Raw genomic sequence first — 43,005 nt, 5'->3', positions numbered from 1 at the left:
GGTTCTTTGCTGCGCCCGGTCGGATTTTTGCGCGGGTCCTTTTTTACTGTTTTTCCACTGACTTCTGCCCGAAGATCGGGCGGGCCCTCGCGTGGCGCCGGGCGGCCCCCCACGGCAATTCGATTACGCCTGCTTTGCGGATGTGAAATCGGGGCGACGCTTGTCGACGAACGCGTCGACACCCTCGCGGCCGACGGGGCTGTTCGCCGCGATGGCGATGGACGCGGCTTCGGCGTCGAGTTGCTCGGCAAGCGAGTTCGTCCGCGACGAACGCAGCAGCGCTTTGATTCCCGAGTACGACGTGCTCGGTCCGTTGGCCAAGGCGCGGGCGAGGCGCGCTGCCTCTTCCTGAACCTCGTCGTCGCCGACGAGCCGGGTGAGGATCCCCAGCCGGACGGCTTCGTCGCCACCGATCACCGAATCGTTGAGAAGAATTTCGCGAGCGCGTGCCACGCCGACGATGCGGGGGAGCGTCCATGACATTCCGCCATCCGGGGTGAAACCGATGGAGGGGTAGGCGGGACGAAGCTTGGTGCCAGTGCCGCCGATTGCGACGTCGGCGAGGCAGACCAGGCTCATTCCGGCGCCGGCAGCCCATCCGTGGACCCCGGCCACCACTGGGGCGGTCGCGGCGTCGAGCGCGCGAACGAACACGTGGAAGACGCGGGCAACTTCGGCCACGTACTCGCCGCGGTCGGGGGCTGCGGCGAACGCACGGACGTTGCCTCCGGCACAGAAGTTTGCGCCTTCGCCGACCAGCAGGATGCTCCCGATGTCGTTTCCGACTGTCTCGAGCGCCTGCGCGCCCTGAACCAGTCCTTCGTCGTCGAGGGAGGTGCCGTTGGCGGCGGTGGAAATGGTGATGCGGAGTACGCCCTCGTCGAGGGTCACCTTGCTCAGGTCATCGATAGAAGTCACTCAACGCACATTACGGGTGTCTGACAGCCATACGAAACACGGGGACATATTGATACAGCCACATAGATACAGCTCTGCCCCCGTCACCGAAGTGACGGGGGCAGAGCCTGCAATAGTTTGTGCTCGGGCAATCAGCCCCGAGCGACCTTGCCTGCCTTCAGGCAGGAGGTGCACACGTTGACCTTACGGGTGTTACCCGGGGCAACCTCGGTACGAACAGACTGAATGTTCGGGTTCCAGCGACGATTGGTACGCCGGTGCGAGTGCGAGACCGACTTACCGAAGCCGGGCCCCTTGGCGCATACGTCGCAGACGGCAGCCATAGTCGCGAACTCCTTGTTAGAAATGAATATTGAAGTGGTTACCCTACACGGTAGGGCAGCCAGAATTACAATCCGAATATACTCGACTTCGAACCGATCCTTGACCGCTCACTGTGCAGCCGAACGTGAAAACAGTCAATCAGCAACAAACAAAGTGCAGCATTATTTCGTGTAGCCCGTTCGAGGCAACCGTGTAAGAGTAACCGCTTCCGGCCCGAACGGCCAAACCGCCCGGTAATGACGGTTGCGCAGAAGCGTCGGACTACCCTCGACTGCACCGATCACCGATCTCTTTTTCATCGTCAGCCTTTCCATCGTCGAGGGGAACCGTCAGTGGGGGAAGTACAAGGCGTCGCCGAGGAAGCAGAATCCGTCGCGGACGGACACCTGCTGCGGCGCTGGGCCCGCCGGGCCGTCGACAGCCTCCAGAAACGTCGCGGAGAGATCAACAGCCTCAACGTCTTTCCCATCCCTGATTCGGACACCGGCACCAATCTGTTGTTCACGATGCGGGCCGCGCTCGATTCCGCCGAGACGATCGAGGACGACGTCCGCAGTGCGGGCCGCGTCGCCAACGCTCTGGCTCGGGGCGCCGTCTCCGGCGCCCGGGGCAATTCCGGAGTGATCCTCTCCCAGGTGATCCGGGGTATCGCCGAGAGCGTTCAAGGCGAGCACATCGACGGCCGCAGCTTCGCGAACTCACTGACTACGGCGACGACGCTGGCCTCACGGGCTGTCTCCGATCTGGTGGAAGGCACCATCGTCACAGTTCTGCGTGCATCGGGAGAAGCAGCGCAAGAGTGCGTCGATACGAGGACGCCGAGCGGCGAGGACCTTGCTTCCGTAGTTGCCGCCGCTGCCGACGCCGCTGCGGTCGCACTGAACAAGACGCCGGAGCAACTGGACGTTCTGGCGTCCGCCGGGGTGGTCGATGCCGGGGGATTCGGTCTCGTTCTGATCCTCGACGCCTTTGTCGAGGTGGTGACCGGGAAGTCTCAGGTCCGCGAGGATCTGGGAACACCGGACCTGCGCTCGACCTCCGTGGTCGATGTCAGCGCATTCGATCACGATTGGGCTCACAAGAGCCCGATCGAATGTGGTGATCACTCGGAGCAGGATTTCGAGGTCATGTACCTCGTCGACGACTCCGACGACGATCGGATGGCGGCGCTGCGCACGCGACTCTCCGTCCTCGGGGATTCGACGGTCATCGTCAGCGACGGCTTCGGCGGCTGGTCCGTGCACGTACATTGCTGCGATGCCGGCGCGGCGGTGGAAGCAGGCCTCGAGGCCGGAAAGGTCCACGGCATTCGCATCAGCAGTTTTCTCGTCGACGAACGCGACCAGCTGGTGGCACGGGCGGAGAGGCGATTCCCGGGCGCCGGCGCACGCGGTGTTCTGGCCGTCGTCGCCGGTGAAAGCGCGTCGGCGTTGTTCGAGAGTGAGGGCGCGACCGTTCTTCGTTGCGACGATGCGCCGGTCACACGCGCGCAGCTGCTCGGCCGCATTCGTCAGATGGAGCGAAGCGAAGTCCTGGTGTTGCCGAACGGAGCTTTGACCGCTCAGGAACTGGTCGCAGTCAGTGCCGCTGCACGCGATCCGCTTCACCAGGTCCTGCTGCTGTCGACGTCGTCGATGGTGCAGGGCTTGGCCGCCCTCGCCGTTCACGACGCCCAGCGCAACGTTGCCGACGACGGCTTCACGATGTCCGAGGCTGCAGCGGCGACGCGCTGGGGATCTTTGCGTATTGCCGTCGAGCGCTCGCTGACCTACGTCGGGACGTGTGATCCGGGGGACGCCATCGGGTTGATGGGTCACGAGGTGGTGCTCATCGGTCCCGATGTCGCGGAGTCGAGTGCGCGATTGGTCGATCTTGCGCTCGGATCCGGCGGTGAACTCGTGACCCTTCTCATGGGGGCCGACGCACCGGACGACCTGGCAGCACAGTTGGAGGCCCACGTGATCGCGCACCACCCGGGTGTGGACGTACTCGTGTATCAGGGTGATCAGCCCGGTGACCTGTTCCAGTTGGGCGTGGAGTGATCGGACCGAGTCTGTCGGTGACTGCTGATATACGAACACCTGTGCTTACCGCGACACTGTGCTGGAGGAACTGATGGCGACGCTCGGCGACCCACTCGATCGGCTGCTGGGAAAGAAGACCGCGGAGGCGCTCGACGAGGCATTCGAGATCCGGATCGTCGAGGACTTGCTGCGTCACTACCCACACCGGTACGCGTCGGCAGGCAAGGAACTTGCCGAGAAAGAGCCGCCCGAGGGCGAGCACATCACCATCATCGCGCGGGTGGCGTCGGCAGCCGTCGTGAAGATGAAGAACCGTCCAGGACAGATGCTGAGGGTCTCGCTCGCGACCGATTCGCAGACCGTCGACGTCACGTTCTTCAATCCGCAGAAGGTGCGTCACGTCATCAAGCCCGGCGTGCGGGCGATGTTCTCCGGGACGGTCAAGTACTTCCGCGGGAAGTGGTCTCTCACTCATCCGAGCTACCTGATCCTCCCGGAACCTCGTGTCGGCGAAGAGGATTCAGTGGTTCCTCTGGCATCCATCAAGGGGGCTGGCGACCTTGCCGGTCTGGCTCGCGCAAATCAGGACCCCGGCGCAGAACTCGATCTCTCCGTCTTCGACCGGGCATTGATCCCGCTGTACCCGGCGACCCGCGAGGTCGAGAGTTGGACAATCATGCGGTGCGTGCGGCAGGTACTCGACCAACTCGATCCGATCGAGGAGCCGCTGCCTGACGAGACTCGGGCCGAGCACGGGTTCATCGGCTTGGACGAAGCTCTGCGAACCGTGCACCTTCCCGATACCAAGGAAGACATCGAACGTGCACAGGATCGTCTGCGCTTCGACGAGGCTCTGTCTCTGCAGTTGGTCCTCGCGATGCGGCGTCACGACAACTCCGAGCGTGTAGCTCCGGCCTGCACTGCGGTTGCCGGCGGGATCGCTGACCAATTCGAGGAGATGCTCCCGTTCACGCTGACGGAGGGACAGCAGGCAGTCGCGGCGGAGATCTCCAGCGACCTAGCCCGCCCACACCCGATGAGCAGGCTTCTTCAGGGCGAGGTCGGGTCCGGCAAGACGATCGTGGCCTTGCGCGCGATGTTGCAGGTCGTCGACGCGGGCTATCAGTGCGCGCTGCTCGCACCCACCGAAGTCCTCGCCAATCAGCACGCGCGATCACTGCGCAAGATGATGGGTCCGCTGGCCGCAGGTGGTGAGCTCGGTTCAGCCGAACACTCCACCCGTATCGCCCTTCTGACCGGTTCGCTACCGGTGGCCGCGAAACGCGCAGCGCTGCTCGAAGCCGTGACCGGCGACGCCGGGATTGTCATCGGTACCCATGCGCTCATCCAGGACAACGTCGAGTTCTTCAACCTCGGGATGGTCGTGGTCGACGAGCAGCACCGCTTCGGCGTCGAGCAACGTGATCAGTTGCGATCGCGGGCACGTGAAGGCCTGAGTCCGCACCTGCTGGTGATGACGGCAACGCCGATTCCGCGAACCATCGCCATGACGGTGCTCGGCGATCTCGAGGTATCGACCCTGCGGGAGCTACCGCGTGGGCGTACTCCGATCAAGAGCAACGTCGTGCCTGCAAAGCAGAAGCCGCAGTGGGTGGATCGCGCGTGGGAACGAATTCGGGAGGACGTTGCCGACGGCCGCCAGGCGTATGTCGTGTGCTCGCGGATCGGCGACGGTGAGCAGGGCGCAGGCGAAGACCAGTTCACTGAGGAGAAGCAGCCGGAGACCAAGTCGGCGGTCGACGTCTTCGAGGAGCTGTCGAGCGGCCCGCTGGCCGATCTGCGAGTCGGATTGCTGCACGGTCGACTGCCTTCCGACGAAAAAGACGTCGTCATGAGCGCGTTCAACGTCGGTGACATCGACGTCCTTGTCTGCACGACCGTCGTCGAAGTCGGTGTGGACGTCCCGAACGCGACGGTGATGGTGATCGTCGATGCCGAACGGTTCGGTGTCAGTCAGCTCCATCAGCTGCGTGGTCGTGTCGGCCGTGGAAAGCATCAGGGACTCTGCATTCTCGTCACCGGAAGCAATCCCGGCGGGCCGGCATACGAGCGACTCTCCGCGGTGGCCGCCACCAACGACGGGTTCGAACTGGCTCAGCTCGACCTCGCGACCAGGCGCGAAGGCGACATCCTCGGAGCTGCGCAGTCGGGCACGACCTCGAACCTGCGGCTGCTTTCTCTCATGGCACACGGAGACATCCTCGAATCCGCCCGGGAGTTCGCCCAGGGAATCGTCGACGACGATCCATCGCTCGACGGTCATCCCGCCCTGGCTTCCATGGTGACCGCCGCGCTGGACTCCGACCGGATCGAGTACCTCGAGAAGTCGTGACGGGTATGACGACAAGCTGAAATCGAATAGCACGAGGACTGCCGGGTTGGTTTCTCGATTCAGTCCGAAATATGAGACTCCGCATGTAGACGCAAGATGAAATCGGGGTAGTTTTCTCGAATGTTCTCCAAAGTGCTCGTCGCGAACCGCGGCGAAATTGCGATCCGTGCCTTCCGTGCCGCCTACGAACTAGGTGCCGGAACCGTCGCGGTGTTCCCGTACGAGGATCGGAACTCGATCCACCGTCTCAAGGCAGACGAGAGCTACCAGATCGGGGAGAAGGGCCACCCCGTTCGCGCGTATCTCTCGGTCGAGGAGATCGTCGCCGCCGCAAAGAGCGCCGGAGCCGACGCCATCTACCCCGGTTACGGTTTCCTCTCCGAGAACCCGGATCTGTCGGCGGCGTGCGCCGAGGCAGGCATCAAGTTCGTGGGTCCCTCCGCGGAGATCCTCGAGTTGACCGGTAACAAGGCACGCGCCATCGCCGCGGCCAAAGCCGCCGGTCTCCCGGTGCTCGCGTCTTCGGAACCGTCAGCGGACATCGACGAGCTGCTCGCAGCAGCCGAGGACATGACCTTCCCGCTCTTCGTCAAGGCTGTCGCCGGCGGCGGCGGACGCGGAATGCGCCGCGTTGCGGAACGCTCACAGCTCAAGGAATCGATCGAAGCCGCAGCGCGCGAAGCGGAGTCGGCCTTCGGCGATTCGACGGTGTTCCTCGAGCAGGCCGTCATCGACCCCCGGCACATCGAAGTGCAGATCCTCGCCGACGAGCAGGGCAACGTCATCCACCTCTTCGAGCGTGACTGCTCGTTGCAGCGTCGCCACCAGAAGGTGATCGAGCTTGCTCCGGCCCCCAACCTCTCGGAAGAGTTGCGCGCCAAGATCTGTGCCGACGCCGTCGCTTTCGCGAAGGAGATCGGGTACACGTGCGCCGGCACTGTCGAGTTCCTCCTCGACAAGCGCGGCAACCACGTCTTCATCGAGATGAACCCGCGAATTCAGGTGGAGCACACCGTCACCGAAGAAGTGACGGACGTGGACTTGGTCCAGTCGCAGCTCAAGATCGCGTCCGGTTCGACGCTTGCAGATCTGGGTCTGTCACAGGACACGATCAAGCTGCGCGGAGCGGCGCTGCAGTGCCGCATCACGACCGAGGATCCGGCCAACGGATTCCGCCCGGACACGGGCCGGATCACCGCGTACCGCACCCCGGGCGGTGCCGGTATCCGCCTTGACGGCGGCGCGACGCTCGGTGCCGAGGTCGGAGCGTACTTCGACTCGATGCTGGTCAAGCTCACCTGCCGCGGTCGCGACCTCGAAGCCGCTGTCGCGAGGGCTCGCCGCGCGGTCACCGAGTTCCGTATTCGTGGCGTCTCGACCAACATTCCGTTCCTGCAGGCGGTTCTCGACGACCCGGACTTCCGGGCCGGACGAGTGACGACCTCCTTCATCGAGGAACGTCCGCAGCTGCTGACCCTGCGTTCCTCCGCCGACCGCGGCACCAAAATCCTGACCTACCTCGCCGATGTGACGGTCAACAAGCCGCACGGCGAGCGTCCCTCTTCGGTGTACCCGCAGGACAAACTGCCCAAGATCGATCTTTCGACGCCGCCGCCCGCCGGCAGCCGCCAGCGTCTGCTCGAACTCGGTCCCGAAGGTTTCGCGAAGGCACTGCGTGAGCAGAAGGCCGTCGGCGTCACCGACACCACTTTCCGCGACGCGCATCAGTCCTTGTTGGCCACGCGAGTTCGAACCAGCGGACTGCTCGGAGTTGCCGGGCACGTTGCTCGGTTGACCCCGGAATTGCTTTCGATCGAAGCCTGGGGCGGCGCGACGTACGATGTGGGACTTCGCTTCCTGCACGAGGATCCGTGGTACCGGCTCGCCGCGCTCCGTGAAGCGATCCCGAACATCTGCCTCCAGATGCTCCTTCGCGGACGAAACACGGTGGGCTACACGCCCTATCCGGAGAAGGTCACGCGCGCATTCGTCCAGGAAGCCACCGACACCGGCATCGACATCTTCCGAATCTTCGACGCGCTCAACAACGTCGACCAGATGCGCCCTGCCATCGACGCGGTGCGTGAGACGGGAACGGCTCTCGCCGAGGTGGCGCTGAGCTACACCGGCGATCTGTCGGATCCGAACGAAACGCTGTACACGCTCGACTACTACCTGAAGTTGGCAGAAGAGATCGTCGATGCCGGCGCTCACGTGCTCGCGATCAAGGACATGGCCGGCCTGCTGCGCGCTCCGGCGGCCACCAAGCTCGTGACGGCGCTACGCAGCAACTTCGATCTGCCGGTTCACGTCCACACGCACGACACCCCCGGTGGACAGTTGGCCACGTACTTCGCCGCGTGGCAGGCGGGCGCCGACGCAGTCGACGGTGCTTCGGCGGCATTGGCCGGAACCACCAGCCAGCCTGCGCTCTCGGCCATCGTCGCCGCTGCTGCGCACTCCGAGTTCGACACCGGACTGAACTTGCAGAACGTGTGCGACCTCGAGCCGTACTGGGAGGCGCTGCGAAAGGTGTACGCGCCCTTCGAATCCGGGCTACCGGCCCCGACGGGACGCGTGTACACGCACGAGATTCCGGGTGGTCAGCTCTCCAACCTCCGTACTCAGGCCGTTGCTCTAGGCCTCGGCGACCGGTTCGAAGAGGTCGAAGCCAAGTACGCCGACGCAGACCGCATGCTCGGGCATCTGGTCAAGGTGACGCCGTCGTCGAAGGTTGTCGGCGACCTCGCGCTCCATCTTGTCGGTGCCGGTGTGCCTTCGGAGGAGTTCGCCGCAGATCCGGCGAAGTTCGACATTCCCGACTCCGTGGTCGGCTTCCTGCGCGGCGAACTCGGTACGCCTCCCGGTGGCTGGCCGGAACCGTTCCGCAGCAAGGCGCTCGAAGGCCGCGGCCAGGCCAAGCCCGAAGCGACGCTCTCCGCCGAGGACGAGGTACTGCTGGAGGGCTCGTCGAAGGACCGTCAGGCGACGCTGAACCGTCTGCTCTTCCCCGGCCCGACAAAGGAATTCCTCGAGCACCGCGAGAAGTACGGCGACACGTCGCGACTGTCGGCGAACCAGTTCTTCTACGGTCTGCGGCGCGGCGACGAGCACCGCGTCGAATTGGCTCCCGGCGTGGAACTGATCATCGGTCTCGAAGCGATTTCCGAGCCCGACGAGCGCGGCTACCGCACTGTCATGTGCATCCTGAACGGCCAGCTGCGTCCGGTCTCGATCCGCGATCGCTCCATTGCCAGTGACGTGCCGGTGGCGGAGAAGGCCGACAAGAACAACCCGGGCCACGTGGCGGCACCGTTCGCGGGCGTCGTGACGCTCGCGGTCAAGGAAGGCCAGAAGATCGAGGCCGGCGACACCGTGGCCACGATCGAAGCGATGAAGATGGAAGCGGCGATCACCTCGCCCCGTGCCGGCGTCGTTTCGCGGATCGCGATCAGCGCTGTTCAGCAGGTCGAGGGCGGAGACCTGCTGGTAGTCGTCTCGACGGGGGAGAGCGCCGCAGAGTGACTCGCATCATCTCGGGACTCGCGGGCGGTCGACGCCTGCGAGTCCCGCCGAGCGGCACCCGTCCGACGTCGGATCGGGTTCGCGAGGCGTTGTTCAGTGCACTCGAAGCGCGCATCGATCTCGAAGGGTGCGCGGTTCTCGACCTCTTCGCGGGTTCGGGTGCCCTCGGCCTCGAAGCGCTCTCACGTGGAGCCGAGCACGTCGTTCTCGTGGAATCCGATGCCAAAGCCGCTGCCGTCATCAAGGCGAACATCAGCACTGTCGCGTTGCCGGGGGCGACGGTTCGCGCCGCTCCGGTCGCGGCCGTGGTGTCGGGGCCGAGCGCGCGCGAATACGACATAGTCATCGCCGACCCGCCGTATGCGGTGACCGACGAGGCCGTCGTGTCCATGCTCACTGATCTGCAGGTCAACAAATGGGTGGGGGAGGGCACGATCGTGGTACTCGAACGTTCGTCGCGTTCGCCGGAGACCGTGTGGCCGCAGGGCTACGAGCCGATCAAGGCGAAGAACTACGGTGAAGCTCGCATCGAGCTGGCCACCTGCTACGGTCTGGACTCATGACTGGCGCCGTCTGCCCCGGATCCTTCGACCCTGTGACCAATGGTCACCTCGACGTAATCGGAAGAGTTGCTGCGCAATTCGACGAGGTCGTGGTCACCGTGCTGATCAACAAGAGCAAGCGTGGCATGTTCACGATCGACGAGCGGATCGAGATGCTCGAAGACGCGACGAGTCACCTGCCCAACGTTCGGGTCACGTCGTGGCACGGACTGTTGGTCGACTTTGCGAAACAAGAAGGCCTCAGCGCGATCGTCAAGGGTCTGCGCGGCGCGAACGACTTCGATTACGAGCTGCAGATGGCTCAGATGAATCAGAAGCTCACAGGCGTCGACACGCTCTTCGTCGCCACGAATCCGACCTACAGCTACCTGTCGAGTTCTCTCGTGAAGGAAGTCGCGACCTTCGGTGGCGACGTCTCCGACATGCTCCCGGCCAAGGTGCAATCTCGGCTACTCGCGCGTATCGCCGAACGAGCAGCAGAAAACAGCTGATCCCCGACACACCGACCACGACGACACCCCGTTGGCCGTTCTTCCGGCAAACTTGGACAGGAACGGGCACAGGTCCGAGTGGACCGGTGACGATGTGGGCCGAATTCGGCCGGTAAGAGATTGGGGTTGCTTGTGTACCGCGTATTCGAGGCACTGGACGAACTGGTCGCAATTGTCGAAGAGGCGCGCGGTGTTCCCATGACCGCAGGGTGTGTTGTGCCTCGCGGCGACGTACTCGAGCTTCTCGACGACGTCCGGGACGCAATTCCGAGCGAGTTGGACGACGCGCAGGACGTCCTCGATCATCGGGACAAATTGGTCGGTGACGCGCGAGCCAACGCGGAGAAGACCGTCAGCAGCGCCAACGCCGAGGCGACGTCGACTGTGGAGAACGCACGCGACGACGCCGACCGCATTCTGTCCGACGCCAAGGCTCAGGCCGATCGCATGGTTGCCGAAGCACGTGCACACGCCGATCAGTTGGTCGAGGACGCAGAGGCAGAAGCGGAACGCACTGTCACTGACGGCCGGCGTGAGTACGACGCAGTGACCGGACGGGCTCGTACCGAGGCCGATCGGATGATCGAGTCGGGCCAGGCTTCGTACGACCATTCGGTGGCCGAGGGAACGGCAGAGCAGGCTCGTCTGGTCTCCCAGACCGAGGTTGTCCAGTCAGCCCACGCGGAATCTGCGCGGGTGATCGATGCCGCTCACGCCGAGTCCGATCGGATGCGTTCGGAGTGCGACCTGTACGTCGACACCAAGTTGGCCGAGTTCGAGGAGTTCCTCACGGGAACCGTTCGATCGGTCGGGCGTGGTCGTCAGCAGCTTCGAACGGGTTCGGGAGTTCCCGATTACCAGGACGACGATCGTCGTTCGGAGCGGCGCCGCTAGAGCGGATCAGACAGTCGAGGGTGGGTCGTCCGATATGGGGCGGCCCACTTTTTCGTGGACGGAATTGGGATTTGCCTTGTAGCTGCCGTATTGTGGAGTGGTTGCCCATACCAGTTTCAACAGTTAGGTGAGTTCTCTTTGTCAACGCATCGTCGTAGTTCGTCGCATCAGTCAAGTGATGCGGGATTTTTGCTGGACACGGTCAAGCTCGGTCGTCGTCCAGGGTCGATGCGTACCGTCGAGAGAACAATTCAGTCCCCGAACCGTATCGGTCTCGATCTGATCGCGATCGAAGCGGGCGCGGACATAGATCTCGATCTTCGTCTCGAAGCAGTGTCCGAAGGCGTTCTCGTCACCGGAAACGTGCACGCACCCACCAAGGGTGAGTGCTCGCGGTGCCTCGAACCGTTCACCGACACTGTGGACATCTATCTCACGGAGTTGTTCGCTTACCCGGACAGCACCACCGAGGAGACGACGGAAGAGGGAGAGGTCTACGCGGTCGAAGACGACGAAATCGACCTCGAACCGGTCATCGTCGATGCAGTCGGGCTGGCGCTTCCGCTCCAGCCTCTGTGCAGTGACGATTGCCTGGGATTGTGCTCAGAATGTGGCATTCGCCTGGCGATTGCGGAATCTGGGCATGGGCATGACATACTTGATCCTCGCTGGGCTGGTCTCGCGGCCAAATTTGGCGTGGAATCAAACACCAGCGAAAATCTTGTGATCACCGAAGCCGAGGAGAAGTAGAAGTGGCTGTCCCCAAGCGCAAAATGTCGCGATCCAACACGCGGTCGCGTCGTAGCCAGTGGAAGACCACTGTGCCCACCCTCGTTACCTGCCCCAACCGTGGCTGTGGCGAGCAGACCCTTCCCCACATCGCATGCCCGTCATGCGGTACTTACAAGGGCCGCCAGGTAACCGCTGCTGTCTAGTTCTCCCCGGAGAAAGACTATGACGAGCGAAAATACAGTTTCAGCCGCCGGCGGCGAGGGCAATCACGACAAGCTCCTCGCCGCTGTCGGCGTAGATATAGAGCCCGGTCTTCTGACCCTGGCTCTCACGCACCGCTCGTACGCGTACGAGAACGGCGGACTGCCCACGAACGAGCGCCTCGAGTTCCTCGGGGATTCCGTTCTCGGCGTCACGGTGACCGAAAATCTCTACCTGTCCCACCCGGACAAATCCGAAGGTGATCTGGCGAAGATCCGTGCCAGCGTGGTGAACATGCATGCACTCGCCGAGGTCGCCAGGACTCTGGGTGAAGGTGGACTCGGAGCACACCTGCTGTTGGGTAAGGGCGAGGAAATGACGGGCGGCCGTGACAAGCCGTCCATCCTCGCCGACGGCATGGAGTCGATTCTCGGCGCCATTCACCTGCAGCACGGCATCGAGACTGCGCGACGCGTTGTCCTCGATCTGTTCGACGATCTGCTCACTCGCGCACCGCTTCTGGGCGCGGGTCTGGATTGGAAGACGAGTCTGCAGGAACTGACCGCAGAACACGGTGCCGGAGTTCCCGTTTACGAGATCACCGCTACCGGACCCGATCACGACAAGGAATTCACGGCCACCGTTCTCATCAGTGGCAAACCCTTGGGTGTCGGTGTCGGTCGTTCCAAGAAGGAAGCCGAGCAGAAGGCAGCAAGTTCGGCATGGAAGACGATGTCGGAGAATGCCGCTGCTACCGCAGTCGCTGCCGACGACGCGCCTGATCTTGCCGGCTGAGTTCACTCTTGCCTGAGCTTCCCGAAGTCGAAGTCGTTCGCCGCGGCCTGCAGTCTCATGCTGTAGGTGCGGCGATCGTGGCTGTCGAGGTCCTCCATCCCCGCGCGATCAGGCGCCACGTTCTCGGTTCCGAGGACTTGATCGGCCAACTCACCGGGCAGACCATCGCTTCGGCAGAGCGTCGCGGCAAGTATCTGTGGCTGGTTCTCGAGCCTGCCGGTGTCGGGCTGGTGGTTCATCTCGGGATGAGCGGACAGATGTTGGTCCAACCCCCGACAGTCGACTGGGAAAAGCACCTACGTATTCGGTTGGCCCTCGATTCCGGAGCGGATCTTCGATTCGTCGATCAGCGAACCTTCGGTGGCTGGTCGATTTCACCTCTCGTCGAGGTCGACGGAACGATGCTGCCCGAGTCGGTGGCGCACATCGCGCGCGATCCCATGGACGGTGCATTCGATCTCGAATCCGTCGTGAAAGTCCTGCGGGGCAAGCACACCGAGATCAAGCGTGCGATTCTCGATCAGACCGTGGTCTCCGGGATCGGAAACATCTACGCCGACGAATCGTTGTGGCGCGCAAAGATTCACGGCAACCGAATCGCCGAAACGCTTACCAGGCCCAAACTTCGAGAGCTGTTGACCGCGGCACACTCAGTGATGGGTGAAGCGCTCGATCAGGGCGGTACATCCTTCGACGCTCTGTACGTGAACGTCAACGGCGAGTCCGGTTACTTCGACCGGTCACTGTCGGCGTACGGGCAGGAAAATCTTCCGTGCCCGCGATGCGGCGCGCCGATCAAGCGTGAGAAGTTCATGAATCGATCGTCGTTCAGTTGCCCGCGGTGTCAGCCGACCCCGAGGGCAAGGCGAATCGCCTAGGTCTCCCGCCCCTCCGGTTCGGCGGAGTGGCAAGATTGCGTCATGGCTGAACAGACTCCCGACAACGCTGCAACCGCCCCCGCTCACACGGAGCTTTGGGTCGAACGCACCGGAACCCGCCTCTACACCGGCAAGAGTTCGCGCGGCGCAGAGGTTCTCATCGGCTCCGAATCGGTTCCAGGAGTCTTCACGCCCGGCGAACTGCTCAAAATCGCGCTCGCCGCGTGCACCGGTATGAGCTCCGACTTCCCGATTTCTCGCCGCCTCGGTGACAACTACGACGCGACGGTCCGCGTGTCCGGCGCCGCCGATCGGGAGAACGAGGTCTACCCGCAGCTCGACGAGGTCCTCGAACTCGATCTCAGCGAGTTGGATGCCGAAGCACAGCAGCGCCTCATCACTCTCGTCGAGCGCTCCGTGGACAAGGTATGCACCGTCGGGCGCACTCTCAAGGCCGGAACCAAGGTCACTCTGTCGTTCGACACGGAAGCCTGATGTCTCGCGCGGGCAGCATTGTCGCTGCGATCGCACTGGGTTCCGTTGTGGCGGTGAGTGCTCCGGCGCACGCCTCGGTCCCGGTCGACGGCTCGGCCGGTGGTTGCGGGTCGTGGACGTCGAGCGTCGTGACGACTGGCGCCGGCATGCTCGAGAATCTCGAATTCGACGGCAACGGATCGATGGTGTTGTCGCAGTCGGCTCTGATCGGGCCGGGTGCACTGCTGAAAGTGACTCCGGACGGAACACGGACAACTTTGGTCGGTGACGTCACCGGACCTGGCGGGTTGGTCGCGCGTGACGGATCCGTGTACTTCACCACGGGCAACTCGACTGTCTCGGGACTGTTCGGAATCGCAGATGGCAGCCTTCGCAAGGTCGACGTCGCAGACGGATCGGTGACAACGATTGCCGACGGTCTGGTGATGCCGAACGGGCTTGTGCAGCTGGACGGTAACCGCTTCCTCACTGCTCGCACACTCACCAGGCCGGGGCTCACGGTGGTCAACAGTGACGGAACCAGTTCGATCGTTCGTGAAGACCTCGGCACCGTCGACGGCCTCGCACGCTCCGGGTCGGCGATCTACGTGAGCACGACCTTCGACATGGTAACCGCCGTCCATGTCCTCGACGCAGACGATCTGGGCGGGCCGGTGCGGACGATCACGCTCCCCGGATTCGGTCCGGCAAACATGGCGGACGATCTGACCGTCGGACCGGACGGCGCGCTGTACGTCGCTTTCAATGCCGGCGGCAAAGTTGTTCGCGTCGATCCGGATTCGGGATCTTCGTGTGAGATCGCCTCGGGTCTGCCGTTCACATCCGCGGTCAAGTTCGGCGCCGGTCCGGGCTGGGATCCCAACTCGCTCTACACCACCGGTTTCCTGGGTGAGGTTCACCGTCTCGAACGTGTGGCGGGCTGAGCGCCATGGCTGAGACAGCGCCTGTGCGGTTGACGGCGTGGGTTCACGGATACGTTCAAGGCGTCGGATTTCGGTGGTGGACCAGGGCCCGCGCTCTCGAACTCGGGTTGATCGGATATGCGTCCAACCAGCGTGACGGTCGAGTGCTCGTCGTGGCGGAAGGCGAACGCACGCAACTCGAGCGATTGTTGGAATTACTGCGCTCGGGGACTACCCCGGGCACGGTGGATCTTGTGGTCGACAGCTGGGACCCCGCCAGGGGCGACCTGACAGGGTTCGTCGAACGCTGACCGGTTTGGCGGTAAAGTTTCCCCCCATGCACCTCAAGAGTCTGACACTCAAGGGATTCAAATCCTTTGCGTCGGCAACGACTCTTCGGTTCGAGCCGGGGATCACCTGCGTCGTCGGCCCCAACGGCTCGGGTAAATCCAACGTCGTCGATGCGTTGACCTGGGTGATGGGCGAGCAGGGCGCCAAGGCCTTGCGCGGCGGCAAGATGGAAGACGTCATCTTTGCCGGGACCTCTGGTCGGGCGCCGCTGGGCCGCGCCGAGGTGACCCTGACCATCGACAACGCCGACGGCGCGCTCCCGATCGAGTACTCCGAGGTGTCGATCACGCGCCGGATGTTCCGCGACGGCGCGGGGGAGTACGAGATCAACGGCTCGTCCTGCCGTCTGATGGACGTCCAGGAACTGCTCAGCGACTCCGGTATCGGCCGCGAGATGCACGTCATCGTCGGGCAGGGACGGCTCGCCGCGATCCTCGAATCCCGGCCCGAAGATCGACGCGCCTTCATCGAAGAAGCCGCCGGAGTCCTCAAACATCGCCGCCGCAAGGAAAAAGCGGTCCGCAAGCTCGATTCCATGCAGGCCAATCTCGCTCGGCTCAGTGACCTCACCTCGGAACTGCGTCGGCAACTCAAACCGCTGGGACGCCAAGCCGAGGTCGCCCGGCGAGCGCAGACGGTCCAGGCCGACCTCCGTGATGCCAAGATGCGACTGGCCGCTGACGACCTGGTGACCCGTCGAACGCAACTGAACGACCAGGCGCAGGACGAGAAAGCGGCTCGCGAACAGCACAACCAGGTAGCGGCTGCGCTGGACGGGGCCAATCTCGAACTCGGGCGACAAGAGCAAGCCCTCGCTCGTCTGACTCCGGGATCGGAAGCCGCTGCGCAGAGTTGGTTCCAGCTCTCCGCGCTTGCCGAACGAGTCAACGCCACCGTGCGCATCGCCCGCGAACGTGCACGGCATCTCGACTCCGAACCCGTCGGCAACCGAGGCCAGGACCCGGACGAGATGGAGGCGCGCGCCGAACGTCTTGCGGCCGAGGAAGCCGAACTCCTCGAAGGCGTCGAGATCGCGCGAGCGGCATCGGAAGCAGCTCGTGAGCAGCTGGCAGCCACGGAAGATGCTGCAGCAGAGGCGGAACGGGCGCACATGGCGGAAGTCCGCGCCGTCGCGGATCGGCGCGAAGGTCTCGCTCGACTCTCCGGTCAGGTCGACACTCTGCGTACCCGCGTCGAATCCGTCGACGCGGAAGTGTCTCGGCTGACCGAAGCGATCGACGAGGCTCGCCTGCGTGGGGATGCCGCACAGGCCGAGTTCGACACGGTGCAGGAAAGCATCGGGGATCTCGATGCCGGTGAAGTCGGCCTCGACACCAATCACGAACGCGCCATCGAAGCTCTCGAGATGATCGACGCGCGCGTCGAGGAACTTCGCGAGGAAGAAAAGACGAGCGGGCAACGTATCGCTTCGCTCCGTGCGCGCGTCGAGGCGCTGTCGATGGGCTTGCAGCGCAAGGACGGTGGCGGTTGGCTGCTCGAACACCGGCGTGACGACGGCATCACCTCGCTGGCCGGATTGATCCACGTCGAACCAGGTTACGAAGCCGCGATCGCCGCCGCGATGGGACCGGCAGCGGACGCCGTCGTGGCGCAGTCGCTGGACTCGGCTCGGTCGGCTGTTGCATCGCTGGCCGATCAGGACGGTGGGCGTGCATCACTGATCGTGAGCGGTGAGCCGGCGATCAAGCGCGAGGCCGAGATCGCGCCGGGTAGTCGTCATGCCGTCGACGTCATCGACTGCCCTGACGAGTTGCGTGCCGGATTGACCGCCATCCTCGACGGCGTCGTGCTGGTCGAGACGCTCGATGACGCGATTCGAGTTGTTGCCGACCACAAGGGAATTCGTGCAGTGACGCGTTCCGGTGATCTGCACGGTCCGGGGTGGATGATCGGCGGCTCGGATCGGCAACCGAGCACGCTGGAGGTGCAGGCGGCGATCGACGCGTCCGCAGCGGAACTGGCGGCAACGGAGAGCCGATCCGAGGAACTCGACGCTGCGCTGTCCGGCGCCCTGGCCGAACAGGCCGCTCGACGCGAGACCGCGGAGCAGACATTGGCCGCGCTCAACGAGTCGGACGCCGCCATGTCCGCCATCTACGAGCAGCTGGGCAGATTGGGGCAGGCAGCACGAGTCGCCCACGCGGAATCCGATCGGCTGACCGCCCAGCGAGTGCGTGCCGAGGAGGGACGCGGTGAGTCGCTGACCAAGCTCGCGGATCTGGAGGAACGACTGCGCGTTGCCGAAACCGACGGCAGTGCACCGGGACACGGCGCAGAATCGACCGCAGCCGACCGTGAAATGGCCGCAGCAGCGCTGGCGGAAGTACGCATCGTCGAAATGGATGCTCGCCTTGCGGTGCGCACCGCCGAAGAACGTGCGGAATCCGTTCGCGGAAAGGCTGATTCGCTTCGCCGCGCCGCGGCCGCCGAACGAGAAGCGCGAATTCGCGCCGAACGGGCTCTGCGCGCCAGGGCGCACGCGGCGGAGGTTGCAGCTGCCGTCGCCGAATCGGGACAACGTGTGGCGGCCGAACTCGAGACCGTCGTCGCTGCGGCTCTTGCTCACCGCGACGAGTTGGCTCGGGCCCGCTCCGAGTGCACGGCCAAACTGGATCAGGTCCGCGAGATAGTCCGAGCACTGACCGGACAACTCGCTTCGCTCACCGACGCCGTCCATCGCGACGAGGTCGCCAAGGCTCAGGCAGCGTTGCGCATCGAACAACTCGAGGAGTCGATCCTCGATCAGTACGGTATCGGGCTCGACGATCTGATCGCCGAGTACGGACCGGAAGTCGAATTGCCGCCGACGGCGCTCGAAATCGAGGAGTACGAACAGGCGAAGGAGCGCGGCGAGCAGGTCACCGCCCCTGCTCCGCTTCCGTACGACCGAGCCACTCAGGAACGTCGAGCCAAGCGAGCAGAGAAAGACCTCGCCACCCTCGGCAAGGTCAATCCGCTCGCGCTCGAGGAATTTGCGGCCCTCGAAGAGCGGTACACCTTCCTCTCCACTCAGCTCGAAGACGTCAAGACTGCTCGCAGGGATCTTCTTGCTGTGGTCGCAGACGTGGACGCGCGAATTCTGCAGGTATTCACCGAGGCGTACGCCGACGTCGAGCGTGAGTTCGTCGGAGTATTCGAGAAATTGTTCCCCGGGGGAGAAGGGCGACTGGTCCTCACCGACCCCTCGGACATGCTCACTACCGGCATCGAAGTCGAGGCGCGTCCGCCCGGCAAGAAGGTCAAGCGGTTGTCGTTGCTGTCGGGCGGAGAGAAGTCGTTGACCGCGGTGGCCATGCTGGTCGCGATCTTCCGGGCTCGCCCTTCCCCGTTCTACGTGATGGACGAGGTGGAGGCGGCGTTGGACGACACCAACCTGCGGCGGCTGATCGGACTCTTCGAACAATTGCGGGAGAAGTCGCAGTTGATCGTGATCACCCACCAGAAACCGACCATGGAAATCGCCGACGCGTTGTACGGAGTCAGCATGCGCGGCGACGGAATCACCACGGTGATTTCGCAGCGACTTCGCGGTCAAGACATGGCCTCTACGTAAGCCCTGCTCACTTTCCGGCTCGGAGCCTGAAACAATGGGCCGGTGACTACCCAGGCTTGGATCATCATCGCGGCTGTAGCAGCCGTACTACTCGTCGTTCTCGTTGCCGGATTCCTGCGCTACCGCAAGGGGCAGGTGTCGCTGAAGGCGCCCGAGACGAAGCCGGAGCTCGGCGCCCCCGAGAAGGACAAGTCAGGCGGCTACAAGGCCGGCGGCGGGTTCAACTTCAGTCAGGGGTCCACGGCGACGGCGCCGCCTCCGGTGGTTCCGACACCTCCGGTCGCGGAGAAGCCGCCCGTTGTCGAAAAGCCGATAGTTGAAGAACCAGTCGTCGAAAAACCGGTTGTCGAAAAACCGGTTGTCGAGAAGCCGGCTGCTGCGGAACCGGCTGTCGAGGAACCTGTCGCTGAGAAGCCGGCCGTCGTCGAGGAACCGGTTGCCGAAGAGCCGGTAGTAGAAGAGCCGGTAGTAGAAGAGCAGGTAACCGAAAAGCCGGTTGTCGAAGAACCTGTTGTCGTTCCCGAACCTGTTGTCGTTCCCGAACCGGTAGTTGTACCCGAGCCTGTCGTGCCAGCACCGCGCGTGCTGGACGAGATCGACCCGACCGAGGGCCGGCTGGACCGTCTGCGCGGACGCCTCTCCCGCTCGCAGTCAGCGGTCGGCAAGAGCTTGCTCGGTCTGCTCGGTGGCGGCGATCTGGACGAGGATTCGTGGGAAGAAGTCGAGGACACCCTTCTGATCGCGGACCTCGGCTCCGCGACCACCGAGAAAGTCGTCACCAAGCTTCGTGAGCAGATGGCGGCCCGCAGTGTCCGCACCGAAGCTGACGCCCGCGCACTACTTCGCGAGGTGCTGATCGCCGAACTGCGCCCCGAACTGGACCGTTCCATTCGCGCACTGCCGCACGACGATCACCCGGCTGTTCTGCTCGTCGTCGGTGTCAACGGGACCGGCAAGACCACCACCACCGGCAAGCTGGCTCGCGTGCTCGTCGCGGACGGTCGTCGCGTCGTGCTCGGTGCCGCGGACACGTTCCGCGCGGCCGCCGCCGATCAGCTCCAGACGTGGGCTGAGCGTGTCGGCGCTGAAGTTGTTCGTGGCAAGGAGGGTGGCGATCCCGCTGCGATTGCCTTCGACGCGGTCTCACGGGGCATCGCGGACGGCGTGGACGTGGTCCTCATCGACACCGCCGGCCGCCTGCACACCAAGACCGGCCTGATGGACGAGCTCGGCAAGGTCAAGCGGGTCATCGAGAAGAAGGCCTCGGTCGACGACGTTCTGCTGGTTCTCGATGCGACGGTCGGCCAGAACGGACTGGCGCAGGCTCGAGTGTTCGCGGAGGTCGTGGACATCACCGGCGTCGTACTGACCAAGCTTGACGGAACTGCCAAAGGCGGAATCGTCTTCCAGGTTCAGCATGAACTGGGTGTGCCGGTGAAGTTGGTCGGCCTCGGTGAAGGTGCCGACGACCTGGCGCCGTTCGAGCCGGGTGCGTTCGTCGACGCCCTCCTGGGCTGACGCCCCCGTGCGCCTTTTTGGTAGCGCGAACTACCGAAAAGGCGCACAGGGTCGGTAGAACCCCCTGGCGAAACCTGTTTGCAACAAAGTTGGGCAATTGGTTCACGTCTGCGAAACGCGACAGCGCCATGGACGAAACACCAGCCCAGCACTCTTCTCCTTAACGACGTGCTGCCCGGCACGTGCGACTAGGAGGTAGTAAGTGAGTACCGACGATTTGTTGGCGAACTCCGGTAACGCCGCATGGATGCTGATGGCTGCATCTCTGGTCTTGCTGATGACACCCGGCCTCGCTTTCTTCTACGGCGGGATGTCTCGGTCCAAGTCCGTCCTGAACATGATGATGATGTCCTTCGGGGCCATGGCCGTCATCGGCGTCATCTACGTTCTGTGGGGATGGTCGATGTCCTACGGCACCGAGAACATCGGGGGCATTTTTGCCAACCCGTTCGAGTTCTTCGGCCTCAAGAACAGCATCACCGATGCTGACGGCAACTTCATCGCCGGCGCGTGGGGCTACCCCAACGTCATCGACATCGCGTTCCAGGTGACATTCGCGATCATCACAACCGCCCTCATCAGTGGCGCCCTGGCCGAGCGAGTCAAGTTCGGCACCTGGCTCCTGTTCTCGGGTATCTGGGTCACCGTCGTCTACTTCCCCCTCGCACACATGGTGTGGGGCGGCGGACTCCTCTCGGGCTCCGAGGACGGCATCGCGGCAAAGCTCTTCGGCACCACGGTCAACGATGACGGAGTCACCGTCGCCAACGTCGCTCCGATCGACTTCGCCGGTGGCACAGTCGTTCACATCAACGCCGGTATGGCCGGTCTGGTTCTCGCCCTCATCGTCGGCAAGCGTCTCGGCTTCGGCAAGACCGCCTTCCGTCCGCACAACCTGCCGTTCGTGATGCTCGGCGCCGCACTGCTCTGGTTCGGTTGGTTCGGTTTCAACGCCGGCTCGGCATTCGCCGCCGACGGTAACGCCGGTCTTGCTTGGGTCAACACGACCACCGCGACGTGTGCTGCAGTCCTGGCCTGGCTCGCTACCGAGCGTATTCGTGACGGTCACGCCACCAGCCTCGGCGCAGCATCCGGTGCGGTTGCCGGTCTGGTCGCCATCACTCCGGCTGCCGGTGCGCTCAACCCGGTCGGTTCCATCTTCCTCGGCGCTGTCGCCGGCATCCTGTCTGCTCTCGCAGTCGGCCTGAAGTTCCGCTTCGGCTTCGACGACTCGCTCGACGTCGTCGGTGTTCACCTCGTCTCCGGCTTGTGGGGCACGATCGGTATCGGATTCTTCGGCACCGCAACCGGCCTCTTCTACGGCGGCGACTACAAGCAACTGGTGGTTCAGATCGTGATCGCACTCGCAGCACTCGTCTTCACCGGCGTTCTGACGACGATTATCGGCTTCGCGCTCAAGCCCCTGGGCTGGCGAATCTCGGCCGAGGACGAGGCACGCGGCATCGACGAGACCGAACACGCAGAGACCGCATACGACCTCGCGTGATCAGCACGTGATTAAAGTGAATTCAGGCACTTCAGAGTTGGGAAAGGGATGAGCACATGAAGCTGATCACAGCAATCGTCAAGCCGTTCACGCTCGAGGACGTCAAGACCGGACTCGAGCAGGCCGGAGTGCTGGGTATGACAGTCAGCGAAGTTCAGGGCTACGGCCGACAGAAGGGCCACACCGAGGTGTACCGAGGCGCGGAGTACTCCGTGGACTTCGTACCCAAGGTTCGGGTCGAGGTCGTCGTCGACGACGCGGCCGTGGACAAGGTGGTCGAGGTGATCGTCGAGGCCGCTCGCACCGGCAAGATCGGTGACGGCAAGGTGTGGGTCTCGCCCGTCGAGTCGGTCATCCGGGTTCGTACCGGGGAACGCGGTGGCGATGCACTCTGACCCGAAAGGGTCCGAGAACTTCGGCCCTGGTTCCGTCGCGAAAGCGACGGGGCCAGGGCCGGTCTCGTCAGGGGGATCCGACGAAGCTGCGGACCTGGCCCGCGCACGCAAGGCCCTACTCACCGGAGGCGTCAAGAACAGGAGGCTCGACGCCCCGTCACTGCGACATGCACTGGTCGATCTGCACGAATTCTGGTTGACCACCAAGGGGACCGAACTGGGCATCAAACCGGATTGTGGGTTTGCCATCGTCGCCGTGGGCGGTCTGGGCCGACGCGAACTGTTGCCGTATTCCGACCTCGATCTGATTTTGCTGCACGACGACATGGACCCGGCAGTCGTCTCCCACGTTGCGGACAGCCTGTGGTACCCGCTGTGGGACGCGCACATCAAACTCGACCACAGCGTGCGGACGCTTCCGCAGGCGCTCCAGGTTGCGGCCACCGACATGACCGCGGCGCTCGGAATGCTCGAAGCGCGCCACATTGCCGGCGACATGGAACTGAGCAACTTGTTGATCAGTGGTGTTCGTCGACAGTGGCGCATGGACATCCGCAGCCGGTTCGACGAGTTGATCACCCAGACTCGTACGAGGTGGGAGCGCAGCGGCGAGATCGCCCATCGCGCCGAACCGGACCTCAAGAGCGGCCGCGGCGGGTTGCGTGACGTGCAGTTGCTCAACGCCCTGTCCATCGCGCAGTTGACCGACGGGATGCCAGGACTCGGACCCAACTCGCCCGGCGGCGGTCTGGCACTTGCGCACAGGCGGTTGCTCGACGTGCGTACCGAACTTCATCGCGTTGCCGGGCGCGCTCGCGATCAACTGCGAGCACAGGACGCCGACGAGATCGGTGCGGCGCTGCGGATCGGGGATCGATTCGATCTGGCCCGCCTTCTCAGCGAATCTGCGCGCACCATCAGTTATTCGGTGGACGTCGGTATCCGTACCGCCGGAAACTCCTTGCCCAGGCGCGGTTTGTCTCGGCTGCGTCGTGCGCCGGTGCGGCGGCCCCTGGACGAGGGCGTCGTCGAGCACGCGGGTGAGGTTGTTCTGGCGCGCGACGCCAGGCCGAAGAAGGACCCCGGTCTGGTGATGCGGGTGGCGGCCGCAGCAGCCACCAACGGCATGCCGATCTCTGCGTCGACGCTCAATCGCCTGGCCGACAATGCCCCCGAGCTACGTGAACCGTGGCCGAAGAACGCGGTCAACGATCTTCTTGTCGTGCTCGGTTCGGGCTCGCGTGCGGTTCCGGTGATCGAGGCGATGGACCGGACCGGGCTCTGGGGTCGACTCCTGCCGGAGTGGGGAACCATTCGCGATCTTCCGCCGCGCGACGCCGTTCACACGTGGACGGTCGATCGCCACCTGGTCGAAACTGCCGCCTATGCAAGCGGATTCACCACGCGCGTTGCCCGGCCGGATCTGCTCATGCTCGGTGCGTTGATCCACGACATCGGCAAGGGTCGAGGGGGAGATCACAGCGTCGTCGGTGCCGAACTGGCCACCGCGATCGGAAATCGATTGGGACTCTGGCCTTCCGACGTCGCGACGTTGACGGCGATGGTGCGCTATCACCTGCTGTTGCCGGAAACCGCGACCCGTCGCGACCTCGACGATCCGGCAACGGTGCAGCGAGTGGTCGACGCACTCGAGGGAGACGGGACCCTTCTCGATCTCCTGCATTCGTTGGCGGAAGCGGATTCCCTGGCCACCGGGCCTGGTGTCTGGGGCGACTGGAAATCGTCGTTGATCGGTGAGCTCGTGCGTCGTTGCCGATTGCTGATGGCGGGGGAGGAGCTCCCGCAACCAGATCCACTCGCACCCGAGCAGTTGGCCATCGCCGAGGACGGCGGGGTTCACGTCTCGCTCGTTCCGGCCGAGAATCCGCACACCTACGTCGTGACGGTCATCGCGCCTGACGCACCCGGGTTGTTGTCTCGGGCTGCCGGGGTTCTGGCGCTGCAGTCGTTGCGGGTGCATTCTGCTTCGCTGGGGTCGCATGCGGGTTCGGCGGTCAACTCGTTTGTCGTGACGCCGAGGTTTGGTACACCGCCGCAAGCGGTGTTGCTGCGACAGGAACTGATCCGAGCGTCCGCCGGTGAACTGAATCTGCTCGAACTTCTCGACGCAAAGGACGAGGAGGCGCGGGCGGAGCAGTGGGACGACCCGATCCAGACCAACAAGGATTTGGCGGTTCCGGTGCTCTATTCGCAGGCGCCGCCGCGCGTCATCTGGTTCGACGCGCCCGGCGACGGTCACGCGATCCTCGAATTGCGCACCGAGGACCGCGTCGGCCTGCTCTGCCGACTGGCCGCAGCACTCGAACACAGTGGTGCCGATATCCGGTGGGCAAAGGTCGCGACGTTGGGTTCTTCGGTGGTCGACGCGTTCTGCCTCGACTTCGGTGAGGCAGACACCCGCGCGGCCAGAGAGCGTGTGGAAGAGGCGGTGCTCGCGGTGGTTCCGGTGCCTCAACCCAAGAAGAAAGAGGATTGACGGACCTGGTTTCGGCGGTTACGCCCGCATCGGCTGGGATCGGTGCGGGCGTAGCGGCTAGGCTGGTGCCCGAGAATATCCACGGCTAACTCGCACGACCTTCAGGAGCGCACTCGGTGTTCGAATCCCTTTCCGACAGATTGACCGGATCTCTCAAGGATCTGCGTGGCAAGGGTCGTCTGTCCGGCGCCGACATCGACGCTACGGCCCGCGAGATCCGCCTTGCCCTGCTCGAGGCCGACGTCGCACTTCCCGTAGTGCGCAGTTTCATCGCCAAGGTCAAGGAACGAGCCAAGGGCGCCGAGGTCTCGGGTGCACTCAACCCGGCTCAGCAGGTCGTCAAGATCGTCAACGAAGAGCTGGTCGAGGTTCTCGGCGGCGAAACCCGTCGACTCCAGTTCGCCAAGACTCCGCCGACGGTCATCATGTTGGCCGGTCTGCAGGGTTCCGGTAAGACCACGCTGGCCGGAAAGTTGGCCAAATGGCTCAAGGATCAGGGGCACACGCCGCTCCTCGTCGCCTGTGACCTTCAGCGTCCGGGCGCCGTCACTCAGCTTCAGATCGTCGGTGAGCGCGCGGGCGCTGCAGTCTTCGCTCCGCATCCCGGCACCTCCATCGGCGGCGGCGAGAACGCCCTCGGTGTGTCCGCTGCCGACCCCGTCGAGGTCGCCCGCGCCGGCGTCGAGGAAGCACGCAACAAGCATTACGACGTCGTGATCGTCGATACCGCCGGTCGTCTCGGCATCGACTCGGAGCTGATGGCGCAGGCCGCCGGCATCCGTGACGCCGTCAACCCGGACGAGACCATCTTCGTTCTCGACGCCATGATCGGTCAGGACGCGGTCAGTACCGCCGACGCTTTCCGTGAGGGAGTCGGCATCACCGGCGTCGTCCTCACCAAGCTCGACGGCGACGCCCGCGGTGGCGCCGCGCTGAGCGTCCGCGAGGTCACCGGCCAGCCGATCCTCTTCGCCTCCACCGGCGAGAAGCTCGAAGACTTCGACGTCTTCCACCCCGATCGCATGGCCAGCCGGATCCTCGGCATGGGCGACGTCCTGAGCCTCATCGAGCAGGCCGAGCAGGTTTTCGACGCCGATCAGGCCGAAGCCACCGCAGCCAAGATCGGTTCCGGTCAGCTCACCCTCGAAGACTTCCTCGATCAGATGATGGCCGTCCGCAAGATGGGCCCGATCGGCAACCTGCTCGGCATGCTGCCGGGTGCAGGCGGCATGAAGGACGCGCTTGCCAACGTCGACGAGAAGCAACTCGATCGCATTCAGGCAATCATCCGCGGTATGACGCCGGCCGAGCGTGACGATCCGAAGATCATCAACGCCTCACGCCGACTGCGCATCGCGAACGGCTCGGGCGTCAAGGTTTCCGATGTCAACCAGTTGGTGGATCGCTTCTTCGAAGCCCGCAAGATGATGGCTGCCATGGCCGGACGTATGGGTATGCCCGGCGCCCGCAAGCAGGTGCGCAGCAAGAAGGGCAAGAAGGGCAAGAAGGGCGGCAAGGGTCCGACGCAGCCCAAGATGCGCGGAGGATTCCCCGGCATGGGCGGGTTCCCGGGTATGCCCGGCGGAATGCCGGCCGGAATGCCCGACCTGTCGAACATGCCCAAGGGTCTCGATCAGTTGCCGCCCGGACTGGAAGGCATCGATCTCTCCCAGCTCAAGCTGCCCAAGAAGTAGTCGGTGACTGCGCTTCATCTTCGGGGTATCGGTCTGCCCGATGCCCGGCCGATCGAATTGTGGATCGTCGACGGGCTGATTTCTTTCGAGCCGGTGTCCGGTGCGGAGACGATCGTCGAATCGGGTTGGATCACACCGGGTCTCGTGGATGCGCACTGTCACGTCGGTATCCGTTACGGCGGTGGCGGCGGCGAAACCGTCGACGGCTTGCTGGGGCAGGCGCAGACCGAACGTGACGCGGGCGTGCTGTTGCTTCGCGACGCCGGATCACCGGTCGACACCAGGTTCATCGACGAGCGCCTCGATTTGCCGCGGATCATTCGCGCAGGTCAGCACATCGCGGCACCCAAGCGATACATCCCGGGCCTGCCGGTCGATCTGGACGACGAATCTCAGTTGCCGGCCGAAGTCGTGCGGCAGGCACGCGCCGGTGACGGTTGGGTCAAGCTCGTCGGGGACTGGATCGATCGTTCCATCGGCGACCTCGCCCCGTTGTGGAGTGACGAGATTCTGGTCGAGGCCATCGCCGCCGCTCATGCCGAAGGCGCACGGGTCACCGCTCACGTTTTTGCCGAAGACGCTCTACCCGGACTGATCAACGCCGGTATCGACTGCATCGAGCACGGGACCGGACTGACGGACGCGACCATCGAATCGATGGTCGCTCACGGCACAGCCCTGGTTCCGACGCTGATCAACATCGCTACTTTCCCCGAGATCGCGGACTCTGCCACGCGGTATCCAACCTACGCAGCGCACATGCGGGATCTGCACGCTCGTCGACACCAGACCATCGGTGCCGCTCACGACGCGGGGATTCCGATCTATGCCGGAACGGATGCCGGCGGTTCGATCAGGCATGGGCGGATCGCCGACGAGGTGGCCGAACTCCAGGTTGCCGGTCTGACGGCGCACCAGGCGCTGGGTGCAGCCTGCTGGGACGCACGGAGTTGGTTGGGCGCTCAGGGCATCGAAGAAGGAGCGCCCGCCGACCTGGTGGTGTACGCCGAAGATCCGCGCGGAAACCCCGCTGTGCTCGCGAAGCCGACGCGTGTGATCCTGCGCGGCACCCCCGTGAGTGGTTAGGGAGTCCCTGCACTCCCCGAACGCGCACAGGGTGGTTTCCGAACGAGCCCACCCATCTGGCACAATGGACCATTGTTCGTCGCAACCGGTTACGTACCGCTGCGACGGTCACAGGATAGAGGCAAAACCGGGCTCACAAATCGTGTGGGTCGCTGAATTGCACGTGACATGCGCAGCACTGTTGTGCGCGCTGAAGGAGAACTGCAGCTGTGGCTGTCAAAATCAAGCTCACCCGCCTCGGCAAGATCCGCAACGCTCAGTACCGCGTTGTCATCGCCGACTCGCGCACCCGTCGTGACGGCCGTGCGATCGAGACCATCGGCAAGTACCACCCCAAGGAAGAGCCCTCGCTGATCGACATCGATTCCGAGCGCGCTCAGTACTGGCTGTCCGTGGGCGCACAGCCCACCGAGCCCGTCGAGGCACTCCTCAAGATCACCGGTGACTGGCAGAAGTTCAAGGGCCTGCCGGGCACCGAAGGCACCCTGCGTGTCAAGGAAGCCAAGCCCACCAAGCTCGAGCTCTTCCAGGCTGCACTCGCGCAGGCCGAGAACGAGCCGGTTGCTGAAGCAATCACCCCCAAGAAGAAGAAGGCTGCAAAGGCTGACGAGGCCAAGGCAGAAGACACCGCGGCTGACGCCGAGGCTCCCGCTGCAGACGCCGAGGCTGCTGACAAGTGAGTGCCGTCGTCGCTGATGCGGTAGAGCATCTCGTGCGTGGCATCGTCGCCAATCCCGACGATGTTCGCGTCGAGCTGATCACCGGACGTCGGGGACGGACCGTCGAGGTGCACGTGCACCCCGACGATCTCGGCAAGGTCATCGGTCGGGGTGGTCGCACGGCGACCGCTCTGCGGACCTTGGTCTCCGGCATCGGTGGCCGCGGTATCCGTGTTGATGTCGTCGACACCGATCAGTAGACGGCAGTAAACAGGTGGAACTCGTAGTCGGTCGTGTCGCGAAGTCGCATGGCATCAAAGGTGAATTGGTTGTCGAGGTTCGTACAGACGAGCCCGAAGATCGTTTTGCCGTAGGTTCCGTGCTGCGTGGGCGTAAGCCGCGCGAGTCCACACTGAAGTCGTACACAGTGGAAGCCGCCCGGGATCATTCCGGGCGGCTTCTGCTGCGCCTCGAAGGCGTCAGTGACCGTGGCGACGCAGATGCGTTGCGCGGCACACTGTTTGTGATCGACAGTTCCGAACTCGCGCCTTCGGATGATCCGGACGAGTTCTACGATCACGAACTCGAAGGACTGAAGGTCGTCCTCACGGACGGCACCGAGGTCGGTTCGGTCATCGAGGTATTGCATTCCGCCGCAGGCGAATTGCTTTCGATTCGCCGCGCCGGTGAGACGTCCGGTGAATTGCTGATCCCGTTTGTCGCCGCCATCGTCACCTCGGTGTCGATCGCCGACGGCGTCGTGGTGATCGAGCCCCCCGAGGGACTGCTCGACCCGGACTTCGGTGACAAGTCGAACAGCGACAATTCGAACGCCGACAGCGACTGATCGCTCGTCATGCGTCTCGATGTAGTCACCATCTTTCCCGAGTATCTCGAACCGCTTCGTGCTGCCTTGCTGGGCAAGGCAATCGAACGTGGCTTGATCTCGGTCGACGTCCACGATCTGCGGTCGTGGACCCATGACGTGCACAAAGCCGTCGACGATTCTCCGTACGGCGGCGGACCAGGCATGGTCATGAAACCGACCGTCTGGGGCCCGGCCCTGGACGACGTGATCGGACGAGCAGATACTGACGGCCCGGATGACGCCGAGACGATTCTGGTGGTGCCCACTCCTGCCGGCGTCCCGTTCACTCAGGCGACCGCGCACCGCTGGTCTACCGCAAAGCATCTTGTCTTCGCCTGCGGCCGATACGAAGGAATCGATCAACGAGTTTTCGACGACGCAGCCAAGCGGGTTCGCGTCGAAGAAGTCAGCATCGGCGACTACGTACTGATCGGCGGTGAAGCTGCCGTGCTGGTGATGGTCGAGGCTGTTGTTCGACTGATGCCCGGTGTTCTCGGCAATCAGCTTTCACACCAAGAAGATTCGTTTTCCGACGGACTCCTCGAAGGACCCAGTTACACGCGTCCGGCCGTGTGGCGCGACCTCGAGGTCCCTCCTGTTCTGCTGTCCGGTGATCACGCAAAGATCAAGGCTTGGCGCCATGAGCAGTCGCTGCAGCGCACGGCCGAGCGTCGACCGGACCTGCTCCCTTAGATATTTCGCTTCAACCAGGTGATGCTCGCGCCGTCACTCAGCGATTCGGTTGCAGTCGGTGTGAACGGTGTCGGCTCGAAGTTGCCTCTGATCATCGGTATGCCCGCGCCTGCGACAACCGGATACCTCTTGACGACCAATTCGTCGATCTCCGGTAGCAGTTCGCCGGCGAGAGTTCCGCCGCCGCAGAGCCAGATATCTTGTCCTTCCTCCTCTTTGAGAGATTTGACCAGCGCCAGAGGATTAGCGCGGACGAGGGTGATCGCGGGATCCTCGGTGTCGGGGAGGGTGGTGGAGACGACGAACTGGCGCAGATGCGCGAAGGGGCTGCTCACCCCGGCGGTCAGTCCGGGCTCGTAGGAACCGCGACCCATGATGACGGTGTCGAAGACCTTGTTGGGTACGCCCTCCACTCCGAGGGAAGGCCGCACGTGCGTTGGCACGGTGTCGGGATACCGATCGCATATCCAGGCCGTGATCTGTTCGGATACCGGGTAGAAGTCGAATTCGCCGCCGGGTCCCGCGATGTAGCCGTCGAGCGATGCTCCCACGTAGTACACAAGCTTTCGCATGAAGTGCCCCGTTCGTAGTACTCTGTTTGTAGTGGTTTAACCTAGGGTCGTGTCTGGAGTGATGTCAAGTGCGAAAGAACCCGGAACGTCGGCTTGCCCTGATCGACGCGGCAATCGAGGTGTTGGCGCGAGAGGGCGCTCGAGGCTTGACCTTTCGAGCCGTCGACAGTCAGGCAGCTGTGCCGAACGGGACTGCGTCGAACTACTTTTCCAATCGCGACGACCTACTGACACAAGCCGGTGGCCGGATCTACGAGCGACTGATTCCGGACGACCTCGAGGGATTGATCGATCCCGTCAACGGCACCGATCGTGAGCGTCTGGTGACGCTCATGCTCGAAGTGGTCGAGCGGGTCACCTCGTTCGGGACAGGTTTCCTTGCGCTCATGGAGCTGCGACTGGAGGCGACGCGTCGACCGGACCTGCGTGCGGTACTGACCGTCCGCATCCGAGAAGACTTCGATCTGAACGTAGCCAATCATCTGGCGTCGGGCGTGCCCGGTGATGCGATGACCGTTCGCCTGCTCTACATGTCGTTGAACTGGCTCGCCCTGGATCGGCTCACATTGCCGAACCTGTTCGGGGAGGAAGACATTCGAACGATCGTCGAGGCGGCAGTGGATCGCGCGTTACCCCGCGAGTCGTAGAAGATCAGTGCCGTTCGGTTGGTTTGCGGCGGAACGAGAAGTATCGATGACCGAAGAAACTCACACCGGCAACGATCAGCATGACAACGGCCTGAGCGGGGAGCGGCGGGGCGTGCAGAATCGACACTGCGAGTGTTCCGAGAATCAGATTCAGCACGAGGCCACCGGAATTGACGACAATGAACGCGCCCAGGTCGCGGGCAACATGTCCGCGAACGCGGAAAACGAGAGTCCGATGCAGAACAAAAGCGATGAGGACGCTGATGGAGTACGCGCCGATCACGGCCACCTGATACAGATTCTTGTTGTCGAGGATCAATGACCACATCACGAAGAGCACGTAGCCGATCGCCGTATTGGCCACTCCGACAATGGCAAACGCGATTGGTTGATGCTTGACCACCCGTAGCAGTGGGCCGGGGTTCTCGGTTGATGCGACGTCTTCGGTCATGAAGACTCGGTGTGCTCGTCGCTGATCCGGTCCTTGCGTCGCGCGCGCAGATACATCCACTCGAGCACCCCGAGTCCGAGGACTCCGGCGACCATCGAAGCGCCGCCGACCTTCCATCCCGGGGGACGCCACGTCAGGACAAGTTCCGCGTCTTTCGTACCGGCTGGAACGTCCACGGTGACAAAGGACTTCGCGACGACGTCGATCGGGACAGGCTGACCGTCGATGCTCGCCCGATATCCGGGCCAGCCGAGCCGTGCAAACACAACCTTGCCGCCGGTCTCCGAACTGACACGAAGGGTGCTCGACATGCTCGATTCCCCGGTCGAAACAGCCTCGACGCCTTGGGTATCGGCGATGCGTCCGTTGCGTGTCGAGACGGGGCCGTCGACGCGTTCGAGCACCGAGATGTAGTTCTCGTGGCCTGGGTAGTCAACCCACTTCCATCCGTCGGGAGCCGGGTTCTTGCGTGCATCGGGGTAGAGGGCGTTTTGCAGTACGACGCGGTCCACGTTCATCAGATCGACGATGGTGCGGCCAGTGGTGGGTTCGACGGTGAATGCGCGTCGGAAGGCGTCGGGGCACACGCTCATGTCCCAGCGCATGCAGAGCAGGTCACCGAAGTAGAAGTGCCCGTTGGGGGTGTAGCCGCTGGTGTAGGTCAGTTCCAGGTCTTTGGGATAGTTGCCGAAGGCCAGGGAACCGTACGCTCCGTCGAGTGTTCGGTCGCCGGGGCCGATGAGCGCGCGATCGCCCAGTTGTAGTGTCGTGCCTTCGAAGTCGGGGAAGGCTTCCTTCATCTCCGAGCGGGATTCGGGCAGGTTCCAGCTCATCGGGGTCGGTTGTGCTGCTCGAACCTGGGCGTAAGCGATGGGGGAGACCGCGACGATCGCTACGAGGCATGCGAATGCAGTGCCTTTGGTACGGCCGAGCCACACCATCGCGGCGCCGAGGGCAACGACGGCGACGGCTGAGATCAGATGCCATTTCGCGAGCCCCGGGGCTGCCGAGGCGGACCGAATCAGAAGCAGGCCCACGAGGATTCCCGCTGCAACGCAGCGCCCGCGCAACTTGTCGGTCGTGGCGTAACGCCCGAGCAGGATGCACACCAGAAGCAGAAGGCCAATCGCCACCATCGGAAGCACGCGTGCGGGCCACCGCAGCGGGCCGATCGTGCTCGGCCCGGCCGTCCACATGAGGACGGCGACGGTGAAGATCCCGACTGCGGTCAATTCGCGTGCCGCGGCGCGTGCCTTGCCCCAGTCGATGAAAGCCAGCGCCGGAATGAGGAACCAGGCGATGTAGACCATGGGCATGGTCTGGATGTATCCCCACCACGAGGTGAACGCGGGCATGGTGCTCGGCAGGCTCGCGTTCAGCGATTCCGACCACGGGACGGCGAGGAATGCGTCGTTCTTGACCTCGGATGCACCGCGCCAGGTGACGTCGGCGGTGAGCAGGCTCGGCAGATACGTCGCGAGCCCGGCCAGAGCCGCACACGCGGACACCGCCAGAAGCCGCAGCGACGGCAGCCAACGCCGCTGATAGACAACTTCGCCGATTGCGACCGCGCCGATCATCAAGCCGGATTCGACTGCGGGAAAAACATATTGGACCGACATCGCGAGATACAAGAACACGAAGGTCGGGATCGGACCGCTCTTACCTCGGGCGTAGCGGATTGCCGACGCCCACGCCTGAACCATCCATGCAGTGCCGGTGAAGGCAGTCATCCAACTGGCCGAGTCGAAGAACAGTAGGAAACCGGTGAACGGAATCGAGACGCCGGCGACTGCAGCCCACGTGGGCTTCGAACCGTACTCGAGACAGATCCGATAGACGCCCAGCGCAAGGATGATCGCGAAGATCAACTTCACGATCGTCGCGTACAACGCCAGGTTGTCGAAGGACGGTGCGATCAGGTCGATCAGGAGTTGCGGTGGATTGAGAAGGCCCGCTTCCTCGATCGCGTAGTTGCCCGCCATCCAGTTCTCGGGGACGAGTACCGGGAGGTGTCCTTCTCGCAGACTGCGGCCGAGCATGACCCACAGCGGTGCGTACTGGGACTCGGTGTCGTCGGTGTAGAAGTGACGAGCATTCGCGAGCACCACGGCCAGGTAACCGGCGATGACACCGACCGCCGTGACGGCGCCCCACTTGTACACATCGGCCCGGGCGAGAGTGCGAGTTTCCACCACGAGTTCCAGACCTTAACAGGGCAGGTCGGGCGTACGGAGACGCGAGCGCGTCACGCGCCGCCGGCATCCGAAGTCAAGACATCTTTGCGTGTTAAAGTTCGCGACGGTGTGGGCCCGATCGTGCCTGTCTCTCGGCGCCAGTCGAGCCCCCTGAAGGGAGTGGAAGCGAGTGCACTCGATTTCCGTCGTAGTGCCCGTTTATCAGGGCGAAAAGACGATCACAGCGCTCGTCGAGGAGCTGGACGCCCTGGGCGCACCGAGGACGACGCCCGGTGGTGCGCAGTTCTCCGTCGACGAGATCGTGCTGGTCCACGACAACGGCCCGGACCGCTCCGACGTCGTGTTACTCGAATTGGAGCGCCGTTTCGAGCAGGTGCGTGTCGTTTGGCTCAGCCGCAACTACGGCCAGGACGCGGCGACCATCGCCGGCATGGCCGCTGCAACCGGCCAGTGGATCGTGACGATGGACGAGGACGGCCAGCACGACCCGGTGCACATCGGGGCTTTCCTCGACGCCGCGCTGACGGAGCGATCCGATCTCGTGTATTCCAAACCCACGAACACCCGCCCTCACGGATTTTTGCGGAACCTGACCTCGCGCGGCGCAAAGATCGTCCTGGCGACGGTGTTCGCGTTCCCTGATTCGACGAGATTCGAAAGTTACCGCCTGATCCGCGGTGACATCGGTCGACAGTTGGCCGGCGTCGCCGCCAACGGCGTGTATCTGGACGTCGCGCTGACGTGGGTTGTCGGTAACACGGCCACGGCCCCGGTGACACTTCGAGCCGAAGGCCGCGAGGAATCCGGATACAACTATCGCCGTTTGTTCTCGTTGTTCTGGAAGATGGTGTTGTGTAGCGGAACCCGCGGTCTGCGGCTGGTCAGTCTGCTCGGAGTCACCCTGGCGTCAGCCGGTGTGATCATGGCGGCGGTGATCTTCATCCAGGCCATGACCGGCGACAACAACGACCCCGAAGGATGGGCGTCGATCATCATGGCGCTGCTGGTCTGTTCAGGTGCGATCCTGTTCTCGCTCGGGCTGATCGCCGAATACCTCGGTGTGGCACTGCACGTCCTCGTCGGAAAGCCGCTGTATCTGACTGTCGATTCACCGCGGCCGGGAACCTCGATCGATCGGCGTACTCGTGAGCACTGATCGAATCATCTTTTCCCGCCCCTATCGGGCCTCGAACGAATTGTCGAATCTGGCAACGGTTCTGGAGTCCGATCACATTCACGGTGACGGGCGTTTCACCAAGTCCGCGACAGCAGCCATCAAAACGATTACCGGATCCACGCATGCCCTGCTGACCACCTCATGCACGCACGCACTCGAATTGGGTGCCCTGCTGCTCGAATTGGGCCCGGGCGACGAGGTGATCGTTCCGAGCTTCGCGTTCAGTTCGGCGGCGACCGCCGTCGCGTTGCGCGGGGCCACTGTTGTTTTCGTCGACATCGATCCGAGTACCGGCAACATCGATCCGGCGTGCGTCGAGGCGGCGATCACCGAACGCACCAAAGCGGTACTCGTCATGCATTACGGCGGGGTCGCCGCCGACATGGAACCTCTGATCGACCTCGCGAAACTTCACGGCGTCGCGTTGATCGAAGACAACGCACACGGGCTCGGCGGAAAGTGGCGCGGGCGCACGCTCGGCACCATCGGAACAATCGGAACGCAGAGTTTTCACGACACCAAGAACGTTCATTGCGGCGAGGGTGGCGCGCTGTTGCTCTCCGACGATCAGCTGATGACCCGCGCCGAAATCATCCGTGAGAAGGGGACCGACCGTGCGCGTTTCCTGCGCGGCCAGGTCGACAAATATTCGTGGCAGGACATCGGGTCGAGCTATCTGCCCAGTGAACTCAATGCCGCCGTCCTCGACGCACAACTCTCCGAGTTCGACGCGATTCAGGCGGCCAGGCATCGCGTCTGGGATGCCTACAGCGTGAGTCTGGGCGAGTGGGCGTCCGCGAATGATGTCGTGCCCATGGCGGTCCCTGATGATCGCGAGCACACCGCGCACCTGTTCTACCTCAAGATGCCGACCGAAGAGAGCCGTGACGGCTTGATTCGGCACCTTGCCGGTGACGGAATCGTGGCGCCGTTCCATTACGTTCCGCTGGATACGAGTGCGGCTGGTGTGCGCTACGGACGAACACCGGAGCCGTGCGTGCGTAGTGCCGAGTTCTCGGCGTCGATCCTTCGACTGCCGCTATGGCCGATGCTTACGTCCGAACAGCAGGAGCGGGTCATCAGTTCGGTGCTCGAGTACAAGCAAGACTGAGTTCGAACAGACCCTCGTGGACAGAATCAGGGTCCGGATGCTTCGGGCATCGCCGAATCGGTGGTCGTGGATGCTGCAGCCCAGTCGTCGATGCTTCCGCTCGGGAAGAGGATTTGTGTGACGCCGGTGACCGTGTCGCGCGCGTGCAGTGCACTTTCGTCGTCGACAGCATCGGTGAACGAAGTGTCGGGATAGAAGCTGTCCTCGTCCGTGTACTGGACGTCTTCTCGCGAACCGATCGCGATGATGTATCGGTTGTCGTCACCGACGATGCCGGTGGACAGGTGTATCCACTTGTCCTCGACACAGCACATCCAGCCCTGTTTGACTCCTATGACCGGCTCGCCGAACAGGGCCTCGGGCAGGCCGAACCTCTGGTCGTAGCCGTCAGTTCCTTCGGGAGTGGATTGCCGCAGGTACTCGACGAACTGGTCGACCCGTTCGGGTCCGAGTTGGTCGGAGTCGTCGAGGACGGCGTTGTAGAAGGTGACCAGGTCACGGGTCGTGGTCTCGGTGTTCCACCACATTCCGTCCCACGGCGGCGTCGTCGCGGTCAGTGCGTAACGCTCGGCGACGCGGGTGATCACCTCTTGACCGCCGACCTCGTCCCACAGGAGGTTGGCTGCAGTGTCGTCGGAGGATTCGAGCATCGCCGCCATGAGAGTGCGGTCGTCGTCCGTGATCGGTCGCTCGCCTCGCGCGTCCTGATGAAGTAGATCCTCCGCGATGAATAGCTTTGCCACCGAGGCGGTTTCGATCTGCTGGTCGCCTGACACATCGAGGTACTTGTCCGAGGAGCGGTCGAGGATGGCGATGGAGACGTCCGCGCCGCGCCCGAGCGCCGCCACCTGAGCTTGCGCCAGTCGACCGTCGAGAGTCTCCGCGACCGGAACATTGGTGTCGGGAAAGGCGGGGGTCTGCATCGGATCATCCGGGTTCTGTCCACCGCTGCACGAAGTCGCAAAAGTAACTGCGGCCACCATTGCGGCAATCCGGACGTACCGCGTACTCATTTGTTTCCCCCGGTAGCCCTGACACGGCACTGTTGCCGATCTTCTTGTCTCAGGATAGCGGTAGGGTCGGATCTCGTGATTCTCAAGACCGTGAACCAGCGCATTGCCGAGGAACTCGACGTCCGCGAAGGCCAGGTTGCAGCAGCAGTCGACCTTCTCGACGGCGGAGCCACGGTGCCCTTCATCGCCCGGTACCGCAAGGAAGTCACCGGCACGCTCGACGACGCCCAGCTGCGACTCCTGGACGAGCGGCTGCGGTATCTCCGCGAGCTCGACGACCGTCGTGACGCCGTGCTCACGGAGATCGACTCTCAGGGCAAACTCGACGATCAACTGCGCGGTCAGATCATGCTGGCCGAGACAAAAGCGCGGCTGGAGGACATCTACCTCCCCTTCAAGCCGAAGCGGCGCACCAAGGCGCAGATCGCCCGCGAGGCCGGCCACGAGCCCGTCGCCGATGCTCTCATCGGAGATCCCACCACCGATCCCTCGCAGTATTCGGACGAGCAACTCGACGGTGCCCGGTCGATCCTCGTCGAGCGCTTCGCCGAGGACGCCGATCTGGTCGGTGAATTGCGTGAGCTGATGTGGAATCGCGGCCAGGTCGTCTCCTCGGTCCGCAAGGGCAAGGAAACCGATGGCTCGAAGTTTGCTGACTACTTCGAGTTCTCGGAACCGTTCTCCAAATTGCCCTCGCACCGCATCCTCGCCGTCCTGCGCGGCGAGAAGGAAGAAGTGCTGTCGGTGAACATGGCTGCCGACACCGAAGAGCTCGCGCCGGGGGAGCGCACGGTCTACGAAGGCCGCATTGCGTCGCGGTTCGAGATTGCCGACCGTGGCCGTGCCGCAGACGGGTGGCTCCTCGACACCGTGAGGTGGGCATGGAAGACGAAGTTCGCGGTCACACTCGGTATCGACACTCGGATGCGTCTGCGACAGTCGGCCGAAAAGGATGCCGTCGACGTCTTCGCCACCAACCTCAAGGATCTACTTCTCGCGGCTCCCGCAGGCGCCCGGCCCACCATGGGACTCGACCCCGGATTTCGCACCGGAACCAAAGTTGCCGTCGTCGACGGAACCGGCAAAGTTGTTGCCTACGAGACGATTTACCCACACCAGCCGCAGAACAAGTGGGACGCTGCTCTTGCGACGCTTGCCGGGCTTGTCGCCAAGTACGGCGTCGAACTGATCGCCATCGGCAACGGCACGGCTTCACGCGAGACCGACACGCTCGCTACCGAACTGATCAAGAAGACCGGCGCGCCCAACCTGACCAAGATCGTCGTGTCCGAGGCAGGCGCGTCGGTGTACTCGGCTTCGGCCTATGCGTCGCAGGAACTTCCCGACCTCGACGTCTCGATTCGCGGTGCGGTGTCCATCGCGCGTCGCCTGCAGGATCCGTTGGCGGAGTTGGTGAAGATCGATCCCAAGTCCATCGGCGTCGGTCAGTACCAGCACGACATCACCGAATCGCTGCTCTCACGTTCCCTCGACGCCGTCGTCGAAGATGCCGTCAACTCGGTCGGCGTCGACGTCAACACTGCGTCCGTGCCACTGCTCGCTCGGGTGTCCGGAATTGCAGGCTCGCTCGCGGAGAGCATCGTCGCGCATCGGGACCAGAACGGTCCGTTCAAATCCCGCAAGGGACTCAAGGACGTCTCACGATTGGGGCCCAAGGCATTCGAGCAGTGTGCCGGCTTCCTCCGGATCGCCGACGGCGACGACCCCCTCGACGCGTCGAGCGTCCACCCGGAGGCGTACCCGGTGGTTCGCAAGATCGTCGCGAGTGCCGGCGGGGACGTGCGCACCGTGATCGGAAACTCGCAGGCACTTCGATCGGTCAAGGCGTCCGACTACGTCGACGAGCGATTCGGTCTGCCGACCGTCACCGACATCATCTCCGAGTTGGAGAAGCCTGGACGAGATCCGCGACCCGAGTTCAAGACCGCGACTTTTGCCGCAGGCATCGAAAAGGTCGCGCACCTCAAGCCCGGTATGACGCTCGAAGGTGTGGTCACCAACGTCGCGGCCTTCGGCGCCTTCGTCGACATCGGAGTTCATCAGGACGGTCTGGTTCACGTCTCGGCGATGTCACACAACTTCGTCAAGGACCCACGAGAGGTCGTCAAATCGGGCGACGTCGTCAAGGTGAAGGTTCTCGAAGTGGACGAGGCGCGTCAACGCATCGGGTTGACGCTCCGACTCGACGACGAGGTGGGCGCTCCCCGCAAGTCCGAAGGCCCGCGAGGTGGGCAACCCCAGCGACAGGGTCAGGGTCAGGGCCAGCAGCGAGGTGGCGGAGGGCGACAGGGTGGACGCGAGTCGCGTCCGGACAACCGTGCGCCCGTCGCAGGATCGATGGCCGACGCGCTGCGCAAGGCCGGATTCGGCAAGTAAGCCGTACGCCGGGTTTTCGAAGTCCGTATCGTCACAATCGAGTCGGTTGGCGGTATGAATCCGATCAGGGTCGGATCATGAATTCGGTGAAGGGAGGACAGTGATGCGGGAGTGGCTCGAGCGAGAGATCATCGCCCATGGCCGATTGCCGCTGCTGTTCTTCCTTCTCGGGTTCCTGTCCGCCTTCCTTTTCATCCGCCTGAGCGTCCGGATGATCCGCGCGAAGGTGAAATGGTGGCCGGGCAACATCGCGCCGGGCGGTCAGCACGTGCATCACGTCGTATTCGGTGTGATCGCCATGATGATCTCCGGTGGTGCGCTGATCGCGGTCTACGTCGACGGTTCGCAGACCACCGGTGCCGTACTGGCGGCGATCTTCGGTATGGGTGCGGCGTTGGTGCTCGACGAGTTTGCACTGATCTTCTATCTGAAGGACGTGTACTGGTCCGAGCAAGGTCGGACCTCGGTGGATGCGGTCTTCGTAGCGATCGCCGTGACCGGTCTGGTGCTGTTGGGTTTCCGCCCGCTCGAACTGCTCGACGTCGCCGGATTCCGTGAGGAACGAGATCCGTGGATCAAGTTGGTCTTCGTTTTTGTCGCGTTGATCAACTTCGCCTTGGCCGCCATCGTGATTCTCAAGGGGAAGATCTGGACGGGGCTCGTGGGCCTGTTCGTCTTTCCGTTGCTGGTAATCGGCGCGCTTCGCCTGAGCCGGCCGGGTGCGCCGTGGGCACGCTGGCGATACACACGGAAGCCGAAACGGATGAACCGCGCTCTCGAGCGTGAACGGAAATGGCGTCGGCCCGTCATCCGCGCCAAGATCTACGTTCAGGATCTCATTGCCGGATCGCCGAGCGTCGAACATGCCATGACGGCGGCCGAGCAGGAATTGGACCACACCATCCACGCGGCTCCGCCGCCACCGATTTCCCCGCTGGTGTCCGCGTCTGGCACAATGGACGGGTTGCCTGGACCAGGCAGCAGCACTTGATCTGGGCACGAACCAGACGAGCGCCGTTTCGGGAGACCGAAACGCGTGCCGCTCGGTTCCTCTGCTCCTGCGAAATACAAGGATGACATATGAACACCCTGGACTTCCTGGACAAAAAGTCGCTCCGCGACGACATCCCCGAGTTCCGTCCCGGCGACACGCTCAACGTGAACGTCAAGGTTATCGAAGGCTCCAAGGAGCGCGTGCAGGTCTTCAAGGGCGTCGTTATTCGTCGCCAGGGCGGCGGCGTTCGCGAGACCTTCACCGTCCGTAAGGTCTCCTTCGGCGTCGGCGTCGAGCGCACCTTCCCGGTTCACAGCCCCACGCTGGCCTCCATCGAGGTTCTGACCCGCGGTGACGTCCGTCGCGCCAAGCTGTACTACCTCCGTGAGCTTCGTGGCAAGAAGGCGAAGATCAAGGAAAAGCGCTGATCTTTCCGATGAGCCCGGCACCGCGTACGCGCGGTGTCGGGCTAATCTGGTTTCTGTGGCAGATTCTTCGAAGGAGCAGGCATTGTCGTCCGGACCCGAGAATCATGAGGGATCAAGCGGTTCCGAGGAACCGACCTCACATCGGCCGCAGAAGAAACAGCGATCGTTCCTGCGAGAACTCCCTGTTCTGATCGGCGTTGCGCTGGTACTCAGCATCGTTCTTCAGGCATTTGTCTTCAGAGTTTTTCTCATCCCATCCGAGTCGATGGAACCGACACTGCACGGCTGTGCGGGATGTACCGGTGACCGCATCGTGGTGGAGAAAATCGGATACCGCTTCGGCGATCCGGAACCCGGCGACGTCGTCGTCTTCAAGGGACCCGATTCGTGGAACACGAAGTATGTGTCCAATCGGTCCGACAACGTTGTCGTCCGAGGCATTCAAGAGGTCGGTTCGTGGGTCGGCCTCGTCCCGCCCGACGAGAACGACTTGGTCAAGCGAGTGATCGCAACCGGCGGCCAGACCGTCGAATGCTGCGATGATCAGGGCCGCGTCCTGGTGGACGGCAAACCACTCGACGAGCCATATATCAAGATGGACTTCCCGTTCACTCCGGGAACACAAACGTGTGACACCGAACTGAAGTCGGGGCGCTGCTTCGGACCGATCACCGTGCCCGAGGGACACGTGTGGGTCATGGGTGACAATCGGAGTAATTCCGCCGATTCGCGCTACCACGTCGACGACGAGTTCCAGGGAACTGTCCCGGTCGACAACATCATCGGTCAAGCACGATTCATCGTCCTTCCCCCGTCGCGAATGGGCGGCATCGATGCGCCTGATATTCAGGGCAATTGAGTTGTCGGACCGCGCACATGGATTCGCTTAGTTCCGAGTAGGCAGAGACAGTGAGTAGTTGGCCCCCTCGCGTTGTCATTCGCAGATCGGCAGGTCTGCGGACGATGGAGTCTGCGTTGGCGCGAACCGGTCTCGGCCCGGTCGCCGGCGTCGACGAAGCCGGCCGCGGAGCGTGCGCTGGTCCGCTCGTCATCGCAGCGTGTGTCCTGGCACCGAAACCGCAAGCGGCACTGGCGCGTCTGGACGATTCGAAGAAGCTGACCGAACGTGCTCGCGAGGAGCTTTTCCCAGCCATCAAACGCTTGGCATTGGCGTGGAGTGTCATCGCTGTTCCCGCCGCGGAAGTCGACCAGATCGGTATTCACGTCGCGAACATCGAGGGGATGCGGCGAGCAGTTGCGGGCCTCGACCTCGAACCGGGCTACGTCCTCACCGACGGATTCCGGGTTCCGGGTTTGACGGCTCCCTCGCTGCCGGTCATCGGCGGTGACGGCGCCGCCGCATGTATCGCTGCGGCCAGCGTTCTCGCGAAGGTGACCCGAGATCGCGTGATGACGGAGATGGACAACACTCATCCCGGATACGGCTTCGCAATTCACAAGGGATACAGCACGCCCCTGCACATGGACGCTCTCGACGAGCTGGGGCCGTGCCCAGAGCACCGCATGACCTACGCCAACGTGGTGGCTGCGGGAGTCCGGTTGGAACAACGTGCAGGCCGTACGGGATGATGGAAGTTCAGACGAACTGGGAGGACTGGCTAAACCGATGAGTGCCGAGGATCTCGAGAAGTACGAAACCGAGATGGAGCTGTCGCTCTACCGCGAATACCGGGACATCGTCGGACAGTTCTCCTACGTCGTGGAGACCGAACGACGTTTCTACCTGGCCAACACGGTCGAGTTGCTGCCCCACAATTCAGACGGGGAGATCTACTTCGAACTGCGGATGTCCGACGCGTGGGTGTGGGACATGTACCGCCCGGCGCGATTCGTGAAGTACGTACGCGTCGTGACGTTCAAGGACGTCAACATCGAAGAGCTGGACAAGCCGGATCTGCGCCTTCCTGACTGACCTGTGCTTGCCTGACTGCTCGACAACGAAGTGGCCCCCCCCGATAGGCGGGGGCCGTCGGATTTGGCGGTGTTTGGGGGGGGAGTTGGTGGGTCGTATAAAAAAAAACCAGCCCCCCAAAAAAAAACAAAAAGGGGTTTGAGTGGT

The 43,005-nt window shown here is 63.4% G+C and carries 39 protein-coding genes; 33 read left to right on the top strand and 6 right to left on the bottom strand.

Annotation, left to right across the window (positions count from 1 at the left end; genetic code table 11):
* Positions 1-123: 123 nt before the first annotated feature.
* Positions 124-918, bottom strand: a complete 795-nt coding sequence (locus ACFQ6H_RS26685; protein WP_230812869.1) for an enoyl-CoA hydratase-related protein — start codon at positions 916-918, stop codon at positions 124-126.
* 131 nt (positions 919-1,049) lie between these two features.
* Positions 1,050-1,241 carry a 50S ribosomal protein L28 gene (rpmB, locus tag ACFQ6H_RS26680; protein WP_003942669.1) on the bottom strand — a complete coding sequence of 64 codons (192 nt, stop codon included), beginning with the start codon at positions 1,239-1,241 and terminating at the stop codon, positions 1,050-1,052.
* Between the two features lie 333 nt (positions 1,242-1,574).
* On the opposite strand from rpmB, the gene ACFQ6H_RS26675 reads away from it, so the two are divergent.
* From ACFQ6H_RS26675 to trmD, 24 genes are all read left to right on the top strand, one after another.
* Positions 1,575-3,284, top strand: coding sequence for a DAK2 domain-containing protein (locus ACFQ6H_RS26675; RefSeq protein ID WP_378631286.1), 1,710 nt, complete (start codon positions 1,575-1,577; stop codon positions 3,282-3,284).
* 73 nt (positions 3,285-3,357) lie between these two features.
* Entirely contained in the window at positions 3,358-5,619 is a 2,262-nt protein-coding gene (gene recG / locus ACFQ6H_RS26670) for an ATP-dependent DNA helicase RecG (protein ID WP_378649599.1), read from the top strand.
* Between the two features lie 120 nt (positions 5,620-5,739).
* Positions 5,740-9,144, top strand: coding sequence for a pyruvate carboxylase (locus tag ACFQ6H_RS26665; RefSeq protein ID WP_378449561.1), 3,405 nt, complete (start codon positions 5,740-5,742; stop codon positions 9,142-9,144).
* Positions 9,141-9,707 carry a 16S rRNA (guanine(966)-N(2))-methyltransferase RsmD gene (gene rsmD, locus ACFQ6H_RS26660; RefSeq protein ID WP_378649598.1) on the top strand — a complete coding sequence of 189 codons (567 nt, stop codon included), beginning with the start codon at positions 9,141-9,143 and terminating at the stop codon, positions 9,705-9,707. The genes ACFQ6H_RS26665 and rsmD overlap by 4 nt, the downstream gene beginning before the upstream one ends.
* Positions 9,704-10,198 carry a pantetheine-phosphate adenylyltransferase gene (coaD, locus tag ACFQ6H_RS26655; protein WP_378649597.1) on the top strand — a complete coding sequence of 165 codons (495 nt, stop codon included), beginning with the start codon at positions 9,704-9,706 and terminating at the stop codon, positions 10,196-10,198. The genes rsmD and coaD overlap by 4 nt, the downstream gene beginning before the upstream one ends.
* 132 nt (positions 10,199-10,330) lie before the next feature.
* Positions 10,331-11,092 carry a DivIVA domain-containing protein gene (locus ACFQ6H_RS26650; protein WP_230813222.1) on the top strand — a complete coding sequence of 254 codons (762 nt, stop codon included), beginning with the start codon at positions 10,331-10,333 and terminating at the stop codon, positions 11,090-11,092.
* 189 nt (positions 11,093-11,281) lie between these two features.
* Positions 11,282-11,842 (top strand): DUF177 domain-containing protein, encoded by a 561-nt coding sequence (locus ACFQ6H_RS26645; protein WP_007729319.1) that lies wholly within the window; start codon positions 11,282-11,284, stop codon positions 11,840-11,842.
* 2 nt (positions 11,843-11,844) lie between these two features.
* The gene (gene rpmF, locus ACFQ6H_RS26640; RefSeq protein WP_007729318.1) at positions 11,845-12,027 is read left to right on the top strand and encodes a 50S ribosomal protein L32; all 183 of its coding nucleotides are present in this window, start codon (positions 11,845-11,847) and stop codon (positions 12,025-12,027) included.
* Positions 12,028-12,046: 19 nt separating this feature from the next.
* Positions 12,047-12,820 (top strand): ribonuclease III, encoded by a 774-nt coding sequence (rnc, locus tag ACFQ6H_RS26635; RefSeq protein WP_378449558.1) that lies wholly within the window; start codon positions 12,047-12,049, stop codon positions 12,818-12,820.
* A gap of 8 nt (positions 12,821-12,828) precedes the next feature.
* The gene (gene mutM / locus ACFQ6H_RS26630) at positions 12,829-13,698 is read left to right on the top strand and encodes a bifunctional DNA-formamidopyrimidine glycosylase/DNA-(apurinic or apyrimidinic site) lyase (RefSeq protein WP_378649596.1); all 870 of its coding nucleotides are present in this window, start codon (positions 12,829-12,831) and stop codon (positions 13,696-13,698) included.
* Positions 13,699-13,740: 42 nt separating this feature from the next.
* The gene (locus ACFQ6H_RS26625) at positions 13,741-14,193 is read left to right on the top strand and encodes an OsmC family protein (RefSeq protein ID WP_317555137.1); all 453 of its coding nucleotides are present in this window, start codon (positions 13,741-13,743) and stop codon (positions 14,191-14,193) included.
* A complete protein-coding gene (locus ACFQ6H_RS26620) occupies positions 14,193-15,116 on the top strand; it encodes an SMP-30/gluconolactonase/LRE family protein (protein ID WP_378649594.1) in 924 nt (307 codons plus the stop codon). The genes ACFQ6H_RS26625 and ACFQ6H_RS26620 overlap by 1 nt, the downstream gene beginning before the upstream one ends.
* Before the next feature lie 5 nt (positions 15,117-15,121).
* On the top strand, positions 15,122-15,406 hold the full coding sequence (locus ACFQ6H_RS26615; RefSeq protein ID WP_230812898.1) for an acylphosphatase: 285 nt from the start codon (positions 15,122-15,124) through the stop codon (positions 15,404-15,406).
* Positions 15,407-15,432: 26 nt separating this feature from the next.
* Entirely contained in the window at positions 15,433-19,020 is a 3,588-nt protein-coding gene (gene smc / locus ACFQ6H_RS26610; protein WP_378649592.1) for a chromosome segregation protein SMC, read from the top strand.
* A gap of 42 nt (positions 19,021-19,062) precedes the next feature.
* A complete protein-coding gene (gene ftsY / locus ACFQ6H_RS26605) occupies positions 19,063-20,538 on the top strand; it encodes a signal recognition particle-docking protein FtsY (RefSeq protein WP_378649590.1) in 1,476 nt (491 codons plus the stop codon).
* Positions 20,539-20,785: 247 nt separating this feature from the next.
* Positions 20,786-22,045 carry an ammonium transporter gene (locus ACFQ6H_RS26600; RefSeq protein ID WP_042450902.1) on the top strand — a complete coding sequence of 420 codons (1,260 nt, stop codon included), beginning with the start codon at positions 20,786-20,788 and terminating at the stop codon, positions 22,043-22,045.
* A gap of 56 nt (positions 22,046-22,101) precedes the next feature.
* Positions 22,102-22,440: a P-II family nitrogen regulator gene (locus tag ACFQ6H_RS26595; RefSeq protein WP_003942772.1), complete on the top strand. Its 339-nt coding sequence runs from the start codon at positions 22,102-22,104 to the stop codon at positions 22,438-22,440.
* Positions 22,430-24,937, top strand: coding sequence for a [protein-PII] uridylyltransferase (locus ACFQ6H_RS26590; protein WP_378649588.1), 2,508 nt, complete (start codon positions 22,430-22,432; stop codon positions 24,935-24,937). Before ACFQ6H_RS26595 ends, ACFQ6H_RS26590 begins: the two co-directional genes overlap by 11 nt.
* 116 nt (positions 24,938-25,053) lie before the next feature.
* On the top strand, positions 25,054-26,631 hold the full coding sequence (gene ffh, locus ACFQ6H_RS26585) for a signal recognition particle protein (RefSeq protein WP_230812905.1): 1,578 nt from the start codon (positions 25,054-25,056) through the stop codon (positions 26,629-26,631).
* A gap of 3 nt (positions 26,632-26,634) precedes the next feature.
* Positions 26,635-27,717, top strand: a complete 1,083-nt coding sequence (locus ACFQ6H_RS26580) for an amidohydrolase family protein (protein ID WP_378649587.1) — start codon at positions 26,635-26,637, stop codon at positions 27,715-27,717.
* A gap of 209 nt (positions 27,718-27,926) precedes the next feature.
* On the top strand, positions 27,927-28,397 hold the full coding sequence (rpsP, locus tag ACFQ6H_RS26575; RefSeq protein ID WP_003942818.1) for a 30S ribosomal protein S16: 471 nt from the start codon (positions 27,927-27,929) through the stop codon (positions 28,395-28,397).
* Positions 28,394-28,636 carry an RNA-binding protein gene (locus tag ACFQ6H_RS26570; protein ID WP_003939023.1) on the top strand — a complete coding sequence of 81 codons (243 nt, stop codon included), beginning with the start codon at positions 28,394-28,396 and terminating at the stop codon, positions 28,634-28,636. Before rpsP ends, ACFQ6H_RS26570 begins: the two co-directional genes overlap by 4 nt.
* Before the next feature lie 14 nt (positions 28,637-28,650).
* Positions 28,651-29,223, top strand: a complete 573-nt coding sequence (rimM, locus tag ACFQ6H_RS26565) for a ribosome maturation factor RimM (protein WP_378649585.1) — start codon at positions 28,651-28,653, stop codon at positions 29,221-29,223.
* 9 nt (positions 29,224-29,232) lie between these two features.
* Positions 29,233-29,937, top strand: a complete 705-nt coding sequence (gene trmD / locus ACFQ6H_RS26560) for a tRNA (guanosine(37)-N1)-methyltransferase TrmD (RefSeq protein WP_230812909.1) — start codon at positions 29,233-29,235, stop codon at positions 29,935-29,937.
* Here trmD and ACFQ6H_RS26555 read toward each other — a convergent pair.
* A complete protein-coding gene (locus ACFQ6H_RS26555) occupies positions 29,934-30,509 on the bottom strand; it encodes a dihydrofolate reductase family protein (protein WP_378649583.1) in 576 nt (191 codons plus the stop codon). The genes trmD and ACFQ6H_RS26555 overlap by 4 nt on opposite strands.
* 68 nt (positions 30,510-30,577) lie before the next feature.
* Between ACFQ6H_RS26555 and ACFQ6H_RS26550 the strand changes: the two genes are divergently transcribed.
* The gene (locus tag ACFQ6H_RS26550) at positions 30,578-31,156 is read left to right on the top strand and encodes a TetR/AcrR family transcriptional regulator (protein ID WP_378449548.1); all 579 of its coding nucleotides are present in this window, start codon (positions 30,578-30,580) and stop codon (positions 31,154-31,156) included.
* Between the two features lie 4 nt (positions 31,157-31,160).
* Here ACFQ6H_RS26550 and ACFQ6H_RS26545 read toward each other — a convergent pair whose 3' ends face one another.
* A complete protein-coding gene (locus tag ACFQ6H_RS26545) occupies positions 31,161-31,607 on the bottom strand; it encodes a GtrA family protein (protein ID WP_283303750.1) in 447 nt (148 codons plus the stop codon).
* A complete protein-coding gene (locus ACFQ6H_RS26540) occupies positions 31,604-33,802 on the bottom strand; it encodes a hypothetical protein (protein ID WP_378649581.1) in 2,199 nt (732 codons plus the stop codon). The genes ACFQ6H_RS26545 and ACFQ6H_RS26540 overlap by 4 nt, the downstream gene beginning before the upstream one ends.
* A gap of 172 nt (positions 33,803-33,974) precedes the next feature.
* Between ACFQ6H_RS26540 and ACFQ6H_RS26535 the strand changes: the two genes are divergently transcribed.
* Together ACFQ6H_RS26535 and rffA are read left to right on the top strand one after the other, a co-directional pair.
* On the top strand, positions 33,975-34,961 hold the full coding sequence (locus ACFQ6H_RS26535) for a glycosyltransferase (RefSeq protein ID WP_378649579.1): 987 nt from the start codon (positions 33,975-33,977) through the stop codon (positions 34,959-34,961).
* Positions 34,951-36,093 carry a dTDP-4-amino-4,6-dideoxygalactose transaminase gene (rffA, locus tag ACFQ6H_RS26530; protein WP_378649577.1) on the top strand — a complete coding sequence of 381 codons (1,143 nt, stop codon included), beginning with the start codon at positions 34,951-34,953 and terminating at the stop codon, positions 36,091-36,093. The genes ACFQ6H_RS26535 and rffA overlap by 11 nt, the downstream gene beginning before the upstream one ends.
* Before the next feature lie 26 nt (positions 36,094-36,119).
* On the opposite strand, the gene ACFQ6H_RS26525 is transcribed toward rffA, so the two are convergent.
* Positions 36,120-37,106, bottom strand: coding sequence for a serine hydrolase (locus ACFQ6H_RS26525; protein ID WP_378649575.1), 987 nt, complete (start codon positions 37,104-37,106; stop codon positions 36,120-36,122).
* 75 nt (positions 37,107-37,181) lie between these two features.
* Between ACFQ6H_RS26525 and ACFQ6H_RS26520 the strand changes: the two genes are divergently transcribed.
* The 6 genes from ACFQ6H_RS26520 (at position 37,182) to ACFQ6H_RS26495 (ending at position 42,858) form a co-directional block, all read left to right on the top strand.
* Entirely contained in the window at positions 37,182-39,503 is a 2,322-nt protein-coding gene (locus ACFQ6H_RS26520) for a Tex family protein (RefSeq protein WP_378649573.1), read from the top strand.
* 103 nt (positions 39,504-39,606) lie between these two features.
* A complete protein-coding gene (locus ACFQ6H_RS26515) occupies positions 39,607-40,494 on the top strand; it encodes a hypothetical protein (protein WP_378545911.1) in 888 nt (295 codons plus the stop codon).
* Positions 40,495-40,583: 89 nt separating this feature from the next.
* On the top strand, positions 40,584-40,925 hold the full coding sequence (rplS, locus tag ACFQ6H_RS26510; RefSeq protein WP_003942791.1) for a 50S ribosomal protein L19: 342 nt from the start codon (positions 40,584-40,586) through the stop codon (positions 40,923-40,925).
* A 55-nt stretch (positions 40,926-40,980) separates the two neighbouring features.
* Positions 40,981-41,784: a signal peptidase I gene (gene lepB / locus ACFQ6H_RS26505; protein ID WP_230812928.1), complete on the top strand. Its 804-nt coding sequence runs from the start codon at positions 40,981-40,983 to the stop codon at positions 41,782-41,784.
* 50 nt (positions 41,785-41,834) lie between these two features.
* Positions 41,835-42,515 (top strand): ribonuclease HII, encoded by a 681-nt coding sequence (locus ACFQ6H_RS26500; RefSeq protein ID WP_378631236.1) that lies wholly within the window; start codon positions 41,835-41,837, stop codon positions 42,513-42,515.
* Positions 42,516-42,552: 37 nt separating this feature from the next.
* Positions 42,553-42,858 (top strand): DUF2469 domain-containing protein, encoded by a 306-nt coding sequence (locus ACFQ6H_RS26495; RefSeq protein WP_003942715.1) that lies wholly within the window; start codon positions 42,553-42,555, stop codon positions 42,856-42,858.
* Positions 42,859-43,005 lie beyond the last annotated feature (147 nt).

It is taken from the genome of Rhodococcus sp. NPDC056506 (genome assembly GCF_042794945.1).
Taxonomy (GTDB): Bacteria; Actinomycetota; Actinomycetes; order Mycobacteriales; family Mycobacteriaceae; genus Rhodococcus_F.
Note: the sequence above shows the minus strand (reverse complement) of the source record. Positions and strands in the feature narration are given on the sequence as shown.

Coding starts and splice junctions, on each gene's coding strand:
- trmD (WP_230812909.1), top strand. CDS start 29,233: ATGCGTCTCGATGTAGTCACCATCTTTCCCGAGTATCTCGAACCGCTT.
- ACFQ6H_RS26625 (WP_317555137.1), top strand. CDS start 13,741: ATGGCTGAACAGACTCCCGACAACGCTGCAACCGCCCCCGCTCACACG.
- rnc (WP_378449558.1), top strand. CDS start 12,047: ATGACGAGCGAAAATACAGTTTCAGCCGCCGGCGGCGAGGGCAATCAC.
- ACFQ6H_RS26525 (WP_378649575.1), bottom strand. CDS start 37,106: ATGAGTACGCGGTACGTCCGGATTGCCGCAATGGTGGCCGCAGTTACT.
- coaD (WP_378649597.1), top strand. CDS start 9,704: ATGACTGGCGCCGTCTGCCCCGGATCCTTCGACCCTGTGACCAATGGT.
- ACFQ6H_RS26615 (WP_230812898.1), top strand. CDS start 15,122: ATGGCTGAGACAGCGCCTGTGCGGTTGACGGCGTGGGTTCACGGATAC.
- ACFQ6H_RS26545 (WP_283303750.1), bottom strand. CDS start 31,607: ATGACCGAAGACGTCGCATCAACCGAGAACCCCGGCCCACTGCTACGG.
- ACFQ6H_RS26595 (WP_003942772.1), top strand. CDS start 22,102: ATGAAGCTGATCACAGCAATCGTCAAGCCGTTCACGCTCGAGGACGTC.
- recG (WP_378649599.1), top strand. CDS start 3,358: ATGGCGACGCTCGGCGACCCACTCGATCGGCTGCTGGGAAAGAAGACC.
- ACFQ6H_RS26600 (WP_042450902.1), top strand. CDS start 20,786: ATGCTGATGGCTGCATCTCTGGTCTTGCTGATGACACCCGGCCTCGCT.
- smc (WP_378649592.1), top strand. CDS start 15,433: ATGCACCTCAAGAGTCTGACACTCAAGGGATTCAAATCCTTTGCGTCG.
- ACFQ6H_RS26555 (WP_378649583.1), bottom strand. CDS start 30,509: ATGCGAAAGCTTGTGTACTACGTGGGAGCATCGCTCGACGGCTACATC.
- ACFQ6H_RS26515 (WP_378545911.1), top strand. CDS start 39,607: ATGCGGGAGTGGCTCGAGCGAGAGATCATCGCCCATGGCCGATTGCCG.
- ACFQ6H_RS26620 (WP_378649594.1), top strand. CDS start 14,193: ATGTCTCGCGCGGGCAGCATTGTCGCTGCGATCGCACTGGGTTCCGTT.
- rpmB (WP_003942669.1), bottom strand. CDS start 1,241: ATGGCTGCCGTCTGCGACGTATGCGCCAAGGGGCCCGGCTTCGGTAAG.
- rplS (WP_003942791.1), top strand. CDS start 40,584: ATGAACACCCTGGACTTCCTGGACAAAAAGTCGCTCCGCGACGACATC.
- ACFQ6H_RS26665 (WP_378449561.1), top strand. CDS start 5,740: ATGTTCTCCAAAGTGCTCGTCGCGAACCGCGGCGAAATTGCGATCCGT.
- ACFQ6H_RS26590 (WP_378649588.1), top strand. CDS start 22,430: ATGCACTCTGACCCGAAAGGGTCCGAGAACTTCGGCCCTGGTTCCGTC.
- ACFQ6H_RS26495 (WP_003942715.1), top strand. CDS start 42,553: ATGAGTGCCGAGGATCTCGAGAAGTACGAAACCGAGATGGAGCTGTCG.